This is a genomic window from Burkholderia sp. CCA53, from assembly GCF_001685525.1.
Lineage (GTDB): Bacteria > Pseudomonadota > Gammaproteobacteria > Burkholderiales > Burkholderiaceae > Burkholderia > Burkholderia multivorans.
On sequence record NZ_BDDJ01000001.1, the window covers coordinates 513,377 to 568,056 of the forward strand.

The 54,680-nt window shown below is 64.4% G+C and carries 58 protein-coding genes, 4 tRNA genes and 3 pseudogenes (1 of these 65 cut by a window edge); 26 read left to right on the top strand and 39 right to left on the bottom strand.

Translation table 11 applies throughout. The features are described from left to right. Positions 1–90 precede the first annotated feature (90 nt). Positions 91–594 (top strand): GAF domain-containing protein, encoded by a 504-nt coding sequence (locus tag BCR55_RS02290; protein WP_006401244.1) that lies wholly within the window; start codon positions 91–93, stop codon positions 592–594. A gap of 104 nt (positions 595–698) precedes the next feature. Here the strand turns inward: BCR55_RS02290 and map are convergent, their stop codons facing one another. Together map and BCR55_RS02300 are read right to left on the bottom strand one after the other, a co-directional pair. Next, positions 699–1,505: a type I methionyl aminopeptidase gene (map, locus tag BCR55_RS02295; protein WP_006408149.1), complete on the bottom strand. Its 807-nt coding sequence runs from the start codon at positions 1,503–1,505 to the stop codon at positions 699–701. Beyond that, a complete protein-coding gene (locus BCR55_RS02300; RefSeq protein ID WP_006401246.1) occupies positions 1,505–1,738 on the bottom strand; it encodes a ParD-like family protein in 234 nt (77 codons plus the stop codon). The genes map and BCR55_RS02300 overlap by 1 nt, the downstream gene beginning before the upstream one ends. A gap of 169 nt (positions 1,739–1,907) precedes the next feature. Here BCR55_RS02300 and BCR55_RS02305 point away from each other — a divergent pair, with 169 nt between their 5' ends. Both BCR55_RS02305 and BCR55_RS02310 read left to right on the top strand, forming a co-directional pair. Beyond that, entirely contained in the window at positions 1,908–2,525 is a 618-nt protein-coding gene (locus BCR55_RS02305; RefSeq protein WP_065494113.1) for a helix-turn-helix domain-containing protein, read from the top strand. Positions 2,526–2,577: 52 nt separating this feature from the next. Beyond that, positions 2,578–3,132 (top strand): GNAT family N-acetyltransferase, encoded by a 555-nt coding sequence (locus tag BCR55_RS02310; protein ID WP_006408147.1) that lies wholly within the window; start codon positions 2,578–2,580, stop codon positions 3,130–3,132. A gap of 95 nt (positions 3,133–3,227) precedes the next feature. On the opposite strand, the pseudogene BCR55_RS02315 reads toward BCR55_RS02310, so the two are convergent. Then, positions 3,228–3,491 (bottom strand): annotated as a pseudogene (locus BCR55_RS02315) (DDE transposase); the annotation flags it as partial. 55 nt (positions 3,492–3,546) lie between these two features. On the opposite strand from BCR55_RS02315, the gene BCR55_RS02320 reads away from it, so the two are divergent. After that, positions 3,547–4,806: an IS256-like element IS1356 family transposase gene (locus tag BCR55_RS02320; RefSeq protein ID WP_065494115.1), complete on the top strand. Its 1,260-nt coding sequence runs from the start codon at positions 3,547–3,549 to the stop codon at positions 4,804–4,806. A 39-nt stretch (positions 4,807–4,845) separates the two neighbouring features. Here BCR55_RS02320 and BCR55_RS02325 read toward each other — a convergent pair. After that, positions 4,846–5,913: pseudogene (locus tag BCR55_RS02325) on the bottom strand (IS4 family transposase); the annotation flags it as partial. Between the two features lie 294 nt (positions 5,914–6,207). On the opposite strand from BCR55_RS02325, the gene gvpU reads away from it, so the two are divergent. Continuing rightward, on the top strand, positions 6,208–6,672 hold the full coding sequence (gvpU, locus tag BCR55_RS02330) for a gas vesicle accessory protein GvpU (protein ID WP_217491746.1): 465 nt from the start codon (positions 6,208–6,210) through the stop codon (positions 6,670–6,672). A gap of 102 nt (positions 6,673–6,774) precedes the next feature. Next, a complete protein-coding gene (locus tag BCR55_RS02335) occupies positions 6,775–7,659 on the top strand; it encodes a TIR domain-containing protein (protein WP_065494117.1) in 885 nt (294 codons plus the stop codon). Between the two features lie 49 nt (positions 7,660–7,708). On the opposite strand, the gene BCR55_RS02340 is transcribed toward BCR55_RS02335, so the two are convergent. After that, positions 7,709–8,413, bottom strand: coding sequence for an SOS response-associated peptidase family protein (locus tag BCR55_RS02340; RefSeq protein WP_065494118.1), 705 nt, complete (start codon positions 8,411–8,413; stop codon positions 7,709–7,711). A gap of 80 nt (positions 8,414–8,493) precedes the next feature. Here BCR55_RS02340 and BCR55_RS02345 point away from each other — a divergent pair, with 80 nt between their 5' ends. The 8 genes from BCR55_RS02345 to BCR55_RS02375 all read left to right on the top strand — a co-directional run bounded on the left by BCR55_RS02345 (position 8,494) and on the right by BCR55_RS02375 (position 13,308). After that, on the top strand, positions 8,494–8,949 hold the full coding sequence (locus BCR55_RS02345; RefSeq protein ID WP_175403810.1) for a hypothetical protein: 456 nt from the start codon (positions 8,494–8,496) through the stop codon (positions 8,947–8,949). Between the two features lie 43 nt (positions 8,950–8,992). Continuing rightward, a complete protein-coding gene (locus tag BCR55_RS02350; RefSeq protein ID WP_065494120.1) occupies positions 8,993–9,382 on the top strand; it encodes a hypothetical protein in 390 nt (129 codons plus the stop codon). 206 nt (positions 9,383–9,588) lie between these two features. Further along, on the top strand, positions 9,589–10,002 hold the full coding sequence (locus tag BCR55_RS02355) for a PAAR domain-containing protein (RefSeq protein ID WP_065494121.1): 414 nt from the start codon (positions 9,589–9,591) through the stop codon (positions 10,000–10,002). A gap of 4 nt (positions 10,003–10,006) precedes the next feature. Further along, positions 10,007–10,510 (top strand): DUF4123 domain-containing protein, encoded by a 504-nt coding sequence (locus BCR55_RS02360; RefSeq protein ID WP_065494122.1) that lies wholly within the window; start codon positions 10,007–10,009, stop codon positions 10,508–10,510. Continuing rightward, on the top strand, positions 10,503–10,976 hold the full coding sequence (locus BCR55_RS33245) for a hypothetical protein (RefSeq protein ID WP_139094016.1): 474 nt from the start codon (positions 10,503–10,505) through the stop codon (positions 10,974–10,976). The genes BCR55_RS02360 and BCR55_RS33245 overlap by 8 nt, the downstream gene beginning before the upstream one ends. Next, the gene (locus BCR55_RS02365) at positions 10,891–11,466 is read left to right on the top strand and encodes a restriction endonuclease fold toxin 5 domain-containing protein (RefSeq protein ID WP_254661816.1); all 576 of its coding nucleotides are present in this window, start codon (positions 10,891–10,893) and stop codon (positions 11,464–11,466) included. The genes BCR55_RS33245 and BCR55_RS02365 overlap by 86 nt, the downstream gene beginning before the upstream one ends. An 11-nt stretch (positions 11,467–11,477) precedes the next feature. Next, the gene (locus tag BCR55_RS02370; protein WP_065494124.1) at positions 11,478–12,188 is read left to right on the top strand and encodes an immunity 52 family protein; all 711 of its coding nucleotides are present in this window, start codon (positions 11,478–11,480) and stop codon (positions 12,186–12,188) included. Positions 12,189–12,273: 85 nt separating this feature from the next. Further along, positions 12,274–13,308, top strand: a complete 1,035-nt coding sequence (locus tag BCR55_RS02375) for an IS481 family transposase (RefSeq protein ID WP_059938068.1) — start codon at positions 12,274–12,276, stop codon at positions 13,306–13,308. Positions 13,309–13,331: 23 nt separating this feature from the next. Here BCR55_RS02375 and BCR55_RS02380 read toward each other — a convergent pair. After that, a pseudogene (locus tag BCR55_RS02380) lies at positions 13,332–13,571 on the bottom strand (DNA methyltransferase); the annotation flags it as partial. On the opposite strand from BCR55_RS02380, the gene BCR55_RS02385 reads away from it, so the two are divergent. From BCR55_RS02385 to BCR55_RS32180, 4 genes are all read left to right on the top strand, one after another. After that, entirely contained in the window at positions 13,550–13,816 is a 267-nt protein-coding gene (locus tag BCR55_RS02385) for a hypothetical protein (protein ID WP_065494126.1), read from the top strand. The pseudogene BCR55_RS02380 and the gene BCR55_RS02385 overlap by 22 nt on opposite strands. A 97-nt stretch (positions 13,817–13,913) precedes the next feature. Beyond that, a complete protein-coding gene (locus tag BCR55_RS30025; RefSeq protein WP_083211760.1) occupies positions 13,914–14,255 on the top strand; it encodes a helix-turn-helix domain-containing protein in 342 nt (113 codons plus the stop codon). Between the two features lie 226 nt (positions 14,256–14,481). Beyond that, positions 14,482–15,045 (top strand): hypothetical protein, encoded by a 564-nt coding sequence (locus BCR55_RS32175; protein WP_139094017.1) that lies wholly within the window; start codon positions 14,482–14,484, stop codon positions 15,043–15,045. After that, the gene (locus BCR55_RS32180; RefSeq protein WP_139094018.1) at positions 15,038–16,045 is read left to right on the top strand and encodes a HEPN domain-containing protein; all 1,008 of its coding nucleotides are present in this window, start codon (positions 15,038–15,040) and stop codon (positions 16,043–16,045) included. Before BCR55_RS32175 ends, BCR55_RS32180 begins: the two co-directional genes overlap by 8 nt. Before the next feature lie 64 nt (positions 16,046–16,109). Here the strand turns inward: BCR55_RS32180 and BCR55_RS02395 are convergent, their stop codons facing one another. The 7 genes from BCR55_RS02395 to uvrC form a co-directional block, all read right to left on the bottom strand. Beyond that, positions 16,110–17,303 carry a site-specific integrase gene (locus BCR55_RS02395; RefSeq protein WP_065494128.1) on the bottom strand — a complete coding sequence of 398 codons (1,194 nt, stop codon included), beginning with the start codon at positions 17,301–17,303 and terminating at the stop codon, positions 16,110–16,112. 174 nt (positions 17,304–17,477) lie between these two features. Further along, positions 17,478–17,551 (bottom strand) — tRNA-Cys (locus tag BCR55_RS02400). Positions 17,552–17,651: 100 nt separating this feature from the next. Further along, positions 17,652–17,727 (bottom strand) — tRNA-Gly (locus BCR55_RS02405). A 51-nt stretch (positions 17,728–17,778) separates the two neighbouring features. Then, a tRNA-Gly gene (locus BCR55_RS02410) sits at positions 17,779–17,854 on the bottom strand. 50 nt (positions 17,855–17,904) lie between these two features. Next, positions 17,905–17,980: transfer RNA gene (locus BCR55_RS02415), tRNA-Gly, on the bottom strand. A 141-nt stretch (positions 17,981–18,121) separates the two neighbouring features. Next, positions 18,122–18,709 carry a CDP-diacylglycerol--glycerol-3-phosphate 3-phosphatidyltransferase gene (gene pgsA / locus BCR55_RS02420; protein WP_065494129.1) on the bottom strand — a complete coding sequence of 196 codons (588 nt, stop codon included), beginning with the start codon at positions 18,707–18,709 and terminating at the stop codon, positions 18,122–18,124. Positions 18,710–18,805: 96 nt separating this feature from the next. Continuing rightward, the gene (gene uvrC / locus BCR55_RS02425) at positions 18,806–20,830 is read right to left on the bottom strand and encodes an excinuclease ABC subunit UvrC (RefSeq protein WP_065494130.1); all 2,025 of its coding nucleotides are present in this window, start codon (positions 20,828–20,830) and stop codon (positions 18,806–18,808) included. Positions 20,831–20,906: 76 nt separating this feature from the next. Here uvrC and earP point away from each other — a divergent pair, with 76 nt between their 5' ends. The 3 genes from earP (at position 20,907) to BCR55_RS02440 (ending at position 24,452) form a co-directional block, all read left to right on the top strand. Then, positions 20,907–22,100 (top strand): elongation factor P maturation arginine rhamnosyltransferase EarP, encoded by a 1,194-nt coding sequence (earP, locus tag BCR55_RS02430; protein WP_006409248.1) that lies wholly within the window; start codon positions 20,907–20,909, stop codon positions 22,098–22,100. A gap of 128 nt (positions 22,101–22,228) precedes the next feature. Continuing rightward, on the top strand, positions 22,229–22,786 hold the full coding sequence (gene efp, locus BCR55_RS02435; protein WP_006401252.1) for an elongation factor P: 558 nt from the start codon (positions 22,229–22,231) through the stop codon (positions 22,784–22,786). A 280-nt stretch (positions 22,787–23,066) separates the two neighbouring features. Then, positions 23,067–24,452: a sigma-54 dependent transcriptional regulator gene (locus BCR55_RS02440; RefSeq protein ID WP_006401253.1), complete on the top strand. Its 1,386-nt coding sequence runs from the start codon at positions 23,067–23,069 to the stop codon at positions 24,450–24,452. A gap of 174 nt (positions 24,453–24,626) precedes the next feature. On the opposite strand, the gene nagZ is transcribed toward BCR55_RS02440, so the two are convergent. The 22 genes from nagZ to BCR55_RS02550 form a co-directional block, all read right to left on the bottom strand. Then, a complete protein-coding gene (gene nagZ / locus BCR55_RS02445) occupies positions 24,627–25,655 on the bottom strand; it encodes a beta-N-acetylhexosaminidase (RefSeq protein ID WP_065494131.1) in 1,029 nt (342 codons plus the stop codon). 16 nt (positions 25,656–25,671) lie between these two features. Continuing rightward, on the bottom strand, positions 25,672–26,112 hold the full coding sequence (gene acpS, locus BCR55_RS02450) for a holo-ACP synthase (protein ID WP_006401256.1): 441 nt from the start codon (positions 26,110–26,112) through the stop codon (positions 25,672–25,674). Between the two features lie 84 nt (positions 26,113–26,196). Then, a complete protein-coding gene (pdxJ, locus tag BCR55_RS02455; RefSeq protein WP_006401257.1) occupies positions 26,197–26,973 on the bottom strand; it encodes a pyridoxine 5'-phosphate synthase in 777 nt (258 codons plus the stop codon). Further along, positions 26,970–27,806: a DNA repair protein RecO gene (recO, locus tag BCR55_RS02460; protein WP_006409243.1), complete on the bottom strand. Its 837-nt coding sequence runs from the start codon at positions 27,804–27,806 to the stop codon at positions 26,970–26,972. The genes pdxJ and recO overlap by 4 nt, the downstream gene beginning before the upstream one ends. Beyond that, on the bottom strand, positions 27,793–28,692 hold the full coding sequence (gene era, locus BCR55_RS02465; protein ID WP_006401259.1) for a GTPase Era: 900 nt from the start codon (positions 28,690–28,692) through the stop codon (positions 27,793–27,795). Before era ends, recO begins: the two co-directional genes overlap by 14 nt. Before the next feature lie 60 nt (positions 28,693–28,752). Then, a complete protein-coding gene (gene rnc / locus BCR55_RS02470) occupies positions 28,753–29,961 on the bottom strand; it encodes a ribonuclease III (RefSeq protein ID WP_053297488.1) in 1,209 nt (402 codons plus the stop codon). Positions 29,962–30,114: 153 nt separating this feature from the next. Beyond that, a complete protein-coding gene (gene lepB, locus BCR55_RS02475) occupies positions 30,115–31,008 on the bottom strand; it encodes a signal peptidase I (protein WP_065494132.1) in 894 nt (297 codons plus the stop codon). Between the two features lie 16 nt (positions 31,009–31,024). Further along, the gene (lepA, locus tag BCR55_RS02480; RefSeq protein WP_006401262.1) at positions 31,025–32,818 is read right to left on the bottom strand and encodes a translation elongation factor 4; all 1,794 of its coding nucleotides are present in this window, start codon (positions 32,816–32,818) and stop codon (positions 31,025–31,027) included. Between the two features lie 208 nt (positions 32,819–33,026). Then, a complete protein-coding gene (locus tag BCR55_RS02485; protein WP_006401264.1) occupies positions 33,027–33,263 on the bottom strand; it encodes a glutaredoxin family protein in 237 nt (78 codons plus the stop codon). 6 nt (positions 33,264–33,269) lie between these two features. Further along, positions 33,270–34,742 carry a DegQ family serine endoprotease gene (locus BCR55_RS02490; protein ID WP_006401265.1) on the bottom strand — a complete coding sequence of 491 codons (1,473 nt, stop codon included), beginning with the start codon at positions 34,740–34,742 and terminating at the stop codon, positions 33,270–33,272. A 16-nt stretch (positions 34,743–34,758) separates the two neighbouring features. Then, entirely contained in the window at positions 34,759–35,811 is a 1,053-nt protein-coding gene (locus tag BCR55_RS02495) for a MucB/RseB C-terminal domain-containing protein (RefSeq protein WP_035489319.1), read from the bottom strand. 5 nt (positions 35,812–35,816) lie between these two features. Continuing rightward, positions 35,817–36,434: a sigma-E factor negative regulatory protein gene (locus tag BCR55_RS02500; RefSeq protein WP_006408138.1), complete on the bottom strand. Its 618-nt coding sequence runs from the start codon at positions 36,432–36,434 to the stop codon at positions 35,817–35,819. A 90-nt stretch (positions 36,435–36,524) separates the two neighbouring features. Beyond that, positions 36,525–37,124 (bottom strand): RNA polymerase sigma factor RpoE, encoded by a 600-nt coding sequence (gene rpoE, locus BCR55_RS02505; protein ID WP_006401268.1) that lies wholly within the window; start codon positions 37,122–37,124, stop codon positions 36,525–36,527. A gap of 104 nt (positions 37,125–37,228) precedes the next feature. Then, positions 37,229–37,693 carry a hypothetical protein gene (locus tag BCR55_RS02510; protein WP_006401269.1) on the bottom strand — a complete coding sequence of 155 codons (465 nt, stop codon included), beginning with the start codon at positions 37,691–37,693 and terminating at the stop codon, positions 37,229–37,231. Between the two features lie 12 nt (positions 37,694–37,705). Continuing rightward, entirely contained in the window at positions 37,706–38,938 is a 1,233-nt protein-coding gene (gene fabF / locus BCR55_RS02515) for a beta-ketoacyl-ACP synthase II (RefSeq protein WP_006415542.1), read from the bottom strand. 161 nt (positions 38,939–39,099) lie between these two features. Continuing rightward, a complete protein-coding gene (acpP, locus tag BCR55_RS02520; protein WP_004197638.1) occupies positions 39,100–39,339 on the bottom strand; it encodes an acyl carrier protein in 240 nt (79 codons plus the stop codon). A 144-nt stretch (positions 39,340–39,483) separates the two neighbouring features. Continuing rightward, positions 39,484–40,233 carry a 3-oxoacyl-ACP reductase FabG gene (fabG, locus tag BCR55_RS02525; protein ID WP_065494133.1) on the bottom strand — a complete coding sequence of 250 codons (750 nt, stop codon included), beginning with the start codon at positions 40,231–40,233 and terminating at the stop codon, positions 39,484–39,486. 36 nt (positions 40,234–40,269) lie between these two features. Further along, positions 40,270–41,202: an ACP S-malonyltransferase gene (fabD, locus tag BCR55_RS02530; RefSeq protein WP_065494134.1), complete on the bottom strand. Its 933-nt coding sequence runs from the start codon at positions 41,200–41,202 to the stop codon at positions 40,270–40,272. Between the two features lie 80 nt (positions 41,203–41,282). Next, positions 41,283–42,272: a beta-ketoacyl-ACP synthase III gene (locus BCR55_RS02535; RefSeq protein ID WP_006401273.1), complete on the bottom strand. Its 990-nt coding sequence runs from the start codon at positions 42,270–42,272 to the stop codon at positions 41,283–41,285. Beyond that, the gene (plsX, locus tag BCR55_RS02540) at positions 42,273–43,379 is read right to left on the bottom strand and encodes a phosphate acyltransferase PlsX (protein WP_065494135.1); all 1,107 of its coding nucleotides are present in this window, start codon (positions 43,377–43,379) and stop codon (positions 42,273–42,275) included. Between the two features lie 129 nt (positions 43,380–43,508). Beyond that, on the bottom strand, positions 43,509–43,688 hold the full coding sequence (rpmF, locus tag BCR55_RS02545) for a 50S ribosomal protein L32 (RefSeq protein WP_006401275.1): 180 nt from the start codon (positions 43,686–43,688) through the stop codon (positions 43,509–43,511). A gap of 96 nt (positions 43,689–43,784) precedes the next feature. Continuing rightward, entirely contained in the window at positions 43,785–44,420 is a 636-nt protein-coding gene (locus tag BCR55_RS02550; protein ID WP_065494136.1) for a DUF177 domain-containing protein, read from the bottom strand. Positions 44,421–44,605: 185 nt separating this feature from the next. Between BCR55_RS02550 and BCR55_RS02555 the strand changes: the two genes are divergently transcribed. Next, the gene (locus BCR55_RS02555; RefSeq protein WP_006401277.1) at positions 44,606–45,235 is read left to right on the top strand and encodes a Maf-like protein; all 630 of its coding nucleotides are present in this window, start codon (positions 44,606–44,608) and stop codon (positions 45,233–45,235) included. After that, complete coding sequence (locus tag BCR55_RS02560; protein WP_006408134.1) at positions 45,232–45,954, top strand: SAM-dependent methyltransferase; 723 nt, start codon at positions 45,232–45,234, stop codon at positions 45,952–45,954. Before BCR55_RS02555 ends, BCR55_RS02560 begins: the two co-directional genes overlap by 4 nt. 84 nt (positions 45,955–46,038) lie before the next feature. Here BCR55_RS02560 and BCR55_RS02565 read toward each other — a convergent pair whose 3' ends face one another. Genes BCR55_RS02565 through BCR55_RS02580 form a run of 4 tightly spaced genes read right to left on the bottom strand, consistent with a single transcriptional unit; the run spans position 46,039 to position 49,108 of the window. Beyond that, the gene (locus BCR55_RS02565) at positions 46,039–47,031 is read right to left on the bottom strand and encodes a S49 family peptidase (RefSeq protein WP_065494137.1); all 993 of its coding nucleotides are present in this window, start codon (positions 47,029–47,031) and stop codon (positions 46,039–46,041) included. Between the two features lie 12 nt (positions 47,032–47,043). Then, the gene (locus BCR55_RS02570; protein WP_006408132.1) at positions 47,044–47,442 is read right to left on the bottom strand and encodes a Rieske 2Fe-2S domain-containing protein; all 399 of its coding nucleotides are present in this window, start codon (positions 47,440–47,442) and stop codon (positions 47,044–47,046) included. Beyond that, on the bottom strand, positions 47,439–48,098 hold the full coding sequence (locus tag BCR55_RS02575) for an HAD-IA family hydrolase (RefSeq protein WP_006401281.1): 660 nt from the start codon (positions 48,096–48,098) through the stop codon (positions 47,439–47,441). Before BCR55_RS02575 ends, BCR55_RS02570 begins: the two co-directional genes overlap by 4 nt. A 5-nt stretch (positions 48,099–48,103) precedes the next feature. Next, a complete protein-coding gene (locus BCR55_RS02580) occupies positions 48,104–49,108 on the bottom strand; it encodes an RluA family pseudouridine synthase (protein ID WP_012467543.1) in 1,005 nt (334 codons plus the stop codon). Between the two features lie 721 nt (positions 49,109–49,829). Here BCR55_RS02580 and BCR55_RS02585 point away from each other — a divergent pair. The 3 genes from BCR55_RS02585 to moaA form a co-directional block, all read left to right on the top strand. Continuing rightward, on the top strand, positions 49,830–52,991 hold the full coding sequence (locus tag BCR55_RS02585; RefSeq protein ID WP_065494138.1) for an Rne/Rng family ribonuclease: 3,162 nt from the start codon (positions 49,830–49,832) through the stop codon (positions 52,989–52,991). A gap of 131 nt (positions 52,992–53,122) precedes the next feature. Beyond that, complete coding sequence (locus BCR55_RS02590) at positions 53,123–54,445, top strand: IS4 family transposase (RefSeq protein WP_065494898.1); 1,323 nt, start codon at positions 53,123–53,125, stop codon at positions 54,443–54,445. Between the two features lie 114 nt (positions 54,446–54,559). After that, a protein-coding gene (gene moaA, locus BCR55_RS02595) for a GTP 3',8-cyclase MoaA (protein WP_065494139.1) crosses the window boundary here: on the top strand, positions 54,560–54,680 show its 5' end (the start). The gene runs 992 nt beyond the window's last position; the window shows 121 of its 1,113 coding nt (coding positions 1–121); the start codon lies at positions 54,560–54,562; its stop codon lies beyond the right edge, outside the window.

The window sequence follows — 54,680 nt, forward strand, 5'->3', positions numbered from 1 at the left end:
CGTGTCGCCGCACGCTGCACGTCGCACGCGCGTGCCGTAGACTGCCGTACGCGCGTCGCGCGTTTTTCCAACCTTTACCGCTTTTCAGCCATGTTCACGTTGTCCCACGACCCCGATGCTTCCAAGGCCGATCAATACGCGACGCTCGTCGAGCAGGCGCGTGCGCTCGTCGAGTCAGAACGCGATCTGATCGCGAACGCCGCGAACTTCTCCGCGCTCGTCTATCACTCGCTCGACCGGCTGAACTGGGCCGGCTTCTATTTCTTCGACGGCACCGAGCTCGTGGTCGGCCCGTTCCAGGGCAAGCCCGCGTGCGTGCGGATCGCGCTCGGCAAAGGCGTGTGCGGGACGGCCGCGCAGACGCGCGAAACGCAGGTCGTGCGCGACGTGCACGCGTTTCCCGGCCATATCGCGTGCGACGCTGCGTCGGAATCGGAAATCGTCGTGCCGCTCGTCGCCGACGACGGCACGCTGATCGGCGTATGGGACGTCGATAGCCCCGTCGCCGCGCGCTTCGACGACGAGGATCGCCGCGGCATGGAGGCGCTGTGCCGCGTGTTCGTCGAACACGCGTGGCAAAAGACGCGCGGCTGAGCGTCGCGTACCGCCAAACGAAACGGGCCCGATCGCATCGGGCCCGTTTCACTTCGATTCAATACCGGCGGCGACTTCGATGCCGGCGCGGCGCGCGGCGCCCGTCAGGCGACGCGCGTGCCGGGCAGCTCGGCGAACGCGGGCGGCCCCACGTCGTCGGTCAGCACTTCGTAGCCCTGCTCCGTCACGACCACCATGTGCTCCCATTGGGCGGACAGCGAATGGTCCTTCGTGACGACGGTCCAGCCGTCGCCGAGCACGCGCGTGTCGCGCTTGCCCGCGTTGAGCATCGGCTCGATCGTGAAGATCATGCCCGGCCGCAGCGGCAGCCCCGTACCAGGGCGGCCGTAGTGCAGCACCTGCGGCTCGTCGTGATACACGTCGCCGATGCCGTGCCCGCAGTATTCGCGCACGACGCTGAACCCTTCGCGATGTGCGACCTGCTGGATCGCATAGCCGACGTCGCCGAGCGTCGCGCCCGGACGCACCGCGCGGATGCCGGCATGCATCGCCTCGTACGTCGTCGCGACGAGGCGGCGCGCCAGCTCGCCCGGCTCGCCGACGAAGTACATGCGGCTCGTGTCGCCGAACCAGCCGTCCTTGATCACCGCGATGTCGAGGTTCACGATGTCGCCGTCGCGCAGCGGCCGCGATGACGGAATGCCGTGGCAGACGACGTGATTGACCGACGCGCAGACCGTCTTCGGATAGCCGTGATAGCCGATGTTGGCCGGAATCGCGCCGAGTTCGTCGACGATGTAGCGGCGGCAACGCTCGTCCAGTTCGTCGGTCGTGACGCCCGGCTTCACATATTCGCCGATCATCGTCAGCACCTGCGACGCGAGCTTCGCCGCCTCGCGCGACTTGGCGATGTCTTGCGGGTTGCGGATCGGGATTTCGCGCTTCGCCATTACGCCACCTGCTCGATGCGGCCGGCGACGGGCTCGGCCGCGCCCGTACCGCCGCGCGCCTCCGCCTCGATCAGCATCCGGCAGATGTCGCCGTAGGACGCCGACGGGTTGAGCTCGGCGAGCATGCCGACCCGCAGCCAATGCTCGGCCTGCGCGTTGATCGACCGGCTGAGCGCCGTGCTCGTCGAGCGCAGCCGCTCGTGCATGTGGTCGGAAATCTTGATGATGCCCATATGTCACCAATTATGCGAAGTGTAGTCGGAACGTATAATACGCTGTGTCCCGGCCGGCGGCAAGCCGCTTCGTCGCGTGGATGAGCGCCGTAGATGCAATGCGGGCGCGTCGACGTTTCACTGCGAAGCGTTGACCGTTCATTCCATTTTGCTGGAAAATCTCTCCATCATGCAGGAATCTCCGTCTCCCACCGCCGACGACGCCGGCATCAACGAACGCATCGCACGACGCGTACGCGAGCTGCGCACGCTGCGCGGCTACACGCTCGACGCGCTCGCCGCGCGCTGCGGCGTGAGCCGCTCGATGATTTCGCTGATCGAACGCGCGGCGGCCAGTCCGACGGCCGTCGTGCTCGACAAGCTCGCGGCCGGGCTCGGCATTTCGCTGGCCGGGTTGTTCGGCGGCGACGACGGCGCGCCCGCGCAGCCGCTCGTGCGGCGCGCGCAGCAGGCCGAATGGCGCGACCCGGCGTCCGGCTATGCGCGACGCAATCTGTCGCCGCCCGGCTGGCCGTCGCCGCTTCAACTCGTCGAAGTCGACTTCCCGCCCGGCGGACGTGTCGCGTACGACACCGGTGCACGCGAGATCGCGTGGCACCAGCAGATCTGGGTCGTACGCGGCCGCATCGACGTCACGCTCGGCGCGACGCTGCATCAGCTTCACGAAGGCGACTGTCTCGCCATGCGGCTCGATCAGCCGCTGATTTTCAGCAACCCGTCGCCGCATGCGGCACGGTACATCGTCGCGATCTGCGATGCATCGGCCGCCGCGGCCCGGGCCGCGTGATGCGACGGCGATCCGTGCGCGGCCCGTCCGCCCCATGTCTACAGGAGCTCGAATGACTTCCCCGAACCCGCCGCAGCGCGACGACGTGCGCCTGATCGATTGCACGGAGGCCGAGCACGCGCCGGCCATTCTGGAGATTCTGAACGACGCGATCGTCAACTCGACCGCGCTGTACGACTACAAGCCGCGTCCGCCCGAAGCGATGGCCGCGTGGTTCGCGACGAAGCGTGCGAGCGGCTTTCCGGTCGTCGGCGCGGTGGACGCGTCGGGCACGCTGCTCGGCTTCGCGAGCTGGGGCACGTTCCGCGCGTTTCCGGCCTTCAAGTACACGGTCGAGCACAGCGTGTACGTGCATCGCGATCACCGCGGACGCGGGCTCGGCGAATTGCTGTTGCGCGAGTTGATCCGCCGTGCACACGATGCGGACGTGCATCTGCTCGTCGGCTGCATCGATGCGACCAACGCCGGCAGCATCGCGCTGCATACGCGGCTCGGGTTCGTCCATTCGGGGACGATCAAGGAGGCGGGATTCAAGTTCGGGCGATGGCTCGATGCGGCGTTCTATCAGCTGAGGCTCGATACGCCGAGCCGGCCGGTTGATGGCTGACGCGCGGTGTGGATGCGTGCGCGGCTGCGCGCACGTTACGCCAAAAGAACAGCGACGATGACAAAAGAAAAGCCCCGCCGAAGCGATAATGCCGTTCAGTTAAGGTTCTTTCTGAGGAACCGGACGGCATAACGAGCAGGACGGGACTCGACGGCCCGATCGCATTTGCGATCGGGCCGTTTTACATTGATGAGCAGCTTGAGGTGTTCGCGAAGTCGCTTGAGCACGGCGGGCAGCTTGGCGAAGGCAGGCGTGCGTGCAGCCCACATCATCTCGTGCTGGATGAGATGGAACGAGCGAACGAAGCTCAGTTCGGTCGGTTCGCACTTGGCCTCGAAGGCGGCGCAAGCCATTTCGCGAGCCTATCCGAACTTTTGTGTGTGAGGCATAAACTGATGGCCAAGGAGCCACGTTATGCCACGCAAACGCAAGGAAGAAGTGCCGGTAGAACCGGGCAAGGGATTGAACCTGGACCCGGAACTGATCAAGCAACTGGTGCCCGGGACGCTGGATCGGGCGACGATCAACGAACAGCTCGCGGCGCTCAAGAAGGCAATCTTCGAGCGTGCACTGGGCGGCGAACTGACCCACCACCTGGGCTACGAGAAGGGCGATGCCAAGCCGGCGGGCCGCACGAACCATCGCAACGGCACCAGCCGCAAGCGCATCGCAACCGACAATGACCTGCTCGACGTCGAGATTCCGCGCGACCGCGAAGGCACGTTCGATCCGGTGCTGATCGCCAAGGGCGAGCGACGCTTCACAGGCTTCGACGACAAGATCATCGCGATGTATGCCCGCGGCATGAGCGTGCGGGAGATTCAGGGCTTCCTGCTGGACATGTATGGCATCGAGGTGTCGCCGGACTTCATCAGCACGGTGACTGATGCCGTGATCGACGAAGTGCGCGAATGGCAGCAGCGACCGCTCGAGCCGATGTACCCGGTCGTGTTCTTCGATGCCTTGCGAGTCAAGATCCGCGACGAAGGCGTGGTGCGCAACAAGGCGATCTACCTGGCGCTGGGCGTGCGCCGCGACGGCACACGCGACGTGCTCGGCCTTTGGATCGAGCAGACCGAGGGCGCCAAGTTCTGGCTGCGGGTGGTGAACGACCTGAAGCTGCGCGGCGTGCAGGACATCCTGATCGCCGTGGTCGACGGCCTGAAGGGCTTCCCCGAAGCGATCAACACGGTGTTCCCGGAAACGACGGTCCAGACCTGCATCGTGCATCTGATCCGGAACTCGCTGGACTTTGCCAGCTGGAAAGACAGGAAATCGGTCGCAGCGGCGCTCAAGGAGGTCTATCGGGCACCGTCGGCCGAAGCGGCCGCCGTGGCGCTGGACGCGTTCGATACGAGCCCGTGGGGTACGAAATACCCTCCGATTGCCGCGCTCTGGCGCCGGGCCTGGGATCAGGTGATTCCGTTCTACGCCTTCGCGCCTGACATCCGGAAAATTGTATATACGACCAACGCGATCGAGTCGCTGCACATGCAGCTTCGAAAGATCATCAAGGCGCGCGGCCACTTCCCGTCGGACGAGGCCGCGCTCAAACTGATCTGGCTGGCGCTGCGCAACGTCGTGGCCAAGTGGACCGGCTCCCGGCACGATTGGAAGAGCGCGATGACGCAGTTCGCACTGCTTTACCCGGAACGATTCAACATTGGAATCTGAATCTCAACCCGCCTCACACACGGAATTCCGGATACCTCCCATTTCGCGGCGAATCAGGTTGTAAGCGATCAGCGCACCCCAGATCTCTTGGTAGATGCCGTCGACGGTTCGGCTACGTAGGGTCAGTTCGCTACCGAGCATGGACTGCTTCAGTTCGCGATAGCTGGTCTCGATCTGCCAGCGCCGCTCGTAGCAAGCAACCAGATCGGCCAACTTGAAGCGGCGCCGATCGGTCAACGACGTCAGTAGTACACGTTCCCGCCCCTGTGCATCTTGAATGCGCACTGCACGCGCCGTCCACCACTCCGGCAGATCGGGGCATTTCTGCCGAGCCTGAGGCGAGACGCGCATGCGCACCAATGCATCGTCCGGTTTGCCCGACAGTACCTCCCAACGCGTATTGGACTTTGCCGGAATCAGGAAGTGGCGATTGCGTTCGCCCGAGCTCAGGCCGCACAGGATCTCGGCTGCCAGGAAGCCTTTGTCGAAGACCGTGAGCGAATGATCGGGAATCTGCGCCAGCAGATTCTTGGCGTAGATCATCTCGTTGGTGTCGTAGCGGCCAAACGCAATGTTTGCTACCAGATGCGTCGGGATCGAGGTCAGCGTGACGGCCCGCACCTGCGGGTAGCTGGCCACCTTGCCGCTCGCGTAGCTTTGGGCCCCGAAATGTTCCCGATTCGCGGCACTGTCCGGCGTGCGTAGCGTGGTGCCATCCATGGCCCACAAGCTAAGCCCTTTGAAGGCATGGCGCGCACCATCCTGCTTGCACCATGCCTGCGCGGTTTGCTCGAACAGCCAAGCTATCGGGGCGTGGCCCAAGCGCTGCCGGGCCTGGGTGACGGCGCTCTTGCTGACGAACGTGGTCTCGTTGGGCAGCACCAGTTCCAGACTGTCCACCACTTCGCTGACTGACCAATGACGATAGATCGCCAGCGCGATCACCAGCCAGACCACCTGCTCAGCCGGCAAGCGACGGCGACGAATGCTCGCCGTGCCTGTCGCTTCGATGGCCTGTTCGATCCACGCATGGGGAAGATGCTCCGCCAACCGGCTCAGGTCGGTAGGTTCGGCATCGCGCATGAAGGTCAGGTGGTCGGTCAGCATCGCGCCAAAAGTTAACATCTCAGCGCAGCGTTTACAACCACTCCTTCCCCAAAACAAAAATGCCGTTCAGTTGCTTAACTGAACGGCATTACCGCCGAAGCGAGGCTTTTTCTCTTCCTACCTGGAGGCGCGAGCCGGAGTCGAACCGGCCTAAACGGCCTTGCAGGCCGCCATCAATCTATTTAAATCAATTGTTTATCGCAATTAACCAACCGTTTTCGCCATCCAACATGGCCGCCCCTCTCTCAGCGCGTTCGGATATGATTTCAGCTCCATAACACGAGGGACCATCCCATGACAGAGCAAAGCGATACACCTCGCGCACGGCCCGAGCCGCAGCACGTCATCGCCACGGCAGAAAACGACTGGTTTCTCCAGTTTCTCGTATCGATCGTGAACAAGAGTGACGCTTCATTTCCTATCACTCTGTTTGTCGGCGGCTTACTGGTCAGCGGTCAACTTGTCGGCGGAAAGAAGTTCTTCGAGGGCTTCGGTGCGGCCTTTGGGGGGGCATTTTCCAAGCCCGAGACCGCCGCAGAAATTCGCCAAAATTTCGCGAAATTCGGCGACATGTACGTTACGGAAGACGGCTCGTACAAGGAGGACATGGAATCCCCTCATTACATCCATCTACAGGACGCCCGCTCCTTCCATCCGAGCGGGGCTCCGATTCCCGGCAACGGCGGAGTATGGTGGCGGGGACGTATCCGAGAGGTCGACGGTTTCAATCTTGGCTCACTTAGCCAAAGCGCGAGTTAAGTGATTGTTGTAGGTGGCTCATAGAAAGCGCGAGAGCCCGTTCACCCGGTGCTTTCGCGCATAATGCACCGTGGGTTAATAACGCGAAGGGGAAGGCAAACCATGGCAAACCGTAGAACGCCGGCTCCCGCGAGACCGGCCCGGGTAACGCTGACAGCGGATCAAATGCGCCGTGGCATCGCGCGCTTAGAGCGAGTAATTGCAGAAATAGACGCCTTCGACGCGTCGACGCTGACCGAGAGATGGGGGCCAACTCAACGATCGCTTGAGGCAACAATCGATGGTGCGCTGACGTCGATCTTCGACCACGGGACCGTTGAATATAACCGCTATGCTGACGCGACCACCCTTGACCATGGTCCAGTCGTAATAGGCTACGGCGTTACGCCGCGAGATAACGGCCGCGAAGCACGCCAGTACGTTGCCGACGGCAAGGTCAGGTCGATTGAAATACTAAAATCGGCGATCAAGTGGCTGGAAGCCGAATTACAGGACGCGGCCGAAACTGAACCGGTCACATCGTACTCTACGGCCGTCGCGCCCCCCTCTACAAAAGTCTTCATTGTCCACGGACACGACACTAGTGCCCTACAGACTGTAGCTCGGTTCATCGAACACATAGGTTTCGACGCGATCATTCTGAGCGAGCAAGCCAATCAAGGGCGGACCATCATCGAGAAAATTGAGGCGCACGGGGACGTGGGTTTCGCTGTTGTGCTATTGACGCCTGACGATGTAGGCGGGAAAACGGTCGACTCTGTGCGCCCTCGCGCACGCCAAAACGTTTTGCTGGAGCTGGGCTATTTCATCGCCCGTCTTGGCCGCGCCCGGGTATGCTCTCTAGCGAAGGGAGACTTGGAAATTCCCACGGACTTCGCTGGCGTCGTTTGGGAAAACTTAGACGATGGTGGCGCATGGAAGACCGCCTTGGCCCGTGAATTGAAGGCCGCTGGATATACCATCGATTGGAACCGCGTAATGGGCTAAAGGGCATAATGACGCCCATTCGGTACGCTATTAGGGTCCACGCAATAAGTTACTTTGGCTCTGCGACCATTTCGTCGGCCGGATAGAGCTGCAGCATTGCGCGCGCGGCTTCGACGTTGGACGTAGTAAGCCACTCCTCCCAATCATCCGGCCGCAGAATCACAACGGACCGCTTCTCGTCGGCCGGCTTGTGCATTCGCGACATCAGCGGGTGACCGTCGGCGTTTACGGTGATCATCGACATCACGTGGCGCTCAGCGCCGTCTTGGTTCGTAAGCGTGCGCCAGATGCCGGCGACACACATGGTCGGCCGGTCGACCACGCCGATCTGCTGCCACACGCACGGCCCGAGCACCCAGTCGCCATTCGCTTCTTGACGTGCATCCGGATACGATGGCTCGACTACGAAGCGCGCCGGAATCAGGCAACGCCGGCCGCTGCGCCAGGTTGGTCCGTACAGCGGCGACTTCCCGAGGTTGTCGTCGCGCACGTTCATCGTGCTGCGCATGAGCGGCGGCTTGCGCCCCTGCTCTTTCGCCTTCTTGATGTTCGCCTTCTGCAGTGCGCTCGACCAGAAGCCGAAGCCAGCAATCAGTGGCTTGAATTGCCCGTCGACGTAGCCCACGATCGGCGCGTCGTAGTCCGGGTAGATCTCGGGTTTCCACGGCGTCCAGCGGTACAGATCGCGGAAGTTGTCGATCTTGAGCTCGCTCAAGCCCGGATCCTCGCCCGGCGCCACGTAGTTCGTGCACATCGCCGTCCCCAATTTTCGATCTTGACGGCACCATCTTACCCCGCGATACACTGTATATCCATACAGCATCACATCGCATCATGAAACCGCGCTGGGCCTACATCTGGGAGTACACGCACCTCGAATCCGGGGAGCGCCGGCGCACGCACCTGCCTGTGACGCGCGGTGAATTTCAGTCCTACACCGGGCAGTTCCCCGATGAATCGGACCCGCGCCCGCTGGAGGAGACGAAGGTCGATCGAAACGTGGTGCCACTCAGGGCGCCATGCCGCCGCCGCGTGCCGATGCGGGACTTCGTCGCCCCGACCGAATCGGAGCTGCGCGAGCTCTGGCGCACCAACCGCGATCCCGAGGTCCGGCGCCTCATCCTAGAGATCGTGGCGCTGCGAAAATCTCTTGAGAAGGTCATGGACTGGTGGCGAACGACCGAGAGCGCGACGTCGAACCGCGGCGACCTGGATGGTCCGTTTGGGCCGTTTCGAAAGCTCTACCACCTGCTTCGCGAGGAGCTGCGCCGGGCGCGGATGAACTTGTGACGCGCCTGTGGCATTCTGAAAGCCCGTCGCACTGGAGATCGACATGCGCACAATTGCGGAAGAATTCAGCGATTCCGACGACGACTGGTTTGGCTTCGCCTCGGCGCAAGACCGCAAGGACGGCCATTCGCTGCGGGCGTACCTGCTGCGTTACGCGGACCGGATCCCGGAACACCATGTCGTCGTCAACGTCGAGCTCGTGCTACGCACGGAGTACCCGCCTCGCGGCGTTCGTCCGCCGTACCTAAGTGTCACTCACTTCGATCCAGGACACTCGACCGACCTGCCTCTCACGTGGAAGCGAAACATCGAGGATCTCAATTTCGATTCCACGACCACGTACGTCGAATGCGGATACGATATTTTCGACTCATTCAGCGACGTCACGATGGATCTGACGGCGCGCGGGTTCTACATCGAGCCGACCAACTAGCCTCCAACGGAGGATACGTCCCGGAAGGCCCTCACGGCGTCGCGGCGAACGATGCAATGCGTGTGCAGCCCCGCGCGCGCAAAGCGCACTTGTCACGGCTGATCACAGTCGACTAATCCAAACTGACAACCGCGAAGGGCGTCATTGGTAGGTCGATCCTCGGTTGATGGTAAATTCATACTAAAACCACACCTACGAGAGAACATATGGCCCAAGCCATGATCTGCGTCGGCGACACGACGACGCATGGCGGCCGCGTGCTGGAGGGCAGCGCGACCGCGACCATTGATGGAAAGCCCATTGCCGGCGTCGGGCACAAGGTACTTTGCCCGCAGTGCAAGGGGGTCTTTCCGATCCTTCCGACCGGGCGGCAATACTCGCACACGTTCGACGGACGAGAAACCGCCGTCGAGGGCATGAAAACTGCCTGCGGAGCGACGTTGATCGCCTCGCAGTCGTCAGCGACGTTCGACGACGTCGGATCTGGCACAGCGACGACTGGCGGTGCAAGTACCGCCATCGCAACGACTGCCGCTGCGCTCGCTCCTTCGCCGACGCTCTGTCTCGAATGTCTGAAAGCTGCGGCCGAGAATGCCGCGACAATGATCGCGCGCGGGTAGCTTCATGACGAACGTCTCGATCGAAGCGTTCTTCCTCGAGCGCCAAAAGCAGTTGACCATGCAGGTGCACTTGTACGCCCTCGTCGATGGTCTTCTGTTCGCCGACGCGGCAGGCGGATCGTCTCCTCGGGGATCGCAAGCGGCAGTCGCCCTCTTTGACGGCACACCGGACGCAGCGCTCGCCGAGGCCGGACCATGGTTGTTCGATTGGGAGCGCGCGTCCGGTAGCGTCCGACACTCGCTTTCTGCGATGGCAGGCGGTTCAACAGGCGTGTCGTGGCTCATTAGCGCATATCCGATCGAATCGCTCGCGGACGAATTGCGGCGCCGCCTCGACGTGCGCCTACCGGACGGCCGCACCGCCCTGCTCCGCTTCTACGATGCCCGCATCATGGCCGACATGGCATCGCTGATGGAATTCACGCAGCGCATGCAATTCTTCGTGCCGACATTCGACTGGCTCGTCGAGGTGAATGGAAAACTGAAGGGAGTGCATCCGCATGCTTGAGCTGACGAGCGAACAGGTCGCGGGCCTTGCCGAGATCGATGCGCGTGGATACGTCGAGCGCATCAGGCAGGATCTCGTCAAAGCCGATCCCAAACTTGCCGATGACAACACTCTGTCAGCGCGTCTATGGAACGCATACATCGCCGCTCGTCAGCTCGGCATCCATGCAGACGAGAATGTCGAAGCGTTTCTGCGAATCGAAGCGTACGCGCCTAGTTTCTACAAGAAGCCGGCCACGCACGCGTGGCTCACACGTCCAGGCCGATCACCAGACGAACGATTTCACGACTACTTGCGCGTCATAAAGTGGCGCGTCGAACATCCGGAATATAACGGGGGACTTGAGCATGGCAGCAGCACTTCCACTACTGGAGGGGGTCTTGGCAGAACTTGGGCCGGTCTTGGCGCGAGCTGGCGCCGCCTTGTTGGGCGGAATCGGACTGGCGGGAACGGCGAGCCTGTCTAGCGACACGACCAAGGATGAGAGCAAGGCGAAGACCGACGCCAAGGCCGTCCCGCGCACGGGAGAAAAATGCAAAAAATGCCCGCCCGAAGAGACTGGTGTCGCGGAAAACAAAAAGCACCACATGTCACCGCGTTCCCGCAAGTATCAAGGGCGGATAACCGGGCGGCCGTACAGCATCGAAGAAGGATGGAACGAAGAGTGGGTTTGGCTCGGCACCGAGTTTGACGGTTTCGTGCCAGCAGAATGTCTGCTTCAAGAAGCGAAGTCACACTATGCTCAGTTCCTTAAACGAAACGACGAAGGCGAGATGAAGGCGCAAACGTGGTTCGAGGGTTACGACTCTCTGTTCAGCCAACTGAACACCCAAGCGAAGAAGGTGAATACGAACCCACCGGCCCGCTTGAAGTGGTTCTTCGAAGAAGCCGAATTGCGCGAGTACATGCTCCCAGCCTTGATCGAGAATAAAGTAGCATCCGTCTGGCAACCTTAACCGCGACGATCATGGATATCAGACTGAAATTCAAGGATGACTTACTTGAGCCGACCAACTTCGCTGAAGTCTTGTCACGCATTCAAGTCGTCACACATGCACTCGCCGAGATCGACCCGACGATCAATCAATGGTACGCACGTGGGCAGAGCCGAGAGGAAGCACTGTTATATCAGGCGTTCGACGATGGCTCACCGTCGAACGCCATCCTCGCCGTACTGAAACACAAGTTTGGCGACCATCCGGATGCAACATACGTGAGCCTTTGGGACGGTAACGAGGATATCAACGAAGGCACAACCATTTCGTGCCATCTCAACGAACCGGGTTACGTCAACACATTTGAACTTTCTCTGTCGAAGAAGCTGATTCTCAGCAGTCTGGATTCAGTGCTGAAAATCGTCCGTGCTGCAACTACAGCATTCAAACCTGCATACGCCGCTGTCGGCCCGAGAAGCTACGCGGCACGACAGGTGTTTGACGACAAGCCCGGCGTCGGCTGGATGATCTACCTGCCCACCGTGATTACGCAGCAACAGGTTCCAGAGGCACGCGAAGTGGTGGCCACGCCTGAGGCCGGAAAGAACCAAACCGGCACAATCATCGTCAGCACGACCGACGCACCGTTCTCGATGAAGAACCCCGAGCACATCGAAGCGGCTAACAGGATCGAGATCCGACTCGTGGAGCAAGATCTCCTGCCTGCTTTCGACGATCTGTAAGCGCGGTGTCGGCACGATGTTTCGCGCCGACACCATCGCCTAGAACTGTGTGATTCATAGACATCGTTTCAACTAGAATGAAGCGATGGACCGAGAGATCGCCGCGCGATTACGTTGGGTACGCATGTATCACGAGACCGGCAATGCCGGCCTCGTGTGCGCACGGTGCGGCATATCTCGGCCGACACTTCGCAAATGGCTGCGTCGCTATCAGGAAGCTGGCGAAGCAGGTCTCCAGTCTCAAAGCCGTCGTCCACTGCGCAGCCCAAACCGGAAGGTCTCCGAGGCTGATCGGGCGACGGTCCTCCGATTGCGCGCTGAGCGCAAAGGCGCACGGCGGATCCAGAATGAACTGCGACTGCACGAGCAACGAGAGCTATCCCTCGCGACCATTCACAAGATCTTGAGCGAGGCGGGTGTAAAACCGTTGGTTCGATCCAGGCGACCGACGCAGCCGAAACGCTATAGCCGGCCGGTGCCTGGAGACCGCGTCCAGATGGACACGATGAAAATCGCTCGAGGTGCGTACCAGTACACGGCGATCGACGACTGTTCGCGATTCCGGGTACTGGCGATCTACCCACGCAGAAATGCCCGAAATACGCTGCTTTTTCTTAATCGCGTCATTGAGGAGATGCCGTTCCCGATTCAGCGTATCCAGACCGACCGAGGCGGTGAGTTCTTCGCCGAGTCAGTGCAGCGGCGCTTGATGAGCGAGTGCATCAAATTCCGACCGATTCCGCCCCGTTCGCCACACCTCAACGGCAAGGTCGAGCGTTCGCAGCTCACCGACCTCAACGAATTCTGGTCGGATCATCCACCGACCGGGGATGCGATCGACCAACGAATTGAGGAGTGGCAGTTCGACTATAACTGGCGGCGCCCGCACGGCTCACTTGGTGGCAAAACGCCCATCGATCGTATCGCGGAGTTAAGCGAAATTACGCCTCTCGCGGAGGAGGTGGAAAGTGCCTACGACGAAACGAAAGAACGAATTCGCCACCGTGAATGGCGCGTCGACAAGACCCTCGCCGAACATCACCGGCGCGTGGTGGAGCTCGCGTCTCCTAACGGAGCCTCGAGCTCCACCACGGAACGAAAAAGGCGCACCAAGAAGTGAAACGATGTCCGTGAATCGCACACCTAGAACAGACCCACGGGCTGCGCCGCGTCGTCCCAGCTGAAAATTATCAACTCGTTTCGCTCGACGCCCCTCCCACCGCCGACCGTGTATTGAATCGGCACGGTCTCGATGTGAAATCCGTCGAACACGCGCCGAATGTCGGGATGGTCATTGAGGCTCACGATCGCGCGCCCTTTGATCGACCTCAGACGCTGCGCCATCTTCTCGTACTCGCCGAATGGAAACGCCACGCCATACCCGCCAAGGCACGCTCGCGCGATTCGAGGCCCTTCGCATCAACGTCCGCGCGTTGATCACCGAGATCTCGCACGCGGCCGACGTCGAATTGCTGGACCTGATGGCCGATGAGATCGGCTCGTTCGCTCGCCACAAAGCCGCGCAGGACGCGCGCACCTGGGCAGCAACCGCCAGCATCACGCTGGAAACGGGTTTGATGCAAATCGTGCGTGCACTGCCCGCGCCATCTACCGGGGAATGGCAATGACAGACAACAAAATGCACCGCGCCGATGCGCTGACGGACAAACCCGCGACGGGACGCTTGCGGGCGTACCGGATCCAACACTATCCAGAGGGAATTGCGTGAGAACGTTCGATCTTCAAGAGTGCGCCGACTTTCTCAAAGTCGATCGCACCACGGCGATGAAACTCGCACAACGAGGGGACATCGTCGGCGCACGCATCGGCCGCGCATGGGTCTTTCTCGAAGACGACGTGGTTGCATTCCTGCGCGAACAAGCACAACGCCAAACGCTCGAACGCCTCGAAGAGCGCTCCGACTCGGCTGAGATTGATCGACGCACCCAGGCAGCAATTCAGCGACAACTGCAGCCTGCACCGCCACGTCGCGCCGGCCGCGTCGCCCGAGCATTGCCTCGACTTCCGGATCCCCCTGCCAATGCACCGGCCGCTCAGGCAGCGTAACCCGAAGCTCGCCCGCCAACCGGCGGGCAGCAAATTCAAAACTCTCCTGCCTCCAAGTAGTCGCCACTGATATCGGGCTTGTCGATCTAGACGCATCGAGATCGGACCACCCCTCGCAAACCCATGGCACCCACTTGTTTGTCCCCGCGCAACATGCCAAAGTCAGATTCAAGCGAATAGCATTACACTCGCTGTTCCTTTGACGAGAAGCAGCCTGCACAACGAAATGTCTCGTCAATTTCGGGGGTTAGAAATGCATCAAGCGGAAAAAGACTACCGCAGCAAACCAAGAAATCGCCTCATCATACGTCACTATGTCAGGCACTTAATAGACTCTGGCCGAATAATGGAAGCATCATTTTTCTGCGAGAAATTGCTCCAAGAGGCCCCGAATGACATTGAAGGAAACAAACTAGCATTCCTTTTGGCAATCGCCAAAATGGACCCCAACGTCGAAAAATACGACATAAATCTCGCCAACTCAGGAGCGACCGACAAAGATAGATTTATCCTTCACTGTCGATATTACTTTGCTTTTTTTCAATACGACAGGCTGCGGGAAAGCCTCAAAGCCGTTATGAACGAAGGCATCTCCGATATCGATTCCTTCAATGTCGTAATTGAAAGTATTATTCGCACCAAAGATGCAGATCTCGTAACGAAGTTTATTTCATCTTATCCGAAAGGCAAACTCCGACTATCCCCATTAGTTGAAAAATCGTTCAAGAATATATTACTTACTCGACTGACAGAATTGCTATATCTCGCCTCCAGGAACGCCCATGTATAATTACTACGTTTGCAAGCTGCTCAAAAATCCGGGAATCGTCATAGCTGAAAGTGTCGTTTACGCCAATGTCGAGATTCGCCGGGCGAAAAAAGATGATACGGAGGAGATGGCATTACTGACCGAGTCGGTTGAAGCCACCAATCTCAAGGCTGAGGTTGAAATCGAACTATCCTGCAGAATCGGGACGATTGTACAGGCAGCCACTGAAGAAGAGGCGAGCAATCTAGCAGATCAACGCTTTGTGGAGATTCTTGATCTGGCAACTGTCGAGTACACAATGAGCCATCTCTCGTTGGCTCACTGCGGCTACGTCAAAAATCTTGACTCCGGTGAATGCACAACATTAAAAAATCGGCAATATTCAGCCGGAACGTCGTTTATTACGTCACGCGGCATAATGCCACAAATAAACACGACACAACAAATTCTATATCGAAGTGGAGATTTATTTGAACGATACAAAAGATCAATTCATTGGTACAGAAATGCCCAAAGAGAAAACAGCATTCATATTAATCTACTGTATCGCTGGTTCGCAGTCGAAGCACTATTTAAAGAAACCGAGACCGATGACGTCACTGGCCCATTCACATTATTTCTCGGCTTCCCCGGAAGCACGTATTCAAAATATATCGATCGAGATCTATTGAACAGGCTTTCATCAAATGCATCGTATTCGAAATGGAAAAAACAAATTAAAGATATCGTCGACAAAATAAGAAAATTTAGAAATGACTCGGTCCACTCAGGCTTTAGAAGCATCGATTGCACGCCAGATGATCTGAGGCTATACAGTCGAATAATGACGCTAGGACTCGGAAGATGCCAAGGCGCAGTACAATACGCGGTTCTTTCCGGCTTGAAATCCGTCACTGAATTTAGAGAGTATGCCGGCCTGATATTTGAGAACAGGTCAAACGTTGAAAGAGACGTCATCGGAAATATCATACATATTCTTGACCACGACCACCTCAAACACGTTCAGTCAGCGCATTCATAGAGATCTAGCGACTAAAAATCGCCTCAACAATATGTTCAGACCTAGGCAGCGGCCACCGACATAGTTACCAGAGCCGCTCCGCCAAATCACTGCCACGAAGGTTCGCATACCACATCAGAACTTTGGGGTCGCTGTGCCCTGTAATCTTCGCGATCTGGATGTCGCTCAACGTCGTCCGCTCGTACAGCCGCGATGTTGCCTCATGCCGCAAGTCATGGAATACCAGATCCGGGCAGCCGGCCGCGTCGAAGATCCGGCCGAACTGGCCAGACAGCCGCACGGTGACGCGTTCTAGAACCTTGCGCTTGAGGAGCGGCATATTCTTCGCCCGCATCGCGGCCTCGATCTCATCGATCCACGGGAAGAGTCGGCCGCCATCAAACGAGAAACCGCACATTGCCGGGCCTTGACCGTTCACAGCCTCGACATAGCGCTCGAACGCTCCGATCGCAACAGTCGTGAGAGGCACCGAGCGCTTACTACCGTTCTTTGTTCGTTCGAGCGCGGCCGTGCGACGGCCGACGTCGAACTGCGGAACCTCCAGCGTATACATTTCGCGCATCCGCATCGCGGACTCGATCGCCAGCTCGAACAGAAACACCAGTGCCGGCCGATACGGCAACTCAAAGGCCCGCTCCCGCCCCTCAGGTTTGCCACCCGACATGATGCGGCGAATCTCAGCCTCCTCGGCCGCGCTCGGCCGTCGATCGCGATGCACGTCATCTTTTGCCGCGACATCCTGCGCCTCGACCGCCACACGATCGTCATCTGTGTAGGTCGCATAGCGCTTCGGCAGCAATCGCAGCGGATTGACCGCGAGCATCGGGCTGCCGGACTTGACCACCCAATCGAAGCAACGGGCAAGCGCCCCGACATTGTGACGAATCGTCGACGGCGACAGATGCAACTCGCGTTTCATGCCCGACACCCATCGCTCGGCCCACTCGTAGTCCACCATCGTGAGCGCTTTCGACGGCAACCTGCCGAGCAAGGTATTTAGCACCTGGCTATCGGAATCCGGAACGGAGACGCGGCGCAGATACTCGCGGATAGCGTCCAGCGTCGTCGAAATCATCTCTCGTTGCTCGACGACATCGGCCGGAACGATGCCGGCGTCGAGCAACTGCTCAAGCCGAGCGACATACGCGTCGCCCTCTTCTTCGGATTGGAACTTCAGGGAAAGTGGCTTTGGGAGAAGCCTCGAACTTCGGATGACGTATTCCCACGTTCCGGAGGGTCGTAGTCGCTTGGTCGCCATGCACTGCCGCGAACTCACCTATACGGCCAAAGAGCCGCCTTAGGCGTGGTTACGCGTGTTTCTTGAGTGGTCAGAGGCGACTTTGTACCACTCTAGACGACTTTCTTACCAGTATGAAAGCGGAGCCGCAAAAAGAAAAAGCCCTGATTTCTCGGGGCTTTTTCTCTTCCTACCTGGAGGCGCGAGCCGGAGTCGAACCGGCCTAAACGGCTTTGCAGGCCGCTGCATAACCGCTTTGCTATCGCGCCGAAAGCGGACTGCCGATGCCGTCGTGACGACACGCGACAGATTCTTATCCGACGACCGCCGAGGCCATCAAATAAAAAGGGAAGCGTGGCTTCCCATGTCTGGAGCGGGAGACGAGTCTCGAACTCGCGACCTCAACCTTGGCAAGGTTGCGCTCTACCAACTGAGCTACTCCCGCATTGTCCTGCATGCGCAGCGTCTTGCCGTACAACGCGCTGCCGAAAATCCTTGGAGCGGGAGACGAGTCTCGAACTCGCGACCTCAACCTTGGCAAGGTTGCGCTCTACCAACTGAGCTACTCCCGCGTTGTCCTGCATGTGCAGCGTCTTGCCGTACAACACGCTGCCGAAAATCCTGGAGCGGGAGACGAGTCTCGAACTCGCGACCTCAACCTTGGCAAGGTTGCGCTCTACCAACTGAGCTACTCCCGCGTATTGCGTTACCGCTGCTCCGCCACCGTTACTTCGTCGTGCAGCGGAGAAGCGAGATTATGTCGAAGGCACATTCGCGTGTCAAGGGCTTTTCGCGCCCTTTTTCCAAAAACTTTCGCCGTCCGCCCCGCGCGACGCGCATCACACGCCGCTGCGCTCGCGAATCTGCGGCCACGCGAGCTTCATGTAGTACAGCATCGACCAGATCGTCAGGACGGCCGCCAGATACATCAGCCACTCGCCCCACACGCGCGTGTCGATCGTCGCGACGCCGAGCGGCAGCGGCCCGTAGTACAGCAGCATCGGAATCGCGACCATCTGGCACGCAGTCTTGAACTTGCCGAGCTGGTTCACCGCGACGCTCTTCGACGCGCCGATCTGCGCCATCCATTCGCGCAACGCCGAAATCGCGATTTCGCGGCCGACGATCACGAGCGCGATCGCCGCATCGACGCGCGAGATCTGCACGAGGATCAGCAGCGCGGCCGTCACCATCAGCTTGTCGGCGACGGGATCGAGAAACGCGCCGAACGACGACGTCTGGTTCCATTTGCGCGCGAGAAAGCCGTCGAACCAGTCGGTCAGCGCCGCCAGGATGAAGATCGCCGCGGCCGCGAGATTGCGATGCGCGCCGCCCATCACCGTGTCCGGCAGATAGAACACGCCGACGACGAGCGGAATCAGCACGATCCGCACCCACGTCAGGAAAATCGGAAAATTGAACGGCATGGCATCCGGGACAGTAAAGGATTCGCAATTGTGCCGTGTCGATCGGCCCGCTACAAGAACGCCGGCGCCCGGGCCGCGCGGCCCGCGGCGGCCGCGTCAGTGAAGCTGCTTGTAGATCTGCTCGGCGAGCGCGTGCGAAATGCCGTCGACGCTCGCGAGCTCTTCGACGCTCGCCGCGACGACGCCGCGCAACCCGCCGAAGCGCGCGAGCAGCCGCTGGCGACGTTTCGCGCCGACGCCTTCGAGCTCCTCGAGCCGCGACGTCTGCCGCGCCTTCGCGCGCTTCGCGCGCATCCCGGTGATCGCGAAACGGTGCGCCTCGTCGCGGATCTGCGCGACGAGCATCAGCGCGGCGCTCTCCTTGCCGAGCTCGAGCGGCGCGCGGCCGTCGGCGAACACGAGCGTCTCGAGACCGACCTTGCGCCCCTCGCCCTTCGCGACGCCGACCAGCATCGACGTGTCGAGCCCCAGTTCCGTGAAGACCTGTCGCGCAATCTCGACCTGCCCCTTGCCGCCGTCGATCAGCACGATGTTCGGCAGCAGGCTCGACGTTTCGGCCTGACGCGTCGACTCGCCGTCGATGCCGGCCGCGTCGTCGGCAGCCGCCGCCTGCGCGGCCTGCTCGACCATCTTCTCGTAGCGGCGCGTGAGCACCTGGCGCATCGCCGCGTAGTCGTCGCCGGGCGTGATGCCGGTGATGTTGTAACGGCGGTACTCGCCCGACTGCATCTTGTGATGGTGATAGACGACGCACGACGCCTGCGTCGCCTCGCCCATCGTGTGGCTGATGTCGAAGCATTCGATGCGCAGCGTCGCCAGATCGTCGCACTCGAGGCCGAGCGTTTCCGCGAGCGCGCGCGTGCGCGCCTGCTGCGAGCCCTGCTCGGACAGCAGCCGCGCGAGCGCGATCTGCGCATTCTGTTCGGCCATCGACAACCATGCGCGCCGCTGTCCCTGCGGCTGCCGCACCAGCGACACCCTGTGGCCGGCCTGTTCGGACAGCAGCTCGAGCAGGTCGCGGCTCGCCGGCGCGTGACTGACGACGAGCACCGGCGGCACGCGATTGCCGAGGTAGTGCTGCGCGATGAACGCGTCGAGCACTTCGGCTTCGATCGACGCCGTCGTATCGTGCGTGCTGCCCGGCTCGCCGGCGGGCGCCTCCGCCGGGACGTCGGGCGCATCGATCGCGTCGGCATCCGTATCGTCGCCGAGGCCGCCCTCCGCGAGCGTAAGCGCGCTTTCGACGTGCGTCGGGAAATATGCCTTGTCGCCGAGATGGCGGCCGCCACGCACCATCGCGAGATTCACGCACACGCGCCCGCCCTGCGCGACCACCGCGAGGATGTCGACGTCGCTGTCGGTGCCGACCTCGATCGCCTGCTGATGCAGCACGGTCGCGAGCGAGCTCATCTGGTTGCGCACCGCCGCCGCCTGTTCGAACTTCAGCTCGGCCGCGAACGCATGCATCTTCTGCTCGAGCTCCTTCATCACTTCGGACTGCCGGCCGAGCAGGAAGCGCGCGGCATTCGACACATCGACGGCGTAGTCCTCGGCCGAAATCGCGCCGACGCACGGCGCGGTGCAGCGCCCGATCTGATGCAGCAGGCACGGCCGCGTGCGGTTGTTGAAGACCGAATCCTCGCAGGTGCGCAGCTGGAACACGCGCTGCAGGATCTGAATGCTCTCGCGCACGGCCCACGCGCTCGGGAACGGCCCGAAATACTGGTTCTGCTTGTCGACCGAGCCGCGGTAGTACGCCATCCGCGGAAAGCGATGCGAGGTCAGCTTCAGGTACGGATACGACTTGTCGTCGCGAAACAGGATGTTGTAGCGCGGCGCGAGCGCCTTGATCAGGTTGTTCTCGAGCAGCAGCGCCTCGGCTTCCGATCGCGTGACGGTCGTCTCGATGCGCGCGATGCGCGTGACCATCATCGCGATGCGCGGCGACAGCTGCGTCTTCGTGAAATAGCTCGACACGCGCTTTTTCAGGTCGCGGGCCTTGCCGACGTAGAGCACCGCACCGGCCGCGTCGTAATAGCGGTAGACGCCCGGCATATGCGGGAGCTGCGCGAGGATCTTCTTCGGTTCGAACGGAGTATCGGGGGCTTCTGCGGATGTCATGCGTGATCCGGGCGCCGTCGGGCGCGGAACGGGTCCATTAGAATCGCCAGTTTAGAGCATTCACCGATCCGCTTCGATGCCCGACACCGTCCCCGTCCACGTCGCCGCGCCGCCGCTCGCGCCGAACGAACCCGTCGCGTGCGACCTCTTCTGCGCCGTCATCGACAACTTCGGCGACATCGGCGTGTGCTGGCGTCTCGCGCGTCAGCTCGCCGACGAGCATGGCTGGCAGGTGCGCCTGCTCGTCGACGATCTGCACACGTTCGTGCGCCTCGTGCCGGACGTCGATCCCGACGCCGCGCGCCAGACGATCGACGGCATCGCGATCGAGCACTGGCACGCGGAGGTCGGCGACACGCTCGAGATCGCCGACGTCGTGATTGAAGCGTTCGCCTGCGAACTGCCGGCCGCGTACCTCGCGGCGATGGCACGCCGCGCGCGCCGCCCGGTATGGATCAATCTCGAATATCTGAGCGCCGAAGACTGGGTCGCCGATTTCCATCTGCGGCCGTCGCCGCATCCGCGCTACCCGCTGCTGAAGACGTTCTTCTTCCCCGGTCTGTCGGCCGGCACCGGCGGCGTGCTGAAGGAGCGCGACCTCGACGCGCGGCGCATCGCGTTCGAAACCGACGCGGCCGCGCGCGATGCTTGGTGGCGGCGCGCGACGGGCGGTGCGCCGCCCGCGCCCGACGCGACGGTCGTCAGTTTGTTCGCGTACGAGAACCCGGCCGTCGACGCGCTGCTCGCGCAATGGCGCGACGCGCCGTCGCCGGTCGTCGCGCTCGTGCCGGCGGGCCGCGTGTCGCCGGCGCTCGCACGATTTTTCGGGGTCGAGTCGTTCGGCGCTGGCGCGCAGGCCAGCCGCGGCAACCTGACCGCGCACGGGCTCGCGTTCGTCCCGCAGCCGGACTACGACGCGCTGCTGTGGAGCGCCGATCTCAATTTCGTGCGCGGCGAGGATTCATTCGTCCGCGCGCAGTGGGCGCGCAAGCCGTTCGTATGGCACATCTACCCGCAGGCCGACGATGCGCATCTGCCGAAGCTCGATGCCGCGCTCGCGCATCTGTCGGCCGGCCTCGCCGACGCGCCGCGCGCCGCGCTCGCACGCTTCTGGCATGCATGGAACGGAGCCGGCACGCCCGACTGGGCCGATTTATGGCAGCACCGCGCCGCGCTGCAGGCGAACGCCGAACGCTGGGCGGACGCGCTCGCGGCGGTCGGCGATCTCGCCGGAAAGCTGGCCGAATACGCAAAATCTCAGTTAAAATAAGCGGTTATCCGACGGCTGACCACGCAAGCGCTCGCTTTTGGCGCCCACGGAACCTCCCCGCTTGCGCTGTCAGCCGTTGTGCAACGCTCAGGCACCTATTTATTTGATTTGATCAGGACAGTTTTTTTATGAAGACCGCACAGGAACTCCGCGTAGGCAACGTCGTGCAGATCGGCAGCGACGCTTGGGTCATCTCGAAGACGGAATACAACAAGTCGGGCCGTAACGCCGCCGTCGTCAAGCTGAAGATGAAGAACCTGCTGACGAACGCAGGCCAGGAATCGGTCTACAAGGCCGACGACAAGTTCGACGTCGTCGTGCTCGACCGCAAGGAAGTGACGTACTCGTACTTCGCCGACCCGATGTACGTGTTCATGGACGCCGACTACAACCAGTACGAAGTCGAAGCGGAAATGATGGGCGACGCGCTCAACTACCTCGAGGACGGCATGGCGTGCGAAGTCGTGTTCTACAACGAGAAGGCGATCTCGGTCGAACTGCCGACGATCCTCGTTCGCGAGATCACGTACACGGAACCGGCCGTCAAGGGCGACACGTCGTCGGGCAAGGTGCTGAAGAACGCGAAGCTCGCGACGGGCTTCGAACTGCAGGTGCCGCTGTTCTGCAACACCGGCGACAAGATCGAAATCGACACGCGCACGCACGAGTACCGCAGCCGCGCGTAACCGCTCGCGATGCCGCATTGAACAAAGCGCCCTTCGGGGCGCTTTTTGTTTGTCCGTTCGCAACAGCGGCGCGCCGGACTCGGGCCGCGCGTCCGGCGTAAACAGCACAGAATCCGCTATCAAAACTATTCAATTTGTATCATAGGTAACTGTTTTATAGCAAAACGGAAATAATGTCCGTGACGCGTGCAGCGGGGCATAAAATCGGCTTTTAATCTCATCTCGAAATGCGGCTGCGGATTGACGGCCCGCCTCTCTTGAACCGACTCTCGCGTCCACCATGCCACACGCCCTGATTGTCGAAGACGATCCCAACAGCCTGTCCGGCCTCACCGCGCTGCTCGCCGCGGACGGTTTCTCCGTCGACACGGCCACGTCGCTCGCCGAAGCGCGCACCGCGCTCGGCCGATCGATCCCCGACGTCGTCCTGGTCGATCTGAACCTGCCGGACGGCAGCGGGTTCGACCTGCTCCAGCACCTGCCGCAACAGCAACCGAACGGGTCCTTGCCCGTGATCGTGCTGACCGGCAACGCGACAGTCGAAAGCGCGATCGAGGGTTTGCGTCACGGCATCTGGGACTATCTGCTCAAGCCGATCAACATCCCGCGCCTGCGCAGCCTGCTCGCGCGGATTCCGCGTCCGTACGAACTGATCGACGAAGTGCAGTCGCTGCGCACGTCGCTGCGTCAGCTCGGCCGCTTCGGCGCGCTGGTCGGGCGCAGCGAGGCGATGCAGCACGTGTACGACATGATCGAGCACAACGCGCGCACCGAAACGGCCGTGCTGTTCTCCGGCGAAGCGGGCACCGGCAAGAAGCTCGCCGCGCGCACGCTGCACGATCTGAGCCGCCGCCGCAAAGGGCCGTTCGTCTCGTTCGACTGCCGCACGCTCGCCCAGGCCGGCCGGCACGGCGCGTCGCTCGACAGCGTCCTGTTCGGCCACGAGCGCGGCGCGTTCGACGGCGCCGACCGGCGCGAGGTGGGCCTGTTCGAACAGGCGGGCGGCGGCACGCTGTTCCTCGACGAAATCACCGCGCTGCCGCTGGTGCTGCAGGAAGCGCTGCTGCACGCGCTCGACTCGCAGAACTTCATGCGGATCGGCGGCACGAGCACGATCGCGAGCGATTTCCGGCTGATCGCGGCGACGCGCCGCCCGGCACGCGAAGCGGTCGCAAACGGCACGCTGCGCGAGGATCTGTGGCTGCGTCTCGATGCGGCGTCGATCACGATGCCGCCGCTGCGCGAACGCGACGGCGACGCGCTCGCGATCGCCGACGCGCTGATCGACCAGCTGAACCGCGACGCGCATGCGACGGGCCGCGGCACGACCGACAAGCGCGCGGCGCCCGGTTTCGTGCGCGAATGTCTGTCGTACGAATGGCCGGGCAACGTGCGCGAGCTGCAGGAGCGCGTGCGCTTCGCGTACGACGCGTCCGGCGATTTCATCGAAACGCTGCGCGCGGGCGAAGCGAGCTTCGCGGCCGGTGCCGCGCTGAACGGCAGCAGCGTGCAGATCAAGGTCGGCACGCCGCTGTCGGACGTCGAGGACCTGTTGATCCGGGCGACGCTCGATGCGGTCGGCGGCACGCGCCACCGCGCGGCGACGCTGCTCGGCATCAGCCCGAAGACGCTGTACAACAAGCTGCAGCGGATGAAGGTGAATTGAGTGTGACCGGCGTTCGTTTCGGGCGCCGGCGGAGCTGGCCGTTAGTTGCAAACGAGCCCGATTCAGTCGCTCTCATTGAGAGAGCGCTTTAAGCGAAAAGCCGCGCAAACGCGCGGCTTTTTGTTTGATGCGACCGGCGCGCGGCGGCGTCGACCGCACCGCGCTCGCCTGCGCTCATTCGAGCGCGTCGGCCAGCAGCGCCTGCGCGCGCCGATACTCGGGCTGCTCGATCAGCTTGTCCCACTTGAGCGCCTTGCCGCGTGCGCGCATCCGCTTGATACGCCGTACGGAATCGACGCTGCGCTCGGCCTTCAGCTCGTTCAGCACGACTTCGGCCGCTTCCGGCTGATTGCACACGAGCACCATGTCGCAGCCGGCGGCGAGCGCCGCGTCGGCGGCCTGCGTCAGCGTGCCGCCCTCGCGCGCGGCTTCCATCGACAGATCGTCGCTGAAGATCGCGCCGGTAAAGCCGAGCCGGCCGCGCAGGATGTCCTGTAGCCACACGCGCGAGAAGCCGGCCGGGCGCGCGTCGACCTGCGTATAGATCACGTGCGCGGGAATCACGGCCGACAGCGACAGGCCGAGCCAGTCGTACGGCGCGACGTCGTGCGCGAGGATCGTCTCGAGCGAACGGTCGTCGGTCGGCAGCGCGACGTGCGAGTCCGCTTCCGCGAAACCGTGGCCGGGGAAATGCTTGCCGCAGTTCGCCATGCCGGCGAGCGCAAGCCCGTGATTCAGGCTCTTCGCGAGCAGCGTGACGACGCGCGGATCGCGATGGAACGCCCGATCGCCGATCACCTGCGACTGACCGTAGTCGAGGTCGAGCACCGGCGTGAAGCTCATGTCGATCCCGCACGCGCGCAGCTCGGCCGCGAGGATGTAGCCGACCGCGGTCGCCACGTTCGTCGCGAGCAGCACGTCGCGATCCCATAGCTCGCCGAGGCGGCGCATCGCCGGCAGCACCGTGAAGCCATCGGTGCGGAAGCGCTGCACGCGCCCGCCTTCGTGATCGACTGCAATCAGGATATCGTCGCGCACTGCGCGGATCGCATCGGTCAGCGCGGTCAGTTGCGCGCGGTTCTGAAAGTGCCGCGCGAACAGGATCACGCCGCCGGTGTTCGGATGCGCGAGACGCCGCGCATCGTCGCGCGACAGGGCCGTGCCGACGACGTCGAGCATGACCGGGCCGGGAGTCGTTTTCATCGAATCGGGAAATCCGTCAGGGAGTGGTTCGGGAAACAGCGGTGGGTACGTCGGGCGCAGGCACGTCGGTCTCGGCGATCACGAACGACACCGCGTAATCGCGCTCGTCGCTGACCGTCACGCGCGCGGCGATACCGCGCGCCGCGAGCCAGTCGGCGAGTTCGCCCGATGCGACGACGTACGGCTCGCCGCTCGGCCGGTTGAGCGTCTGCAACGCGCGCCAGGTCATCGGCCAATGCATGCCGAGCCCGATCGCCTTCGAGAACGCCTCCTTCGCGGAAAAGCGCGTCGCGAGAAACGCGATGCCGCGCGCCTCCGAACGTGCGCGGCGCGCATGGAACACGCGCAGTTCGTCGGGGCCGAGTACCTTCTCCGCGAAGCGTCCGCCGGTACGCTCGAGCACGGCCGCGACGCGGCTGACCTGCACGATGTCGGTGCCGATGCCGTAGATCGCCATGTCAGCTCCTTCGCGCCCGCAGCGGCGCCGCGTGCGCGGTCGACAGCCCGCATGCGACGCGCGTCGTACGCAACGACCGCATGGTCAGCGCGCGCCGCCGTGCAGCGCGGCGACGCGAGCCGCGACCATGATCGCCTTCATCTCGCGCACGGCATTGTCCCAGCCCGCGAAGATTGCGTGCGCGACGATCGCATGGCCGATGTTCAATTCGACGATGCCGTCGATCGCGGCGATCTGCTGCACGTTCGTGTAATGCAAGCCGTGCCCCGCGTTCACCTTCAGGCCGAGCTGCGTGCCGGTCTGCACGCCGGCGACGATGCGCTCGTATTCGCGCTGCTGCTCCGCTTCGTCGTGCGCATCGGCGTAGCGGCCCGTATGCAGTTCGATCACCGGCGCGCCCGCTTCGTGCGCGGCGCGAATCTGCGTGTCGTCCGGGTCGATGAACAGCGACACGCGCACGCCCGCATCGGCCAGCTGCTTGCACGCGGCGCGCACGGCCTCGAAACGGCCCGCGACGTCGAGCCCGCCTTCGGTCGTCAGTTCCTCGCGCTTTTCGGGCACGAGACACGCATCGTGCGGACGCACGTCGCACGCGATGTCGAGCATCTCGGCCGTCACCGCGCATTCGAGATTCATGCGCGTCTTCAGCAGCGGACGCAGCTTGCGTACATCGGCATCGACGATGTGACGGCGATCCTCGCGCAGATGCAGCGTGATCGCGTCCGCACCGGCTTCCTCCGCGGCGAGCGCCGCCCGGATCGGATCGGGATAGGTCGTGCCGCGCGCGTTGCGCAGCGTCGCGACGTGGTCGATGTTCACGCCGAGGTCGATGGCGGTGGGCGTCGTCAGGAAGAAGCTCATAGGTTTTGCAGGTCGATCAGGATCTGTCGCGTGGCGAGCGGCGTGCCGCCGAGATAAGTGTTCAGCAGGAAGCGCATCAGCGTCTTGCTTTGCGTCACCGTCTGGGGTCGATGGTAATCGTCCTGCTCCATGTCGAGCAACGTCTGCCCGGAAACGATCGGCCAGTGCGACGGGACGTCGTCGTCCGCGGGGCGCACGCCGCGTTCCGGATCGAACACGTAGCGTTGGTCGGGTTCGACGGCGCGACGCGCGACCGTCCGGTTCAGCGCCATCGCATAGCCGGTCTCGCGCAGCAGCACGCGCTCGAACGAACGCAGCACCTGCACGGCCGGCTCGCCGTGCGCGAGGCGCGTGAGCGTCAGCACATAGTGGTTGAACAGCGGCGGTTGCGGATCTTCGCGCGCGCAGAACTTGACGAGCAGTTCGTTCGCATAGAAGCCGCACAGCAACGCGTCGCCCGCGAGCGGCAGCATCCCGCCGACCCATTCGGCGCCCGTCAGCGTGCGGACCTCGGACTTGCCGGACCACGACAGCAGCAGCGGCTGAAACGTCTGCAGCACGCCGCGCAACGCGGAGTGCGGACGCTTCGCGCCCTTCGCGACGAGCGCGAGACGGCCGTGATCGCGCGTCAGCACGTCGACGATCAGGCTGGTTTCCCGATACGGATAGCTGTGCAGCACGAACGCCGGCTGCTCGGCGACGCGGAACTCGGACGTGCGGGCGGTCGCGCGCCGCGTCTTGCGCGGCGGCGCGGGCGGTGCAGGCAGCGGCGCGTCGTTCGCGCCGGCCGTTACCGCGTCTTCGGTCGACGCAGATGCGTCATTCGTACCCATAGGCGCGCAGCCCCGCCTCGTTGTCGGCCCAGCCGCTCTTCACCTTCACGAAGGTTTCGAGGTACACGGGGCCGTCGAACAGCTTTTCCATGTCCATCCGCGCCTCGGTGCTGATCTGCTTGAGCTTCGCGCCCTTCTTGCCGATCACCATCGCCTTGTGCGAGTCGCGCTCGACCAGAATCGTCGCGAAGATGCGCTTCAGGCGCCCTTCCTCCTCGAACTTGTCGATCACGACGGTGCTCGTGTAAGGCAGTTCGTCGCCGGTCCAGCGAAACACCTTCTCGCGCAGGATCTCGGCGGCGAGAAAGCGCGCGCTGCGATCGGTCAGGTCGTCCTCGCCGTAGATCGGCTCGCCTTCCGGCAGATACGGCTTGATCGTCTCGAGCAGACGCTGGATGTCCTCGGGATGCTTGGCCGACAGCGGCACGATTTCCGCGAACTCGCGCAACGCGCTGACCTGCTGCATGAACGGATAAAGCGTGGTCTTGTCGTTCACGCGGTCGAGCTTGTTCGCGATCAGCAGCGTCGGCACGCCCGGCGGGATCAGGTCGAGCACCTTCTGATCGTCGGGGCCGAAGCGGCCGGCCTCGATCACGAACAGGATCGCGTCGACCGACGTCAGCGTCGACGTGACGGCGCGGTTCAGCGAACGATTCAGTGCCGTGCTGTGGCGGGTCTGGAAGCCGGGCGTATCGACGAAGATGTACTGCGCGTCTTCGGTCGTGTTGATGCCGGTGATCCGGTGGCGCGTCGTCTGCGCCTTGCGCGACGTAATACTGATCTTCTGGCCGACGAGCGCGTTCATCAGCGTCGACTTGCCGACGTTCGGACGGCCCACGATCGCGATCATGCCGCAGCGGAAACCAGTAGGAGCGGGAGCGTTCATATCGATTGGGAGACAGGTTCGGAACCGGCCGCGCGGTGCGCGGCGCGATCGATGGGCAATTCAGTGGTCGGCATCGGCGACGCGCGCCGGCGCGGCGGCCACGCTCGCGGCGCCCGCCGACGTATCGGGGCCGGCAGCGGCGACGTCGGGCACGCGCGCCGCGGTGCGCGCATCGGCGGCCGCCGACTTGTCGGGGCGCGATGCCGTGTCGCCGGAAGCTGTCGAGGCGTCCGATGCGGCGCCGGCCGGCTTGTCGGCCGCACGCGGCGCGGCGTCGGCGCGATCGGGCGCTTTTTCGGCCGCCGGCTTGTCCGCCGCGGCTTTCGCGGCGCGCTCACCCTTGTCGGCCGCGGTTTCGACATGCGCCGCGCGAATCGCGGCAACGGGAGCGACGGCCGGCCGTTCGGCCGGCTCCGCGCCCGCTGCGGCAGCTGCCGCTGCAGCCTTCGCGTCGCGTGCAGCCGCGCGCTCCTTGCGCTCCGGCGAACGCAGATCGAGCGCTTCCTGCACGCCCTTCACGCCCGGCACGATCTCGGGTTCCGCCTGCTTGGCCGCGCGCGCGCTCTTGGAGCGCTTCGGCTTCGCCGCCAACATCGGCGCGGCCGCCATTACCTCGTCGAGCGCCTTCTTCGCGGCGGCCTGCTCGGCCGCGCGCCGGCTCGCGCCGGAACCCGACACCTTCACGTCGAGCTTCGGCACCGTACATTCCACTTCGAACTGCTGATTGTGCGCCGCACCATGCGTCGCGACGACGGTGTACGTCGGCAGCGCGATCTTGTGGCCCTGCAGGTATTCCTGCAGCAGCGTCTTGGCGTCCTTGCCCAGCGTGCGCGGATCGATGTGGTCGAGGATCGGCACGTAAAGGCGCTTGATGACCCCTTGGGCGGCTTCGAAGCCGCCATCGAGGAACACCGCCCCGATGATGGCTTCGAATGCGTCCGCGAGGATCGACGGGCGGCGGAAGCCGCCGCTGCGCAGCTCGCCTTCGCCGAGCCGCAAGCCTTCCGAGATATTGAGGGCCTGAGCGATTTCGTACAGCGACTGCTGCTTGACGAGATTCGCGCGCACGCGCGACAGATCCCCTTCGTCGAGCTTGCCGAAACGCTGGAACAAAAGGGCGGCCACCGCGCAATTCAGAACGGAATCGCCGAGAAACTCGAGCCGCTCGTTGTGCGTGGCACTGTGACTGCGATGGGTCAAAGCCTGGCGCAACAATTCCGCATTGCGAAATTCGTAGCGCAGCCGGCTTTCCAACTGGGATAGGGGCATGTGCAGGAGTATAACGCGGGCGCCGTTCGGGCCGAAACGGCGCGGCCGGACGCGAAAAGGCGTGACGAAGCGGTGTTACCGCCGGTTTTTAAAGTAGTTCGGCAATACGCGGCGCGGCCCGTGCGCCGCGTATTGCATGCGAGCCGAGCGCGATCAGTCGAAGGAACCGATGCGCTTCAGGTCGCTGAAGTTCATCCAGATGAAGAACGCGCGGCCGACGATGTTCTTGTCGGGCACGAAGCCCCAGTAGCGGCTGTCCGCGCTGTTGTCGCGGTTGTCGCCCATCATGAAGTAGTGGCCCGGCGGCACCTTGCAGATCACGCCGCGGCTGTTGTACGTGCAGTTGTCGCGATACGGATAGTCATATGCGCCCATCACGAACGGCGGCACGGCCGGGTTGTTCAGGATCGCGTTCTTCTTGTTGCCGATCGTCTCTTCGAACTGCTTCGCGTAATTCTGCCGCTCGTCGTCGAAGTAATCGGGCAACGGCGTTTCGGGCACCGGCTGGCCGTTGATCGTCAGCTGCTTGTCCTGGTACGCGACCGTGTCGCCCGGCAGACCGATCACGCGCTTGATGTAGTCGACCGATTCGTCCTTCGGGTAGCGGAACACGACGACGTCGCCGCGCGCGAGCGGGCTACCCTGCGTGATCTTCGTGTTCGTGATCGGCATGCGCAGCCCGTACTCGAACTTGTTCACGAGGATGAAGTCGCCGACGAGCAGCGTCGGCACCATCGAGCCCGACGGAATCTTGAACGGCTCGACGATGAACGAACGCACGACGAACACCGCGAGAATCACCGGGAAAAAGCTCGCCGTGTATTCGAGCCACCACGGCTGGCGCAGCTTCTCGTCGCGCAGCTTCGAGCGCGTCTGCACCGCGTTTTCGTCTGCGAAACGCTTGTCGATCCGCGACTGCTGCCGATCGAACTCTTCGACCGCCGCCTCGGCCGCCTTGCGGCGCCGCGGCAGGAACACCAGTTTGTCGAGCACCCACGCTACGCCCGTCACGATGACGAGCACAAAAAGAATCAGCGCAAAATTCATAAAAGGATCAGTCCTGTTATTTGTCTTCGACGCGCAAGATCGCGAGGAACGCCTCCTGCGGGATCTCGACCGAACCCACCTGCTTCATTCGTTTCTTGCCTTCTTTCTGCTTCTCGAGCAGTTTCTTCTTACGCGTGATGTCGCCGCCGTAGCACTTCGCGAGCACGTTCTTGCGCAACGCCTTGATGTTCTCGCGCGCGATGATGTGCGCGCCGATCGCAGCCTGGATCGCCACGTCGTACATCTGCCGCGGGATGATTTCGCGCATCTTCGCGGCGACTTCGCGGCCGCGGTACTGCGACTGCGAACGGTGGACGATGATCGACAGCGCGTCGACCTTGTCGCCGTTGATCAGCATGTCGACCTTGACGACGTCCGACGAGCGGTATTCCTTGAACTCGTAGTCCATCGACGCATAGCCGCGCGACACCGACTTCAGGCGATCGAAGAAATCGAGCACGATCTCGGCCATCGGGATTTCGTACGTCAGCTGCACCTGGCGGCCGTGATACTGCATGTTGATCTGCGAGCCGCGCTTCTGTTCGCACAGCGTGATCACGGACCCGACGTAGTCCTGCGGCATGTACAGGTTCACGGTGACGATCGGCTCGCGGATCTCGGCGATGCGCGCGGGCTCCGGCATCTTCGCCGGGTTCTCGACCATGATCGTCGAGCCGTCGCTCTGCACGACCTCGTAGACGACCGTCGGTGCGGTCGTGATGAGGTCCATGTCGAATTCGCGCTCGAGCCGCTCCTGCACGATTTCCATGTGCAGCAGCCCGAGGAAGCCGCAGCGGAAACCGAAGCCGAGCGCCTGCGACACTTCCGGCTCGTACTGCAGCGATGCGTCGTTGAGCTTCAGCTTCTCGAGCGATTCGCGCAGCGCGTCGTATTGGTTCGCCTCGACCGGATAGAGGCCCGCGAACACCTGCGGCTTCACTTCCTTGAAGCCCGGCAGCGGCTCGGCCGCGGCCTTCGTCGCATGCGTGACCGTATCGCCGACCTTCGCGGCCGTCAGTTCCTTGATGCCGGCGATGATGAAGCCCACCTGCCCCGCCGACAGCGATTCCAGATTGCGCGACTTCGGCGTGAACACGCCGATGTGCTCGACCGGATACTGCGCGCCGGTCGCCATCAGCTTGATCTTGTCCTTCGGACGCAGCGTGCCGTTCACGATGCGCACGAGCATCACGACGCCGACGTAGTTGTCGAACCAGGAGTCGATGATCAGCGCCTGCAGCGGCGCGGCCGGATCGCCCTTCGGCGGCGGCACCTTCGCGATCAGCGCCTCGAGCACGTCCTCGACGCCGAGGCCCGTCTTCGCGCTGCAGCGCGTGGCGTCGGACGCGTCGATGCCGATCACGTCCTCGATCTCGGCGATCGCGTTCTCGGGGTTCGCGGCCGGCAGGTCGATCTTGTTCAGCACCGGCACGACCTCGACGCCGAGCTCGATCGCCGTGTAGCAGTTCGCGACCGTCTGCGCTTCGACGCCCTGGCTTGCATCGACGACGAGCAGCGCGCCCTCGCACGCGGACAGGGAACGGCTGACCTCGTACGAGAAATCGACGTGCCCCGGCGTATCGATCAGGTTCAGGTTGTAGACCTTGCCGTCGCGCGCGCGATACGACAATGCAGCCGTCTGCGCCTTGATCGTGATGCCGCGCTCGCGCTCGATGTCCATCGAGTCGAGCACCTGCGCTTCCATTTCACGGTCGGCGAGACCGCCGCAGACCTGGATGATGCGATCCGCGAGCGTCGACTTGCCATGGTCGATGTGCGCGATGATCGAGAAATTGCGAATATGATCCATTCAGTGCCGATCAAGCGAAAAAGGCGCGCTCGACGACCGCGGAGCACGCCTTGTAAGTCGGTGAAAAAACGGCCTATTTTAGCCGAAAAGGCCTTCGCCGGGCGGTAATTTGGGCTTGCCGGTAGGGGCCGCCGGTTGGGCTTGCCGGTTGGGCTCGCCCGCCGGCCTCGGCGCCGCGCGGACCGCCCGCATGCGCCGAACGACGCCCTCAGCGTCGCGCCGCGAGCGCGTTGCGCACCTTCGCGTCGTCGAAGCGGTGCCGGCATACCTCGGTGCCGTCCAGCAGCAGCACCGGCACGTCCTCGTCGTAGCGCGCGACGAGCGCCGGATCGGCATCGATGTCGACATAGTCGACCGCCACGCCGAATTCGGCGGCGACCGGTGCCAGCGCGTCGCGCATGTCGTCGCAGAGATGGCACCAGCCGCGGCCGTAGAGCGTGAACATCGCGCGTTACTTCTGGCGCGGCCGCACCGGCACGAACTGCGTGTTGTCGCCGCGTCGCACGAGCACCGCGACGGCCTTCTGCGCGTCGAGCTGCGACGTCACTTCGGCGAACTGCTTCGCGCTCGTGATGTCGGTGTCGCCGACGCGCAGCACGATGTCGCCGCGCTGCAGGCCGGCGCGCGCGGCCGGGCCGTCGACGCCGTCCACCTGCACGCCGTTCTTCAGCTTCAACGCCTTCAGCTGATCGGCCGACAGGTCGCTGACCGTCAGGCCGAGCGCATTGCTCTGGCGCGGCTTCTGCGGCGCGTTCTTGCGCGGATCGGCCTTCGCGGTCGTATCGGACGGCGTCTCTGCGATCGTGATCGGCAGGTCGCGCGCCTGACCCTTGCGCCATACGGTGACGGTCGCCTTCGTGCCCGGCTTCGTGTCGCCGACCATGCGCGGCAGGTCGGATGCCGTATCGACCGCGCGGCCGTTGAACTTCAGGATGATGTCGCCCGGCTGGACGCCCGCCTTGTCGGCCGGGCCGCCCGGCTCGACGCTGCTGACGAGCGCGCCCTCCGCCTTCGGCAGTCCGATCGAGTCGGCCACGTCCTTCGTCACCTCGCCGATCGCGACCGCGATCCGGCCGCGCGTGACCTTGCCGGTCGCTTTCAGCTGATCGGCGACGCGCATCGCCTCGTCGATCGGGATCGCGAACGAAATGCCCATGAAGCCGCCGGTGCGGCTGTAGATCTGCGAATTGATGCCGATCACCTCGCCCTGCATGTTGATCAGCGGGCCGCCCGAGTTGCCGGGGTTCACGGCGACGTCGGTCTGGATGAACGGCAGGTAATCGCCGGTGTTGCGGCTCTTCGAGCTGACGATACCGGCCGTGACCGTGTTGTCGAGGCCGAACGGCGAGCCGATCGCGACGACCCACTCGCCGACGCGCACCTTGTTGGAATCGCCGATCGCGACGACCGGCAGATTCGACGCCTGGATCTTCACGACCGCGACGTCCGTGCGGTCGTCGACGCCGATCAGCTTCGCCTTGAATTCGCGCTTGTCGGTGAGCGTCACGTAGATCGTGTCCGCGTCGTCGACGACGTGCGCGTTCGTCATCACGTAGCCGTCGGCCGAGACGATGAAGCCCGAGCCGACGCCGCGGTTCTGCTCGGTGTCGGGCGGGTTGTCGGGCGCCGGTGCGTTTTTGGGATTGCCGGGCGCCTGCGGCAGCGGAATGCCGAAGAAGCGCCGGAAGAATTCCGACATGTCGCCGTTGTCGAAACCGGGCGGCAGCCCGCCGCGCGGGCCGGACGGCACGTTCGCGGTGGTGCGGATGTTCACGACGGCCGGCCCGACCTTTTCGACCAGATCGGCGAAATCGGGCAGGCTGGCAGCGGGGACCGGCGCGGCGGCCGCGGTGTGCGGCACGAGCGGCAGGCAGGCGGACAGCGCCGCCGCCGCAAGCCATTTGCGCAGCGTGATTTTCATCATGTCGGAAGCCGTAGCGTTACTTGGAAGCCTTGTATTCTATGGCAGACGCGAACTGCTGCAACGTTGCCGGCGGAACTTCGCCGAGCACGGTGATCCAGTAGTCGCCGCGGCGCTTGACGAGCACGTGCGTCGCGCCGGTGCTGCCCGCGCCTTCCTTGCGCGAATTCTTTTCGGCCGGTTCGATGAAGACGGAGATCGTCGCGAGCCCGTCGGTGAACACGGCCTGATCGACTGCGATCGGCGGATCGCCCGCATCGCGCGCGGCCATCGGCCGGCGCACCTCGCGGATCTTCTGGAAGCCCGCGACGCCCGGTGCGATCTGCCAGCCCTGCGCCTCCATGTCGACCGTCGCCACCGGCGGACGGACGACCGTCCAGCCGCCGAGGTTGCGCATGCCGGCCGCGATCGCAGCCTTGTCGCCGCCGGCCGCGCCCGTCTGCAGCTGCGAGAACGCGATCTGCTCGAGTACGCGATCGTTCGCGTCGAGCGTCTGCGAGCGCAGCAGCAGGCCCGTGCGCGCATCGACCCACAGCTTGTAGGTAAAACGATAGGCGTCCTTCGGGACGAGTTCGACGACCTGCGCGTCGATGCCGGCAACGCGATCCTTGCCGAGCAGCTTCGCGTCGTAGACGGACATCACGTGCTCGCCGCTCGCCCCGAGCAGCGCGGGGAACGAATCGCGCGTCTGCCGGCGCTCGACCACGCAGAGCTTGCGCTCGGGCACGAAGGTATAGAGCTCGTCGTTATGGCGCAGCAGCTTGCGCGGCTTGCCGTCGAGCGTTTCGATCCGTTCGAACTCGCCGTCGCGCGACGCGATGTGCGCGATGCGCGACGACTGGACGTATCCGCCGCGCTGATAGACGAACGTGCCTTCGTAGGTCTGCTGCTGCGCCGCCTGCTGGATGCGGTCGAGCCATTCCGCGGCGGCCTTGCGGGTCGCGACGGGATCGTCCGGTTGCTGGGCGCTGGCAGGAAGGGATTGAACGGACAACAGCGCGGCTGCGCAAAGCAGGAGGGCCGGCAGCCGCTTCCATCCGGAGATGGCGTGATTCAACCGCAATGTCCGCATCGAGTTTATTGGCCTGGCGTGGTGGACACGGCAGCGCGGATCAGCGGCATCGAGCCCGTGACGACGGGCTGCTGCGCGAATTGCTGGTGCGCTTCAAGGTATTGATCGAGACTCGCGTCGCGAATGATGTTGACGTCCTGCAGCCCCGGCTGTGCCGATGCCTGCGCAACCGTCACGCGCTGCAGGCCGCCGTTCGCCGGTGCACCGACCGACGCGACCTGGACGGCGCCCGGCGTGCCGGCCGTCTGCATCTGCGGAACGACGATCCACGTCAGCGTGGCCGCCGCGGCAGCGACGGCGAACGCGGGCACCACGCGACGGCGCAGCGACAGCAGCTTGCGGGTGACGGGCGCGGCCGCCGGCGCGAGCAGGTGCGGCTCGGCTTCGAGCGCGGCCGACATGCGCGCGGTGAACGCCGCGCTCAGCGCGGGCGACAGCGCCAGCTCGTCCGAGCGCAGCGCATCGCCGATCAGGTGGTAGTGGGCCCACGCAGCGCGATCCGCGCGGTCGAGCTCAGCCAGAAACTGCCCGTGATCCGGGCCGTCGAACATTTCGCCGTCGACCAGAGCGGAAAGGCGCTCGCCGTGCGAGCACGCTTGCGACTGCGTATTGACCGACCCCATGATGCTCCCCATCTTGCACACCCCGTCGTGACTTCACGACTCTATCCGTAACTAGACCCCGACCCGCGTCGTTGCGCCCGTCGGCGGCGCTTACCAGCGCTTGCCTTCCGGCGTATCGAGCAGCGGACGCAATTTCGCAGCGATTGCCTCGCGCGCCCGGAAAATCCGCGACCGGACCGTGCCGATCGGACAGCCCATCATTTCCGCGATTTCCTCGTAGCTGAGACCTTCGATCTCGCGCAGCGTGATCGCCTGGCGCAACTCCTCCGGCAGCGCGGCCATCGCCGTGTTGACCGTTTCGGCAATCTGCTTGCTCATCAACATCGACTCAGGCGTGTTGATATCCCTTAGTTGGTCTGCGTCGGAGAAAGTTTCCGCCTCCTCGGCATCGGCCTCGGTCGACGTCGGCGCCCGGCGGCCCTGCGTCGCAAGGTAGTTCTTGGCCGTATTGACGGCAATCCGGTACAACCACGTGTAGAACGCGGACTCGCCGCGAAACTGCGGCAACGCCCGATACGCCTTGATGAACGCGTCCTGCGCCACATCCTCGACCTCGGCGGGGTCCCGCACGAGGCGCGAGATCAGCCGAATGATCTTGCGGTGGTATTTGGAGACCAGGAGTTCGAACGCTGCCTTGTCGCCTTTCTGAACGCGCTCGACCAGAACCTGATCGATTTCTTTTTCACTCACCTGACAAATCCGTTAACTAGGGATGCAACGCGGAGCGCTATTGTAACGTTCCCGCGCCGGCCGCTGCGCGCGCCGCTGGTTACGCGTCGTAACAGCCCGTGCCGTCATGCGCGCGCCGCCCGGCCCGCGCTGCGCGCGAGCACCGCCAGTGCGCTGAACGACGCGCCGTCGAGCGCATCGGCCGGAATCAGCAGCGGCCGCGCCCGCCGGGCGCCCTGCCCGACCGACAGCACGAGCAGCAGGCTGCTCCAGTGTGCATGCCCGGTCACGCGACCGCGCGCGAGCAGCCGGCCGCCGCGGCCAAACGCCGCAACTTCCCCGAATGCATCGATCTGCAGCTCGTGCGGCAAGCGCCGCGCGCATGCGCGCACCGCGCCGATCGCCAGTAGCGCCGCCGTGGCGGCCGCGACGCACGCGCCCGTCACGATACCGGCCCGCGGCGCGCAGAACAGGTACGCGGATGCCGCGGCCGCCGCGACGAACGCGGCCAGCACGACATACGACACGGCCGAGGCCCGCAGCGAGAAACGCTGCGGACGCCCGGCCGGTGCATCGAATGGACTCGTCAAGCGATGTAGGCGTCAGACGCGCTTGAACACCAGCGTGCCGTTGGTGCCGCCGAAGCCGAAGTTGTTCTTCACGGCCACGTCGATCTTCATCTCACGCGCGGTGTTCGCGCAGTAGTCGAGATCGCACTCCGGGTCCTGGTTGAAGATGTTGATGGTCGGCGGCGACACGTTGTTATGCAGCGCGAGCACCGTGAACACCGATTCGAGGCCGCCCGCGCCGCCCAGCAGGTGGCCCGTCATCGACTTCGTCGAGTTCACGACGATCTTGTACGCGTGATCGCCGAAAGCCGCCTTCACCGCGTCGGATTCGTTCTTGTCGCCAAGCGGCGTCGACGTGCCGTGCGCGTTCAGGTACTGGACCTCGTCCGCGTTCACGCCGGCGTCGCGCAGCGCCGCGACCATGCAGCGGCGCGGGCCGTCCATGTTCGGCGCGGTCATGTGGTACGCGTCGCCCGTCATGCCGAAGCCCGCGACTTCCGCGTAGATCTTCGCGCCGCGCGCCTTCGCCGATTCGTACTCCTCGAGCACCATCACGCCGGCCCCTTCGCCGAGCACGAAGCCGTCGCGGTCCTTGTCCCACGGACGCGATGCGGTGGCCGGATCGTCGTTGCGGGTCGACAGCGCGCGCGCGGCCGCGAAGCCGCCGATGCCGAGCGGCGACACCGTCGATTCGGCGCCGCCGGCGACCATCACGTCCGCGTCGCCGGCCTGGATCAGGCGCGCCGCGAGGCCGATGCTGTGCAGGCCGGTCGTGCAGGCCGTGACGGCGGCGAGGTTCGGGCCCTTCAGGCCGAACATGATGCTCAGGTGGCCCGAGATCATGTTGATGATCGAACCCGGCACGAAAAACGGCGAAATACGGCGTGCGCCGCGATCGACGTAGGTCTGGTGCGTGTCTTCGATCATCGGCAGACCGCCGATGCCCGAGCCGACCAGCACGCCGATGCGTTCGGCATTCGCTTCGGTCACTTCCAGCCCGCTGTCCTTCAGCGCCTGGATGCCGGCCGCGATGCCGTAATGGATAAACGTATCCATGTTGCGGGCTTCCTTCGCCGGGATGTATTCCTCGGCGTTGAAACCCTTCACCTCGCCCGCGAAATGCACGGCCAGGTTCGACGCATCGAACTTCGTGACGGTGGCGATACCGGACTTGCCGGCGACGAGATTGGCCCAGCCGTCGGCAACATTATTGCCAACAGGCGAAATCAGCCCCAGGCCTGTAACGACAACACGACGGCGGCTCACGGTAACCTCTTTTCCATTGGATGACAAAAACAAAAGCCACAGTGGCCACAGGAACCAGCCCTGCGAGCCCTGTGGCTGTTAGTCCGTCCGGCGAGGATGCCGGCAGGATGGCGCGTCAAACGCGAAGATCGCGGCGACGTGACAGACGAGCGCGGCTGCGCTTACGCCTTGACGTTCGCGCGAGCGTAGTCGATCGCTTGCTGAACCGTCGTGATCTTCTCCGCCTCTTCGTCCGGGATTTCCATGCCGAACTCGTCTTCCAGAGCCATCACCAGTTCGACGGTGTCGAGCGAGTCGGCGCCCAGGTCGTTCACGAACGAAGCTTCGTTCTTGATCTCGGCTTCGGCGACGCCCAGTTGTTCGGCGACGATCTTCTTGACACGTTGTTCGATGTTGTCCATTACCCCTCCGAGGGAAAGTTCAGATTTACAAGTGCGCGCATTTTATCAGGTTTGCCCAAGGCAAAACGCGCGTTGGCTTGATGGTCGATCAAGCGCCGATCCGCCTGAAAAACGGGATACGGCGCGGATGGTAAACGAAAATGCTCAAGACATGTACATGCCGCCGTTCACGTGCAGCGTCGTGCCGGTGATGTAACCGGCCTGCGGCGATGCGAGGAACGCGACGGCGTGTGCAATGTCTTCCGGGCTGCCGAGGCGGCCGAGCGGAATCTGCGTTTTCAGTGCGGCCTGCTGCTCTTCCGGCAGCGTCTTCGTCATGTCGGTATCGATGAAGCCCGGCGCGACGCAGTTCACGGTGATGCCGCGGCTGCCGATCTCACGCGCGAGCGCACGCGTCATGCCCGCCACGCCAGCCTTCGCGGCCGCGTAGTTGGCCTGACCCGGATTGCCGGTCGAACCGACCACCGACGTGATGTTGATGATGCGGCCGCCGCGCGCCTTCATCATCGGACGCAGCACCGCACGCGACAGGCGGAACACCGACTTCAGGTTCGTATCGATCACCGCGTCCCAGTCCTCGTCCTTCATGCGCATCGCAAGCTGATCCTGCGTGATGCCGGCATTGTTGACGAGCACGTTCAGCGCGCCGAACTCCTTCACGGTCGCGTCGATCACCGCTTCGGCCGCGGCGGCGTCGTTGACGTTCAGCACCGCGCCGCGGCCCGTCACGCCGGCCTCCGCGAAGGCGGCCGTGATCGCGGCGGCGCCCGACTCGCTCGTCGCCGTGCCGATCACCGTCGCACCGAGGCGCGCGAGTTCGAGCGCAATCGCACGGCCGATACCGCGCGATGCGCCGGTCACGATCGCGACCTGTTTATCGAGAGTCTTTTCCATGAATCGAATATCCGTCTCTTGAGGAACGGCGCCGCGTTACGCGGTCACCAGCTTGAGCGCTTCGTCGAGCGACGCCGGATCGAACACCGATGCGCCCGTCAGGTTGCCGTCGATGCGCTTCGTCAGGCCCGCGAGCACCTTGCCCGGCCCGCATTCGATCACGTGCGTGACGCCCGTGCCCGCGATGTGCTTCACGCATTCGACCCAGCGCACGGGGCCCGCCGCCTGGCGCACGAGCGCGTCCTTGATCGCCGCCGGATCGCTGACGACCGCGACGTCGATGTTGTTCACCACCGGAATCTGCGGCGCCTTCACCTCGACGTTCGCGAGACAGTCGCGCAGCTGATCCGACGCGGGCTTGAGCAGCGACGAGTGGAACGGCGCGGACACCGGCAGCGGCAGCGCGCGCTTCGCGCCCTTCGCCTTCGCGACTTCGCATGCCTTTTCGACGGCCGCCTTCGCGCCCGCGATCACGACCTGCGCCGGCGCGTTGAAGTTCACGGCTTCGACCACGCCTTCGCTCGACGCTTCCGCGCACACGGCACGCACGGTATCGTCATCGAGGCCGAGGATCGCGGCCATCCCGCCCTGACCGACCGGCACCGCGGTCTGCATCGCCTGCGCACGGAAGCGCACGAGCGGCACCGCGTCCTTGAACGCGATCGCACCGGCGGCGACGAGCGCCGTGTATTCGCCGAGGCTGTGCCCCGCGACGATCGACGGCGCCGGACCGCCCGCCTGCTGCCACGCGCGATAGCACGCATAGGCGGCCGTCAGCATCACCGGCTGCGTATTCGTCGTCAGATTCAGTTCTTCGGCAGGGCCTTCGGCGATCAGCTTGCCGAGATCCTGGTTCAGCGCATCGGACGCTTCCTGCAGCGTCTCGCGCACGACGGCGAGATCGGCGAATGCGTTCAGCATGCCGACGGACTGCGAGCCCTGCCCCGGAAAAACGAATGCAAATTTCATATCGTCCCCAATTGAATCGGTTCGAGCGGCGCGCACGAACGGCGCGCCGAAGGGAGCGCGCGCCATGCGCGCGCGACGGATCAGTAGCGGAAGACCGACGCGCCCCACGTGAAGCCGCCGCCGACGCCTTCGATCAGCACGTGCTGACCGCGCTGGATGCGGCCGTCGCGCACCGCGGCATCGAAGGCGAGCGGAATCGACGCGGCGGACGTGTTGCCGTGCTCGCCGACCGTCACGACCATGCGTTCCTGCGGCAGCCCGAGCTTGCGGCACGTGCTCGTCATGATCCGGATGTTGGCCTGATGCGGAATCAGCCAGTCGACCTGCTCGGGCGCGAGATTCGCCTTCGCGAGCGCTTCGATCGCGACCTTCTCGAGCACGTTGACCGCGAGCTTGAACACGGCTTGTCCGTCCATGTGCAGGAACGCGCTGCCGTCGATCACGCCGCGGTTCACGTTGCCCGGCGTGCACAGGATGTGCGAATAGCTGCCGTCCGCGTGCAGCGCGCTGCCGAGCACGCCCGGCTCTTCGGAGGCGGACAGGATCACCGCGCCCGCGCCGTCGCCGAACAGCACACAGGTGGTGCGGTCCTTGAAATCGAGAATGCGCGAGAACGTCTCCGCGCCGACGACGAGCGCCGTGCGGTGCTGGCCGCTGCGGATGAAGCTGTCGGCCGTCGCCATCGCATACGCGAACCCCGAGCACACGGCCTGAACGTCGAACGCCGCCCCGCCGTTCTTGATGCCGAGCTTGTTCTGCAGCAGGCAGGCGGTGCTCGGAAACACGAAATCGGGGGTCGAAGTCGCGACGATGATCAGGTCGATCGACTGCGGATCGATATCGGCCGCCTCGATCGCGCGGCGCGACGCCTCGAGCGCGAGATCGCTCGTCGTCACGTCCGGCGCGGCGAAATGGCGCGCGTGGATGCCCGTGCGTGCCACGATCCATTCATCGCTCGTCTCGATACCTTCCTTCGCAAGACGATCGGCGAGCTGCTGGTTCGTGACACGGTCGGGCGGCAGATAGCTGCCCGTGCCGAGCACGCGGGAATAGAGAGTCGATTGGGCCATTTATGCTTTAGAGGATTGCGCAGCGGAAGGTTCGGCGTGATGGCCTGCGGCCGGGCTCACGGGGCCCGCACCGCCTGCGTCGTGTTCGCCGTCGCCGAGCGACACCGAATTGTCCGCCATCGCGCGCGTGAGGCGCTCCAGCACGCCGTTTTTGACGGCATCATACCCGCGTTTGATCGCCCACTCAAACGCGTACGCGTCGGCCGAACCGTGGCTCTTGATCACGAGGCTCTTCAGCCCCAGCAGCGCCGCGCCGTTGTACTGCCGATGGTCGACGCGCTTCTTGAAGCGCATCAGCACGGGCAGCGCGAGCAGCGCCATCAGCTTCGACAGCAGCGAACGGCCGAACTCCTCGCGGATGATGTCGGAGAGCATCTGCGCGAGCCCTTCCGACGTCTTCAGCGCGACGTTGCCGACGAAGCCGTCGCAGACGATCACGTCCACGGTGCCCTTGTAGATGTCGTTGCCTTCGACGTTGCCGCGGAAATTGAGCGTGCTCGCGCGCAGCAGTTCGCCGGCGCGCTTGATCGTCTCGTTGCCCTTGATCACTTCTTCGCCGATGTTCAGCAGGCCGATCGTCGGTCGGTCCTTGCCTTCGAGCGCCGCGACGAGCGCGTGGCCCATCTCCGCGAACTGCAGCAGATGCTGCGGTTCGCAGTCGACGTTCGCACCGAGGTCGAGCATCATCGTGTAGCCGGTCGGATTCGGCAGCGAGAACGCGATCGCGGGCCGCTCGATACCGGGCAGCGTCTTCAGCACGTAACGCGACACGGCCATCAGCGCGCCGGTGTTGCCGGCCGAGATGCACGCCTGCGCCTCGCCGTCCTTCACGTGATTCAGCGCGACGCGCATCGAAGAATCCTTCTTCTTGCGCAGCGCGACTTCGACAGGATCGTCCATCGCCACGACTTCGGTGGCGGGCACGATGGACAGCGCGGGATCGTCGAGGGCTTTCAGCTTCTTGAGCTGCGCGCGGATCGCGCTTTCGATGCCGACGAGCATCAGATGCGCATCGGGATGCGCACGAACGAACTTGACTGCCGCGGGAACGGTCACGGACGGGCCGTGGTCGCCTCCCATGCAGTCGATTGTGAGCTTTACGGTCATGGAATGCGACGAATTTCAGGCACAAAAAAGCGGCAGTTGAATGCCGCCTTTTTGTTGAGCCAGGAAAGTGTCAAGCGAACCAGTTGTCACGCGAACGGCCATCGTAGCGCGCAACGCACGAGGAGACGCTTAGTCGTTCTTCGTCTTGACGACTTTCTTGCCGCGATAGTAGCCGTTCGGGCTGATGTGGTGACGCAGATGCACTTCACCCGTGCTCGGCTCGACTGCCAGCGGCGCTGCCGTCAGGAAATCGTGCGAACGATGCATGCCGCGCTTCGACGGCGACTTCTTGTTTTGCTGGACTGCCATGACTAACTCCTAAAAATTTTCCGGATTCTAACACAGCCCGATCCGGCGCTTAACTACCCTGGCCCACGGCCCTTACGCCTTCCCGCGCCACACTGCTCAGTGTTTCTTGCTGCCGTCCCCGCCCTTCTTCAGCGCTTCGAGCGCTGCGAACGGATTCGGCCGTTTGCCTTCGTCCCCGGCGTCGTCGGACTCCTCGTCCGCCTCTTCCGAAGGACCGCTCGCACCCGACACGAGGCTTTCGTGAACCGCCGGGCAAACCTCGTGCTTGGGCACGAGCGGCAGCGAAAGCAGCAACTCCTCCTCGATCAAGTCGACGAGATCGAACTGGCGCGAGCCCACGATCACATCGGCTTCATCGTCGTCGAGCGGAAATTCCTCGGCTTCTTCTTCGGTCGCGACGATCCGGTACACCATGTCGACGTCGAACGCCTGATCGTACGGGGTCATGCAGCGCTGGCACGTGAGCCATGCGTGGCCGTGCAGCGCGAGGCGCAGATACGGCTGCTGCCCGTCGGTGCCGTCGTCCTGCAGTTCCTTCTGCGTGAACCCCTCGGCCTGCCACGTGAATACCGTGTCGCGATCGGGCGCGTCCGCCGGCACCTCGTTCAACATGCGCGGCAGTTGCGAGAGGCGCACCGCGCCTGCTGCCTGCCGCCCGCTGCGGGCGAATTCGAACAGGTCGACCGCGTGCGGATCGAGCGCTGCCGCAGGTTTGCCAGAAGAAGTGTTCATGTGCGCTCCCTGCAAGTCGATCCGGCTTGGCGCCGCGTACTTCCGAAGACCCGGCCGGCACCTGAACGGGAGCCTGCCGATGAAAAGCGGGAAAGCATACCTGTTTTACCTTTTTCAGTCAATCACTTAAGCTTGCGTCCGCGCAACGTCGCGCAAGCCCCGACGACTCACCGATTCCATCGACCATGCCGGATACCGTTTGCCGCCCGCCGCGGCTGATTCTCGCCTCCAGTTCCCGCTACCGCCGCGCGCTGCTCGAGCGCCTCGCCGTACCGTTCGACGTCGTGTCGCCCGACCTCGACGAAACGCCGCTCGCCGGCGAAACGCCCGCTGCGACCGCGCTGCGCCTTGCGGCCGCGAAAGCGCGCGCGGTGGCCGCGACGATCGACGCGCCCGACGGCGTGCTCGTGATCGGGTCGGACCAGGTCGCCACCTTCGACGGGCTGCAGATCGGCAAGCCCGGCACGCATGAACGCGCGCTCGCGCAGCTCGTGTCGATGCAGGGACGCGAAGTCGAATTCCACAGCGCGCTGAGCCTCTACGACAGCCGCACCGGCGAAGTGCAGACCGAGGACGTCGTGACGCGCGTGCGCTTCCGCTCGCTGCCCGAAGCCGAGCTCGACGCCTATCTGCGCGCCGAAACGCCGTACGACGTGGCCGGCAGCGCGAAATCCGAAGGGCTCGGCATCGCGCTGCTCGATGCGATCGATTCGGACGATCCGACCGCGCTCGTCGGCCTGCCGCTGATCGCGCTGACGCGGATGCTGCGCGCCGTCGGCTATCCGCTGTTCGCAGCGCAAGGAGCACGCGCATGACGGCCGGCACGCTATATCTCGTCCCCAATACGCTCGGCGAAGGCGACGCGTCGATGCTCGCCGCCGTGCTGCCTGCCGCCGTGCAGGCGCGCGCCGGCACGCTCGGCTACTACATCGGCGAAAACGCGAAGACGACGCGCGCGTTCCTGAAGAAGATCGGCACGTCGCGGCCGATCCAGGACATCGAGATCCGCGAACTGAACGTCAATACGCCGGCCGGCGAGGTCGACCGGCTGCTCGCGCCGGTACTGGCCGGCACGGACGCGGGGCTCGTCTCGGAAGCCGGCTGTCCGGCCGTCGCCGACCCGGGCGCGTTGCTCGTGCGACGCGCGCACGAACGCGGCGTGAAGGTCGTGCCGCTCGTCGGGCCGAGCTCGATTCTGCTCGCACTGATGGCGTCGGGGCTGAACGGCCAGAGTTTCGCGTTCAACGGCTATCTGCCGGTCGACGCGGCCGCGCGTGCCAAGCGACTGCGCGAACTCGAGCAGGTCTCGCGCAAGGCGCGCCAGACGCAGATCTTCATCGAGACGCCGTACCGGAACCAGGCGATGCTCGACACGCTCGTCGCGACGTGCGCGCCGTCGACGCAGATCTGCGTCGCGGCCGATCTGACGCTCGCGACCGAGACGATCGCGACGCGCACGGCGGCCGACTGGAAAAAGGCGCCTGCGCCGAATCTGCACAAGCGCCCTGCGATTTTCCTGCTGCTCGCGCACTGAGGCGGGACTCCGCGCCGCGGCATGCGGCGCCGGGGCCCGATCGCCGAATCCGCCGGCCGCCGCCGCGCGGCGCCGCCCCGCCCGTCAGCGCAACTGAACCGACGCGCCGGCGGCCGTCAACGCCTTCATCGCGGCGCCGCCGACGGCCGCGCCGAACTTGCGTGCGACGCGGTTCGTCAGGCTTTCCTTGACCGTATAGTCGACGAGATCCGGTGCCTTGATGACCTCGCGTGCGACGGAGTCGGTCGTGCCGTAGCCGTCGGCGAGACCCAGCTCGACGCTCTTCTCGCCGGTCCAGAACAGCCCGGAGAACATGTCGGGCGTTTCGTGCAGCCGCTTGCCGCGGCCGTCCTTCACCGCCTTGATGAACTGCGCGTGGACCTGATCGAGCAGTTCCTGCGCATGCGCGTCCATCTTCGGCGTTTCCGGCGAGAACGGATCGTAAAAGCCCTTGTTTTCGCCCGACGTATGCAGCCGGCGCTCGACGCCGAGCTTGCCCATCAGCCCGGTGAAGCCGAAGCCGTCCATCAGCACGCCGATCGACCCGACGATGCTCGCCTTGTCGACGAAGATCTTGTCGGCCGCGGACGCGATGTAATAGCCGCCCGACGCGCACATGTCGGTCACGACCACGTACAGCGGCTTGTCCGGATACTTGCCGCGCAGGCGCCGGATCTCGTCGTAAACCATCCCGGCCTGCACGGGGCTGCCGCCCGGGCTGTTGATCCGCAGCACGACGCCGGCCGTGCCGTCGTCCTCGAATGCGGCGTCGAGCGCGGTGTTGATGTCCTCGGCGTTCGCATTGGTGCCGGCCGCGATTTCGCCGTCGATCGTCACGAGCGCCGTGTGCCGCCCGCCCGACGCGAATTTCGCGTCGCTCGAGAAGTCGATCAGCGCGAATGCGAACAGCAGGAACACCGCGAGAAACGCGAAGCGGAAGAAGATCTTCCAGCGCCGTGCCGCGCGCTGCTCTTTGACGGCCGCGAGCGCGATCCGCTCGAGCGCGGCGCGCTCCCAGTTCGGCTCGCGATTGTCGGGGCGGGACGAGGATTCGGGGAAATTCGGTTGATCGGTCATGCAGGATTGTCGTCAGTCTTGCGTGGCGGGACGCAGGTCCGCGTCGGGAAGCCAGAATACCGCACGCCCGTCGGGCGTGTCGCGCTCGTCGACTTCGACCGGCCGCAGCCGCCCGCCGCGGCACGGGCCGCCGACGCACTGCCCCGTGTCGGGCGCATAAATCGCGCCGTGCGTCGCGCACATCAGATAGAGCCCCGACGATTCGAAGAACTGGCCCTCGGCCCAGTCGAGCTCCATCGGCACGTGCGCGCAGCGATTCAGATAGCCGTAGGCGCGGCCGTCGTAGCGCACGAAGAACACGACCGCCTGCTCGCCGCGCAGCGTCGCGTCGACGCGCACGCCAGCGCCGCCGTCGACCAGCGCGTCCGACGCGCAGACGCGCACCGCGTCCGTAGCGGGCGCCGCGCTCATGCGTGCTCCCTGAGCCATTCGGCCAGCGCGTTGACGTCGGGCGCGACGAAGCGCGGCGCGAGCGCGGCCAGCGCGTCGGCCGTATGCGCGCCGTACGCGACGCCGACGCCGGCCGCCCCGGCGCTCGCGGCCATCTGCAGGTCGTGGGTCGTGTCGCCGATCATCACGGTGCGCGCCAGATCCTGCCCCAGTTCGCGGGACAGCTCGTGCAGCATGGCCGGATGCGGCTTCGAGAACGTTTCGTCCGCGCAGCGCGTCGCGTCGAACAGGCTCGTCAGCTTCGACTGGTCGAGCACGCGATTCAGCCCGACGCGGCCCTTGCCGGTCGCGACCGCGAGCAGGTAGCCGAGGTCGCGCAGTTCCGCGAGCAGTTCCCGCACGCCGGCGAACAGCTCGATGCGCTGATCGTCGAGCAGATAGTGATAGCGGTAGCGCTCGGCGAGCCGCGGATAATCGGACGGATCGAGCGTCGGCGCCGTGATGCGCAGCGCGTCGCGCAGCCCGAGCCCGATCACGTAGCGCGCGGATTCGTCGGACGGTTTCGGCAGACCGAGATCGCGGCATGCGGCCTGGATGCTGTGCGCGATGTGCGCGGTCGAATCCATCAGCGTGCCGTCCCAGTCGAAGACGATCAGATCAAATTGCTGTCGGGGCATGCGGTTCAGGCGGTATCGCGCAGTGCGCTCAGTTGATCGAGAAAGTGCCGGCATTCGGCCGGCAGCGGCGCGTCGAACTGCAGCGCGTCGCCGCTCAGCGGATGCGCGAGCCGCAGCCGATGCGCGTGCAGGAACATCCGTTTCAGCGACGGTTGCGCATTGGCGCGCGCCAGCGCCTTGTTCAGTGCGAAATCGCCATACTTCGCGTCGCCGACGATCGGCAGACCGAGATGCGCGAGGTGCACGCGAATCTGATGGGTCCGACCCGTTTTGAGTTCCGCTTCGACGAGCGCATAGTCGGGCCAGCGCTCGACGAGATTGAATACGGTGTGCGACGCGAGTCCGTCGTCCTGCACGCGCACGCGGCGCTCGCCGTCCGCCGTCGTGTACTTGAACAGCGGCGCCTTGACCGCGCGGCGACGGCCCCAGTCGGCCTGCCATTCGCCGTGCACGCAGGCGAAATAGCGCTTGTCGATGCGGTTTTCGCGGATCTGCTCGTGCAGCGCGACGAGTGCGGTACGCTTTTTCGCGAGCATCAGCACGCCGGACGTCTCGCGGTCGAGCCGGTGCACGAGTTCGAGGAATTTCGCGCGCGGGCGCGCCTGCCGGAGCTGCTCGATCACGCCGAACGCGACACCGCTGCCGCCGTGCACGGCGACGCCGGCCGGCTTGTCGATCACGAGCATCGCGTCGTCTTCGAACAGCACGTCGAACTGCGCGGGCGGCACGATGGGCGCGTCGGCGCGCGCGAGGTCGGCCGCGGCCACGCGCACGGGCGGCACGCGCACGACGTCGCCGAACGCGAGCCGGTACTGCGCATCGACGCGCCCCTTGTTCACGCGCACTTCGCCGCTGCGCAGGATCCGGTAAATATGGCTTTTCGGCACGCCCTTGCAGACGCGCAACAGGAAATTGTCGATCCGCTGACCGGCTGCACTTTCGTCGATCTGGATCATGGAGACCTGACCGCTTGCGACCGAATTCTGGGATATTTTGCCTAACTCATTCATACTGAATATAATTTTGCCCAGCCTGACGTTGCGGGCGGCCTGATCGGCCGACCCGGCCCAACCGGGCAAGGCGCAAGCGCAAACCGTCATTTTACTTGCGCCGGGGGTCCGCTGCTCGCCCCTTATCAAAGAGAAGCAGCAAGTTGCACGCACGGCGCCGACCGTCGGCAAGGATCGCGCCCACAGGCGGATTCGGTCGGCAAGGCGCCGCGGTAACGGAAAGTTGGTTGAAAAGAATTTGATTGGCAGCGCGGCGGCGCGACATGTGTCCGCACGGGCTGCCGGTTGCGAAAATTACGGCGTTGCGCCCGATTTGGCCCCGCGAAGCGTGCGGGGCTTGGCGACGTCAAACCAAGGAAGTACACCCCAAGCGGGAAAGTCGGGCTGGATTCGATACTCCCCGCTGCGGCCCAAGCCGCAGCATCTGCCGCCCGTCGGCGCGCGCGACGCATTGCGCGCGCCCGTGGCAATGCCGGTCTCAGGCTTAGCGCGCTTTCGCAGCGTGCGGTGTGTGGACGCCGTGCTTTGAAGCCGTGTTCGCAGGTGCCCTATGGCCGCCGGCCCGTCGTTCGGGTCCAAGCGCCTCTTCAGGCAATTCTCCCCGCCATCGTTCCCGCTCCAGCGTGCTTGTGACAACACAACAAGGTGCGGCCTGCCGTCGTGTCCGCCCTCGCGCCTGACAACCGCGAGGCGCCGCCTGCAGAGCCGCCTGGAGTCGTTCATGAAACGCATGCTGTTCAATGCGACGCAGCAGGAGGAGCTGCGCGTCGCCATCGTCGATGGGCAAAAGCTCATCGACATCGACATCGAGACAGCCGGGCGCGAACAGCGCAAAGGCAATATCTACAAGGGTGTCGTCACGCGCATCGAGCCGTCGCTCGAAGCGTGCTTCGTCAACTACGGCGAAGACCGTCACGGCTTCCTGCCGTTCAAGGAAGTCGCCCGCCAGTACTTCAAGGACGGCGTCGACATGCGCTCCGCGCGCATCCAGGACGCCCTGCGCGAAGGCCAGGAACTGATCGTTCAGGTCGAAAAGGAAGAGCGCGGCAACAAGGGCGCCGCCCTCACCACGTTCATCTCGCTCGCCGGCCGCTACCTCGTGCTGATGCCGAACAACCCGCGCGGCGGCGGCGTGTCGCGCCGGATCGAGGGCGACGAGCGTCAGGAACTGCGCGAAACGATGGCGCAGCTGCAGATTCCGGACGGCATGAGCATGATCGCCCGCACCGCGGGAATCGGCCGCAGCGCCGAGGAGCTGCAGTGGGACCTGAACTATCTGCTGCAGCTCTGGCGCGCGATCGAAGCCGCATCGCAAAGCGGCAATCCCGGCCAGCCGATGCTGATCTATCTGGAATCGAGCCTCGTGATCCGCGCGATCCGGGACTATTTCCAGCCCGACATCGGCGAAATCCTGATCGACACGACCGAGATCTACGATCAGGCCCGCGCATTCATGGACATCGTGATGCCGGACAACGTGTCGAAGGTGAAGCGCTACCACGACGACGTGCCGCTGTTCTCGCGCTTCCAGATCGAGCACCAGATCGAAACGGCCTACTCGCGCACGGTGCCGCTGCCGTCGGGCGGCGCGATCGTGATCGATCACACCGAAGCGCTCGTCGCGATCGACGTGAACTCGGCGCGCGCCACCAAGGGCGCCGACATCGAGGAAACGGCGACCCGCACGAACCTCGAAGCGGCCGACGAAGTCGCCCGCCAGCTGCGCCTGCGCGACCTCGGCGGCCTGATCGTGATCGACTTCATCGACATGGAGTCGGCGAAGAGCCAGCGCGAAGTCGAGCAGCGCCTGAAGGACGCGCTCAAGCATGACCGCGCGCGCGTCCAGATGGGCAAGATCTCGCGCTTCGGCCTGATGGAGCTGTCGCGCCAGCGTCTGCGTCCGGCGCTGTCGGAAGGCAGCCACGTGACCTGCCCGCGCTGCAACGGCACGGGCCACATCCGCGACACCGAATCGTCCGCGCTGCAAGTGCTGCGGATCATTCAGGAAGAAGCGATGAAGGAAAACACCGCGGCGATCCACTGCCAGGTGCCGGTCGAAGTGACCGCCTTCCTGCTCAACGAAAAGCGTCAGGAAATCAACAAGATCGAGTCGCGCTTCAAGGTCGGCATCGTGCTGATCCCGAACAAGCACCTCGACACGCCGCACTACAAGCTCGAACGCCTGCGTCACGATGACGCACGCCTCGACGATCCGCGTGCCTCGTGGAAGATGGCCGAGGAAGCGGCGCGCGAACTGGAGTCGGAAACCGGCTACAGCAAGCGCGCGGCCGACGTGAAGCCGAAGCAGGAAGCGGCGGTCAAGGGCATCACGCCCGAGCGTCCGGCACCGAGCGCGGCGCCGCAGCGTCCGGTCGAGCCGACAGCGGCACCGGCCCCCGCGCCGGTCGCGCAGCCGAGCGGCGGCTTCATCGGCTGGCTGAAGGGCCTGTTCGGCATGTCGGCCGCTCCGGCGCCCGCGCCGGTCGCACCGGCACCGGCGAAGGAACAGGCGGCCCGTCCGGCCCGCGAACGCACCGAGAAGACCGAGCAGCGCGGCGAACGCGGCGGCGATCGCAACCGCAATCGTCGCGGCGGCAACGGGCAGCAGGCGCCAGGCGGTCGCGACCAGGCGGCTGCTGGCCGCGGCCAGGCGCAACGTCAGGAACGCGAAGGCAAGGAAGCGCGCGAGCCGCGTGAAGGTCGCGAGGGTCGCGAGGGTCGTGAAGGTCGCGAGAACCGCGAAGCTCGCGAAGGCCGTGAGGGTCGCGAAGGCCGCGCACCGCGCGAAGCACGCGAACCGCGCGAGAACCGCGAGCCGCGTGAAGCCCGTGAACCGCGCGAGCGCGCCGAGCAGCCGGAGGCCGTCGAGTCCGCCCGCGGCGAGCGCCAGGAACGCGGCGAGCGTCGCGAGCGCGGCGAACGCCGCAAACCGCAGCATGCGGCGACGCTGGAAACCGTGAACCGCGGCGAAAGCCATCCGGAACAAGACGCCGACAAGGCGGCCGCCGCCGCCCTGCCGGGCGCGGACGTCGCAGCGGATGCCGAAGCCGGCGCGCGTGACGGCGAAGAGCGCCGCCGCCGCCGCCGCGGGCGTCGCGGCGGTCGTCGCGAGCGTGACGAGGAAGGCGCAGTGGTCGATCAGGCCGAAGCGGGCCTCGACGGCGAAGCCGCCGCGCAGCCGGCGGCGCACGAAGCGCCGGCGGCCGCCGAGCCGGCCCACGCGAACGCGCCGGCTACCGTCGCGGCAGCCGCTGCGGCCGGTGTGATCGTCGCCGAGACGGTCGTCGAACAGCGTGCCGAATCGGTCGCGGTCGATACGCCGTCGGCTCCGGCACATGCCGACAGTGACTCCGTCGCCGTCGCCGAACCGGTCGTCGCCGCCGCACCCGCTACGGCAGCGGCCCCGGTCGTCGCACCGGCCGCGGACGTCGAAGCAGGCCCCGTTGCGCTCGCCGTTTCGCCGACCGACGCGTTCGAAGTGCCTGCCGACGTGGAAGCGCCGGTTGCCGTCGACGTGCAGCCGGCCGACACGGCGGTCGTTGCCGAGGCAGCGCCGGCCGTGGCGGCACCGGCAGTATCGGCCGCACCGGCGGCACCGGCGCCGGTCGAAGCAGCACCGGTCGAACCGGTCGCGGCTCCTGCACCGGCTGCCGCTTCGGCACCTGCCGTCGCCCAGCCGTCCGCCGCGCCCGCTTCGGCGAGCCTGGAAGCCGTGCTGCAGCAGGCGGGCCTCGTGTGGGTGAATACCGACGCGGAGAAGCTGCGTGCGGCGCAGGAAGCCGCATCGCGTCTGCCGCGCCCGGTCCGCACGCCGCGCGAGCGCAAGCCGCTGCCGCCGGTCGACACGACGCCGATGCAGCAGGTCGAGACGACGCACCGCTAAGCGGCGCATCATCCGTCCCGGAAAAGCCCGCCCGCCGGCGTAATGCCGTTCAGTTAAGCAACTGAACGGCATTTTTGTTTTGGGGAAGGAGTGGTTGTAAACGCTGCTCTGAGATGTTAACTTTTGGCGCGATGCTGACCGACCACCTGACCTTCATGCTCGATGCCGAACCTACCGACCTGAGCCGGTTGGCGGAGCATCTTCCCCATGCATGGATCGAACAGGCCATCGAAGCGACAGGCACGGCGAGCATTCGTCGCCGTCGCTTGCCGGCTGAACAGGTGGTCTGGCTGGTGATCGCGCTGGCGATCTATCGTCATTGGTCAGTCAGCGAAGTGGTGGACAGTCTGGAACTGGTGCTGCCCAACGAGACCACGTTCGTCAGCAAGAGCGCCGTCACCCAGGCCCGGCAGCGCTTAGGCCACGCCCCGATAGCTTGGCTGTTCGAGCAAACCGCGCAAGCATGGTGCAAGCAGGATGGTGCGCGCCATGCCTTCAAAGGGCTTAGCTTGTGGGCCATGGATGGCACCACGCTACGCACGCCGGACAGTGCCGCGAATCGGGAGCATTTCGGGTCCCAAAGCTACGCGAGCGGCAAGGTGGCCAGCTACCCGCAGGTGCGGGCCGTCACGCTGACCTCGATCCCGACGCATCTGGTAGCAAACATTGCGTTTGGCCGCTACGACACCAACGAGATGATCTACGCCAAGAATCTGCTGGCGCAGATTCCCGACCATTCGCTCACGGTCTTCGACAAAGGCTTCCTGGCAGCCGAGATCCTGTGCGGCCTGAGCTCGGGCGAACGCAATCGCCACTTCCTGATTCCGGCAAAGTCCAATACGCGTTGGGAGGTACTGTCGGGCAAACCGGACGATGCATTGGTGCGCATGCGCGTCTCGCCTCAGGCTCGGCAGAAATGCCCCGATCTGCCGGAGTGGTGGACGGCGCGTGCAGTGCGCATTCAAGATGCACAGGGGCGGGAACGTGTACTACTGACGTCGTTGACCGATCGGCGCCGCTTCAAGTTGGCCGATCTGGTTGCTTGCTACGAGCGGCGCTGGCAGATCGAGACCAGCTATCGCGAACTGAAGCAGTCCATGCTCGGTAGCGAACTGACCCTACGTAGCCGAACCGTCGACGGCATCTACCAAGAGATCTGGGGTGCGCTGATCGCTTACAACCTGATTCGCCGCGAAATGGCTTGCGCCGCCTTCGAGGCCAAGTGCGAACCGACCGAACTGAGCTTCGTTCGCTCGTTCCATCTCATCCAGCACGAGATGATGTGGGCTGCACGCACGCCTGCCTTCGCCAAGCTGCCCGCCGTGCTCAAGCGACTTCGCGAACACCTCAAGCTGCTCATCAATGTAAAACGGCCTGATCGCAAATGCGATCGGGCCGTCAAGTCCCGTCCTGCTCGTTATGCCGTCCGGTTCCTCAGAAAGAACCTTAACTGAACGGCATTACGCCCGCCGGCGGGCTTTTTCACATCCGCGCTACGGGTTTCCGCTCACGCGGCCCGGCGCGCGGCTTACGGCTAAAATACAGGCTTGGTTCGCCTATCTTTCAACATGTCCCGACGCATCATTCCTCTCGCCGACGTCAGCGGCGTGCCGGACGTTTCCGGCGTGCCGCACGCGCCGGACGGCACGCTCGCCGACACGTTCGGCCGGCCGCTGCGCGACCTGCGCA

Excerpts from the sequence above, each read along its gene's own strand:
- BCR55_RS02340 (WP_065494118.1), bottom strand. The coding sequence starts at position 8,413 with ATGTGCACGAACTACGTGGCGCCGGGCGAGGATCCGGGCTTGAGCGAG.
- lepB (WP_065494132.1), bottom strand. The coding sequence starts at position 31,008 with ATGAATTTTGCGCTGATTCTTTTTGTGCTCGTCATCGTGACGGGCGTA.
- BCR55_RS02535 (WP_006401273.1), bottom strand. The coding sequence starts at position 42,272 with ATGGCCCAATCGACTCTCTATTCCCGCGTGCTCGGCACGGGCAGCTAT.
- BCR55_RS02590 (WP_065494898.1), top strand. The coding sequence starts at position 53,123 with ATGCTGACCGACCACCTGACCTTCATGCTCGATGCCGAACCTACCGAC.
- BCR55_RS02550 (WP_065494136.1), bottom strand. The coding sequence starts at position 44,420 with ATGAACACTTCTTCTGGCAAACCTGCGGCAGCGCTCGATCCGCACGCG.
- era (WP_006401259.1), bottom strand. The coding sequence starts at position 28,692 with ATGAACGCTCCCGCTCCTACTGGTTTCCGCTGCGGCATGATCGCGATC.
- BCR55_RS02290 (WP_006401244.1), top strand. The coding sequence starts at position 91 with ATGTTCACGTTGTCCCACGACCCCGATGCTTCCAAGGCCGATCAATAC.
- BCR55_RS02355 (WP_065494121.1), top strand. The coding sequence starts at position 9,589 with ATGGCCCAAGCCATGATCTGCGTCGGCGACACGACGACGCATGGCGGC.
- map (WP_006408149.1), bottom strand. The coding sequence starts at position 1,505 with ATGGCGAAGCGCGAAATCCCGATCCGCAACCCGCAAGACATCGCCAAG.
- BCR55_RS02385 (WP_065494126.1), top strand. The coding sequence starts at position 13,550 with ATGGAAACGCCACGCCATACCCGCCAAGGCACGCTCGCGCGATTCGAG.
- fabD (WP_065494134.1), bottom strand. The coding sequence starts at position 41,202 with ATGAAATTTGCATTCGTTTTTCCGGGGCAGGGCTCGCAGTCCGTCGGC.
- BCR55_RS02370 (WP_065494124.1), top strand. The coding sequence starts at position 11,478 with ATGGATATCAGACTGAAATTCAAGGATGACTTACTTGAGCCGACCAAC.
- uvrC (WP_065494130.1), bottom strand. The coding sequence starts at position 20,830 with ATGACATCCGCAGAAGCCCCCGATACTCCGTTCGAACCGAAGAAGATC.
- BCR55_RS02485 (WP_006401264.1), bottom strand. The coding sequence starts at position 33,263 with ATGTTCACGCTCTACGGCCGCGGCTGGTGCCATCTCTGCGACGACATG.
- BCR55_RS33245 (WP_139094016.1), top strand. The coding sequence starts at position 10,503 with ATGCTTGAGCTGACGAGCGAACAGGTCGCGGGCCTTGCCGAGATCGAT.
- acpP (WP_004197638.1), bottom strand. The coding sequence starts at position 39,339 with ATGGACAACATCGAACAACGTGTCAAGAAGATCGTCGCCGAACAACTG.
- BCR55_RS02395 (WP_065494128.1), bottom strand. The coding sequence starts at position 17,303 with ATGGCGACCAAGCGACTACGACCCTCCGGAACGTGGGAATACGTCATC.
- BCR55_RS02490 (WP_006401265.1), bottom strand. The coding sequence starts at position 34,742 with ATGATGAAAATCACGCTGCGCAAATGGCTTGCGGCGGCGGCGCTGTCC.
- BCR55_RS02305 (WP_065494113.1), top strand. The coding sequence starts at position 1,908 with ATGCAGGAATCTCCGTCTCCCACCGCCGACGACGCCGGCATCAACGAA.
- acpS (WP_006401256.1), bottom strand. The coding sequence starts at position 26,112 with ATGGCGATCTACGGCATCGGCACCGACATCGTGCAGGTCAGCCGCGTC.
- BCR55_RS02495 (WP_035489319.1), bottom strand. The coding sequence starts at position 35,811 with ATGCGGACATTGCGGTTGAATCACGCCATCTCCGGATGGAAGCGGCTG.
- recO (WP_006409243.1), bottom strand. The coding sequence starts at position 27,806 with ATGGGTACGAATGACGCATCTGCGTCGACCGAAGACGCGGTAACGGCC.
- fabG (WP_065494133.1), bottom strand. The coding sequence starts at position 40,233 with ATGGAAAAGACTCTCGATAAACAGGTCGCGATCGTGACCGGCGCATCG.
- BCR55_RS02345 (WP_175403810.1), top strand. The coding sequence starts at position 8,494 with ATGAAACCGCGCTGGGCCTACATCTGGGAGTACACGCACCTCGAATCC.
- BCR55_RS32175 (WP_139094017.1), top strand. The coding sequence starts at position 14,482 with ATGTCTCGTCAATTTCGGGGGTTAGAAATGCATCAAGCGGAAAAAGAC.
- BCR55_RS32180 (WP_139094018.1), top strand. The coding sequence starts at position 15,038 with ATGTATAATTACTACGTTTGCAAGCTGCTCAAAAATCCGGGAATCGTC.
- BCR55_RS02565 (WP_065494137.1), bottom strand. The coding sequence starts at position 47,031 with ATGACCGATCAACCGAATTTCCCCGAATCCTCGTCCCGCCCCGACAAT.
- BCR55_RS02320 (WP_065494115.1), top strand. The coding sequence starts at position 3,547 with ATGCCACGCAAACGCAAGGAAGAAGTGCCGGTAGAACCGGGCAAGGGA.
- BCR55_RS02440 (WP_006401253.1), top strand. The coding sequence starts at position 23,067 with ATGCCACACGCCCTGATTGTCGAAGACGATCCCAACAGCCTGTCCGGC.
- BCR55_RS02560 (WP_006408134.1), top strand. The coding sequence starts at position 45,232 with ATGACGGCCGGCACGCTATATCTCGTCCCCAATACGCTCGGCGAAGGC.
- BCR55_RS02335 (WP_065494117.1), top strand. The coding sequence starts at position 6,775 with ATGGCAAACCGTAGAACGCCGGCTCCCGCGAGACCGGCCCGGGTAACG.
- plsX (WP_065494135.1), bottom strand. The coding sequence starts at position 43,379 with ATGACCGTAAAGCTCACAATCGACTGCATGGGAGGCGACCACGGCCCG.
- BCR55_RS02500 (WP_006408138.1), bottom strand. The coding sequence starts at position 36,434 with ATGGGGTCGGTCAATACGCAGTCGCAAGCGTGCTCGCACGGCGAGCGC.
- nagZ (WP_065494131.1), bottom strand. The coding sequence starts at position 25,655 with ATGAAAACGACTCCCGGCCCGGTCATGCTCGACGTCGTCGGCACGGCC.
- BCR55_RS02350 (WP_065494120.1), top strand. The coding sequence starts at position 8,993 with ATGCGCACAATTGCGGAAGAATTCAGCGATTCCGACGACGACTGGTTT.
- pdxJ (WP_006401257.1), bottom strand. The coding sequence starts at position 26,973 with ATGAGCTTCTTCCTGACGACGCCCACCGCCATCGACCTCGGCGTGAAC.
- BCR55_RS02360 (WP_065494122.1), top strand. The coding sequence starts at position 10,007 with ATGACGAACGTCTCGATCGAAGCGTTCTTCCTCGAGCGCCAAAAGCAG.
- rnc (WP_053297488.1), bottom strand. The coding sequence starts at position 29,961 with ATGCCCCTATCCCAGTTGGAAAGCCGGCTGCGCTACGAATTTCGCAAT.
- lepA (WP_006401262.1), bottom strand. The coding sequence starts at position 32,818 with ATGGATCATATTCGCAATTTCTCGATCATCGCGCACATCGACCATGGC.
- BCR55_RS02375 (WP_059938068.1), top strand. The coding sequence starts at position 12,274 with ATGGACCGAGAGATCGCCGCGCGATTACGTTGGGTACGCATGTATCAC.
- BCR55_RS02555 (WP_006401277.1), top strand. The coding sequence starts at position 44,606 with ATGCCGGATACCGTTTGCCGCCCGCCGCGGCTGATTCTCGCCTCCAGT.
- earP (WP_006409248.1), top strand. The coding sequence starts at position 20,907 with ATGCCCGACACCGTCCCCGTCCACGTCGCCGCGCCGCCGCTCGCGCCG.
- BCR55_RS02570 (WP_006408132.1), bottom strand. The coding sequence starts at position 47,442 with ATGAGCGCGGCGCCCGCTACGGACGCGGTGCGCGTCTGCGCGTCGGAC.
- efp (WP_006401252.1), top strand. The coding sequence starts at position 22,229 with ATGAAGACCGCACAGGAACTCCGCGTAGGCAACGTCGTGCAGATCGGC.
- rpmF (WP_006401275.1), bottom strand. The coding sequence starts at position 43,688 with ATGGCAGTCCAGCAAAACAAGAAGTCGCCGTCGAAGCGCGGCATGCAT.
- BCR55_RS02300 (WP_006401246.1), bottom strand. The coding sequence starts at position 1,738 with ATGGGCATCATCAAGATTTCCGACCACATGCACGAGCGGCTGCGCTCG.
- pgsA (WP_065494129.1), bottom strand. The coding sequence starts at position 18,709 with ATGCCGTTCAATTTTCCGATTTTCCTGACGTGGGTGCGGATCGTGCTG.
- gvpU (WP_217491746.1), top strand. The coding sequence starts at position 6,208 with ATGACAGAGCAAAGCGATACACCTCGCGCACGGCCCGAGCCGCAGCAC.
- BCR55_RS02310 (WP_006408147.1), top strand. The coding sequence starts at position 2,578 with ATGACTTCCCCGAACCCGCCGCAGCGCGACGACGTGCGCCTGATCGAT.
- BCR55_RS02585 (WP_065494138.1), top strand. The coding sequence starts at position 49,830 with ATGAAACGCATGCTGTTCAATGCGACGCAGCAGGAGGAGCTGCGCGTC.
- BCR55_RS02575 (WP_006401281.1), bottom strand. The coding sequence starts at position 48,098 with ATGCCCCGACAGCAATTTGATCTGATCGTCTTCGACTGGGACGGCACG.
- BCR55_RS02580 (WP_012467543.1), bottom strand. The coding sequence starts at position 49,108 with ATGAATGAGTTAGGCAAAATATCCCAGAATTCGGTCGCAAGCGGTCAG.